The sequence below is a fragment of the Anaerobacillus alkalidiazotrophicus genome (assembly GCF_001866055.1).
Genome location: NZ_MLQS01000030.1, coordinates 403701 through 461371 on the forward strand (window position 1 = coordinate 403701; position 57671 = coordinate 461371).

Annotated in this window: 47 protein-coding genes, 2 tRNA genes, 1 riboswitch and 2 other annotated features (2 of these 52 cut by a window edge); of the genes, 45 read left to right on the forward strand and 4 right to left on the reverse strand. The window is 35.3% G+C overall.

Annotated elements, in window-relative coordinates:
• The 19 genes from rph to yihA all read left to right on the forward strand — a co-directional run.
• A protein-coding gene (gene rph / locus BKP45_RS17895) for a ribonuclease PH (protein WP_071389940.1) crosses the window boundary here: on the forward strand, positions 1-393 show its 3' portion. 366 nt of this gene lie to the left of the window's left edge; the window shows 393 of its 759 coding nt (coding positions 367-759); its start codon lies beyond the left edge, outside the window; it ends in the stop codon at positions 391-393.
• A gap of 9 nt (positions 394-402) precedes the next feature.
• Positions 403-996: an XTP/dITP diphosphatase gene (locus BKP45_RS17900; protein ID WP_071389941.1), complete on the forward strand. Its 594-nt coding sequence runs from the start codon at positions 403-405 to the stop codon at positions 994-996.
• Positions 997-1009: 13 nt separating this feature from the next.
• Positions 1010-1525: a metallophosphoesterase family protein gene (locus BKP45_RS17905; protein ID WP_071389942.1), complete on the forward strand. Its 516-nt coding sequence runs from the start codon at positions 1010-1012 to the stop codon at positions 1523-1525.
• Between the two features lie 312 nt (positions 1526-1837).
• Positions 1838-1911, forward strand: a tRNA-Gly gene (locus tag BKP45_RS17910).
• A 6-nt stretch (positions 1912-1917) separates the two neighbouring features.
• Positions 1918-1994 (forward strand) — tRNA-Arg (locus BKP45_RS17915).
• Positions 1995-3056: 1062 nt separating this feature from the next.
• Positions 3057-4724, forward strand: coding sequence for a dihydroxy-acid dehydratase (gene ilvD, locus BKP45_RS17920; protein WP_071389943.1), 1668 nt, complete (start codon positions 3057-3059; stop codon positions 4722-4724).
• An 11-nt stretch (positions 4725-4735) separates the two neighbouring features.
• Positions 4736-5000 (forward strand) — a binding site (T-box leader).
• Between the two features lie 205 nt (positions 5001-5205).
• Positions 5206-6933: an acetolactate synthase large subunit gene (gene ilvB, locus BKP45_RS17925; protein WP_071389944.1), complete on the forward strand. Its 1728-nt coding sequence runs from the start codon at positions 5206-5208 to the stop codon at positions 6931-6933.
• On the forward strand, positions 6930-7448 hold the full coding sequence (ilvN, locus tag BKP45_RS17930) for an acetolactate synthase small subunit (protein WP_071389945.1): 519 nt from the start codon (positions 6930-6932) through the stop codon (positions 7446-7448). The genes ilvB and ilvN overlap by 4 nt, the downstream gene beginning before the upstream one ends.
• A 99-nt stretch (positions 7449-7547) precedes the next feature.
• Entirely contained in the window at positions 7548-8570 is a 1023-nt protein-coding gene (gene ilvC, locus BKP45_RS17935; RefSeq protein ID WP_071311177.1) for a ketol-acid reductoisomerase, read from the forward strand.
• Positions 8557-10101 (forward strand): 2-isopropylmalate synthase, encoded by a 1545-nt coding sequence (locus BKP45_RS17940; RefSeq protein WP_071389946.1) that lies wholly within the window; start codon positions 8557-8559, stop codon positions 10099-10101. Before ilvC ends, BKP45_RS17940 begins: the two co-directional genes overlap by 14 nt.
• Before the next feature lie 19 nt (positions 10102-10120).
• On the forward strand, positions 10121-11209 hold the full coding sequence (gene leuB, locus BKP45_RS17945; protein WP_071389947.1) for a 3-isopropylmalate dehydrogenase: 1089 nt from the start codon (positions 10121-10123) through the stop codon (positions 11207-11209).
• A 110-nt stretch (positions 11210-11319) separates the two neighbouring features.
• Complete coding sequence (leuC, locus tag BKP45_RS17950) at positions 11320-12732, forward strand: 3-isopropylmalate dehydratase large subunit (protein ID WP_071389948.1); 1413 nt, start codon at positions 11320-11322, stop codon at positions 12730-12732.
• A 33-nt stretch (positions 12733-12765) separates the two neighbouring features.
• Positions 12766-13350 carry a 3-isopropylmalate dehydratase small subunit gene (leuD, locus tag BKP45_RS17955; protein ID WP_071389949.1) on the forward strand — a complete coding sequence of 195 codons (585 nt, stop codon included), beginning with the start codon at positions 12766-12768 and terminating at the stop codon, positions 13348-13350.
• A 216-nt stretch (positions 13351-13566) separates the two neighbouring features.
• Positions 13567-14592: a tetratricopeptide repeat protein gene (locus tag BKP45_RS17960; RefSeq protein ID WP_071389950.1), complete on the forward strand. Its 1026-nt coding sequence runs from the start codon at positions 13567-13569 to the stop codon at positions 14590-14592.
• A gap of 289 nt (positions 14593-14881) precedes the next feature.
• Entirely contained in the window at positions 14882-16177 is a 1296-nt protein-coding gene (gene tig / locus BKP45_RS17965; RefSeq protein ID WP_071389951.1) for a trigger factor, read from the forward strand.
• Between the two features lie 575 nt (positions 16178-16752).
• A complete protein-coding gene (gene clpX, locus BKP45_RS17970) occupies positions 16753-18024 on the forward strand; it encodes an ATP-dependent protease ATP-binding subunit ClpX (protein WP_071389952.1) in 1272 nt (423 codons plus the stop codon).
• A 519-nt stretch (positions 18025-18543) separates the two neighbouring features.
• Positions 18544-20226, forward strand: coding sequence for an ATP-dependent protease LonB (gene lonB, locus BKP45_RS17975; RefSeq protein ID WP_071389953.1), 1683 nt, complete (start codon positions 18544-18546; stop codon positions 20224-20226).
• Positions 20227-20707: 481 nt separating this feature from the next.
• On the forward strand, positions 20708-23032 hold the full coding sequence (gene lon, locus BKP45_RS17980) for an endopeptidase La (RefSeq protein ID WP_071389954.1): 2325 nt from the start codon (positions 20708-20710) through the stop codon (positions 23030-23032).
• Positions 23029-23616: a ribosome biogenesis GTP-binding protein YihA/YsxC gene (gene yihA, locus BKP45_RS17985; protein ID WP_071389955.1), complete on the forward strand. Its 588-nt coding sequence runs from the start codon at positions 23029-23031 to the stop codon at positions 23614-23616. The genes lon and yihA overlap by 4 nt, the downstream gene beginning before the upstream one ends.
• A gap of 22 nt (positions 23617-23638) precedes the next feature.
• Here yihA and BKP45_RS17990 read toward each other — a convergent pair whose 3' ends face one another.
• On the reverse strand, positions 23639-24493 hold the full coding sequence (locus BKP45_RS17990; protein ID WP_071389956.1) for a DUF4309 domain-containing protein: 855 nt from the start codon (positions 24491-24493) through the stop codon (positions 23639-23641).
• Between the two features lie 523 nt (positions 24494-25016).
• On the opposite strand from BKP45_RS17990, the gene hemA reads away from it, so the two are divergent.
• From hemA to ysxE, 9 genes are all read left to right on the forward strand, one after another.
• On the forward strand, positions 25017-26381 hold the full coding sequence (hemA, locus tag BKP45_RS17995) for a glutamyl-tRNA reductase (RefSeq protein WP_071389957.1): 1365 nt from the start codon (positions 25017-25019) through the stop codon (positions 26379-26381).
• 13 nt (positions 26382-26394) lie between these two features.
• Complete coding sequence (locus tag BKP45_RS18000; RefSeq protein WP_071389958.1) at positions 26395-27219, forward strand: cytochrome C assembly family protein; 825 nt, start codon at positions 26395-26397, stop codon at positions 27217-27219.
• Between the two features lie 310 nt (positions 27220-27529).
• On the forward strand, positions 27530-28462 hold the full coding sequence (gene hemC, locus BKP45_RS18005) for a hydroxymethylbilane synthase (RefSeq protein ID WP_071389959.1): 933 nt from the start codon (positions 27530-27532) through the stop codon (positions 28460-28462).
• Entirely contained in the window at positions 28462-29241 is a 780-nt protein-coding gene (locus BKP45_RS18010) for a uroporphyrinogen-III synthase (protein WP_071389960.1), read from the forward strand. The genes hemC and BKP45_RS18010 overlap by 1 nt, the downstream gene beginning before the upstream one ends.
• Positions 29242-30213: a porphobilinogen synthase gene (gene hemB / locus BKP45_RS18015; RefSeq protein WP_071389961.1), complete on the forward strand. Its 972-nt coding sequence runs from the start codon at positions 29242-29244 to the stop codon at positions 30211-30213. It begins immediately after the preceding gene.
• 289 nt (positions 30214-30502) lie between these two features.
• The gene (gene hemL, locus BKP45_RS18020) at positions 30503-31792 is read left to right on the forward strand and encodes a glutamate-1-semialdehyde 2,1-aminomutase (RefSeq protein ID WP_071389962.1); all 1290 of its coding nucleotides are present in this window, start codon (positions 30503-30505) and stop codon (positions 31790-31792) included.
• Positions 31793-32050: 258 nt separating this feature from the next.
• On the forward strand, positions 32051-33454 hold the full coding sequence (gene spoVID / locus BKP45_RS18025) for a stage VI sporulation protein D (RefSeq protein WP_071389963.1): 1404 nt from the start codon (positions 32051-32053) through the stop codon (positions 33452-33454).
• A gap of 24 nt (positions 33455-33478) precedes the next feature.
• Positions 33479-34408 (forward strand): hypothetical protein, encoded by a 930-nt coding sequence (locus BKP45_RS18030; protein ID WP_071389964.1) that lies wholly within the window; start codon positions 33479-33481, stop codon positions 34406-34408.
• Positions 34405-35433, forward strand: coding sequence for a spore coat protein YsxE (ysxE, locus tag BKP45_RS18035; protein WP_071389965.1), 1029 nt, complete (start codon positions 34405-34407; stop codon positions 35431-35433). The genes BKP45_RS18030 and ysxE overlap by 4 nt, the downstream gene beginning before the upstream one ends.
• A 391-nt stretch (positions 35434-35824) precedes the next feature.
• Here ysxE and BKP45_RS18040 read toward each other — a convergent pair whose 3' ends face one another.
• Entirely contained in the window at positions 35825-36013 is a 189-nt protein-coding gene (locus BKP45_RS18040) for a hypothetical protein (RefSeq protein ID WP_407639598.1), read from the reverse strand.
• A gap of 471 nt (positions 36014-36484) precedes the next feature.
• Positions 36485-36753, forward strand: a binding site (T-box leader).
• Positions 36754-36924: 171 nt separating this feature from the next.
• On the opposite strand from BKP45_RS18040, the gene BKP45_RS18045 reads away from it, so the two are divergent.
• Positions 36925-39567 carry a valine--tRNA ligase gene (locus BKP45_RS18045; protein ID WP_071389967.1) on the forward strand — a complete coding sequence of 881 codons (2643 nt, stop codon included), beginning with the start codon at positions 36925-36927 and terminating at the stop codon, positions 39565-39567.
• Positions 39568-39619: 52 nt separating this feature from the next.
• Here BKP45_RS18045 and BKP45_RS18050 read toward each other — a convergent pair whose 3' ends face one another.
• Positions 39620-39895, reverse strand: coding sequence for a YqzG/YhdC family protein (locus BKP45_RS18050; RefSeq protein ID WP_245747469.1), 276 nt, complete (start codon positions 39893-39895; stop codon positions 39620-39622).
• 84 nt (positions 39896-39979) lie between these two features.
• Complete coding sequence (locus BKP45_RS18055; RefSeq protein WP_071389969.1) at positions 39980-40846, reverse strand: ATP-grasp domain-containing protein; 867 nt, start codon at positions 40844-40846, stop codon at positions 39980-39982.
• A 90-nt stretch (positions 40847-40936) separates the two neighbouring features.
• Here BKP45_RS18055 and BKP45_RS18060 point away from each other — a divergent pair, with 90 nt between their 5' ends.
• From BKP45_RS18060 to aspA, 16 genes are all read left to right on the forward strand, one after another.
• The gene (locus BKP45_RS18060; protein ID WP_071389970.1) at positions 40937-42211 is read left to right on the forward strand and encodes a bifunctional folylpolyglutamate synthase/dihydrofolate synthase; all 1275 of its coding nucleotides are present in this window, start codon (positions 40937-40939) and stop codon (positions 42209-42211) included.
• 97 nt (positions 42212-42308) lie between these two features.
• Complete coding sequence (locus BKP45_RS18065; RefSeq protein WP_071389971.1) at positions 42309-42818, forward strand: type IV pilus modification PilV family protein; 510 nt, start codon at positions 42309-42311, stop codon at positions 42816-42818.
• Positions 42819-42821: 3 nt separating this feature from the next.
• A complete protein-coding gene (locus tag BKP45_RS18070) occupies positions 42822-43295 on the forward strand; it encodes a PilW family protein (protein WP_071389972.1) in 474 nt (157 codons plus the stop codon).
• A 13-nt stretch (positions 43296-43308) separates the two neighbouring features.
• On the forward strand, positions 43309-44286 hold the full coding sequence (locus BKP45_RS18075) for a type II secretion system protein (RefSeq protein WP_071389973.1): 978 nt from the start codon (positions 43309-43311) through the stop codon (positions 44284-44286).
• Positions 44287-44317: 31 nt separating this feature from the next.
• Positions 44318-45265, forward strand: a complete 948-nt coding sequence (locus BKP45_RS18080; RefSeq protein WP_071389974.1) for a hypothetical protein — start codon at positions 44318-44320, stop codon at positions 45263-45265.
• Between the two features lie 21 nt (positions 45266-45286).
• On the forward strand, positions 45287-46576 hold the full coding sequence (locus tag BKP45_RS18085; protein ID WP_071389975.1) for a VanW family protein: 1290 nt from the start codon (positions 45287-45289) through the stop codon (positions 46574-46576).
• A 160-nt stretch (positions 46577-46736) separates the two neighbouring features.
• Positions 46737-48401 (forward strand): GspE/PulE family protein, encoded by a 1665-nt coding sequence (locus BKP45_RS18090; RefSeq protein WP_071389976.1) that lies wholly within the window; start codon positions 46737-46739, stop codon positions 48399-48401.
• Positions 48402-48419: 18 nt separating this feature from the next.
• Complete coding sequence (locus BKP45_RS18095; protein WP_071389977.1) at positions 48420-49460, forward strand: type IV pilus twitching motility protein PilT; 1041 nt, start codon at positions 48420-48422, stop codon at positions 49458-49460.
• Positions 49460-50665, forward strand: coding sequence for a type II secretion system F family protein (locus tag BKP45_RS18100; RefSeq protein WP_071389978.1), 1206 nt, complete (start codon positions 49460-49462; stop codon positions 50663-50665). Before BKP45_RS18095 ends, BKP45_RS18100 begins: the two co-directional genes overlap by 1 nt.
• A gap of 88 nt (positions 50666-50753) precedes the next feature.
• Positions 50754-50837, forward strand: a riboswitch (cyclic di-GMP riboswitch).
• Positions 50838-50950: 113 nt separating this feature from the next.
• Positions 50951-51391, forward strand: a complete 441-nt coding sequence (locus tag BKP45_RS18105; protein WP_071389979.1) for a type II secretion system protein — start codon at positions 50951-50953, stop codon at positions 51389-51391.
• Positions 51392-51498: 107 nt separating this feature from the next.
• A complete protein-coding gene (locus BKP45_RS18110; RefSeq protein ID WP_071389980.1) occupies positions 51499-52266 on the forward strand; it encodes a prepilin peptidase in 768 nt (255 codons plus the stop codon).
• 191 nt (positions 52267-52457) lie between these two features.
• Positions 52458-53432 (forward strand): type IV pilus biogenesis protein PilM, encoded by a 975-nt coding sequence (gene pilM / locus BKP45_RS18115; RefSeq protein WP_169824104.1) that lies wholly within the window; start codon positions 52458-52460, stop codon positions 53430-53432.
• Positions 53422-54000 (forward strand): PilN domain-containing protein, encoded by a 579-nt coding sequence (locus BKP45_RS18120; RefSeq protein ID WP_071389982.1) that lies wholly within the window; start codon positions 53422-53424, stop codon positions 53998-54000. The genes pilM and BKP45_RS18120 overlap by 11 nt, the downstream gene beginning before the upstream one ends.
• The gene (locus tag BKP45_RS18125) at positions 54001-54684 is read left to right on the forward strand and encodes a type 4a pilus biogenesis protein PilO (protein ID WP_071389983.1); all 684 of its coding nucleotides are present in this window, start codon (positions 54001-54003) and stop codon (positions 54682-54684) included.
• 168 nt (positions 54685-54852) lie between these two features.
• On the forward strand, positions 54853-55977 hold the full coding sequence (locus tag BKP45_RS18130) for an SPOR domain-containing protein (RefSeq protein ID WP_169824105.1): 1125 nt from the start codon (positions 54853-54855) through the stop codon (positions 55975-55977).
• Positions 55978-56306: 329 nt separating this feature from the next.
• Positions 56307-57671: the 5' portion of an aspartate ammonia-lyase gene (gene aspA / locus BKP45_RS18135; RefSeq protein WP_071389985.1), read on the forward strand. 51 nt of this gene lie beyond the right edge of the window; 1365 of the gene's 1416 nt are visible here — the first part of the coding sequence; it begins with the start codon at positions 56307-56309; its stop codon lies beyond the right edge, outside the window.

The following is a 57671-nucleotide window of genomic DNA, read 5'->3' on the forward strand; positions in this document are numbered from 1 at the left end:
GGTGGTACTAGAACGGCTTCTATAACCGGAGCATTTGTCGCATTAGTATTAGCGGTAAAAAAATGTATGGATTCAGGTAAAATTGATAAATTCCCAATTAAAGATTACTTAGCAGCTGTATCGGTTGGAATTGATCAGAAGCTTGGAGAAATTCTTGATTTAAATTACATAGAAGATTCAAGTGCGAATGTTGACATGAACGTAATAATGACTGGTAGTGGTCAATTCGTTGAATTGCAAGGAACTGGTGAAGAGGCAACTTTCTCTAGAGATCAACTTAATCAATTGTTAGAATTAGCCCAAAAGGGTATTGATGAATTATTTATAGAACAAAGGGCTGCTATTGGTGACTTTGCAGATAAAATAAAAGTACTTCCTAAAAAAGAATTGTAGGTGGCCTTTTTGAAAGAAATTTTAATTGCGACGAAAAATAAAGGGAAAATTCGTGAATTTGAGGAACTATTTTCTCAATTTGGATTTCGTGTAAAATCTTTACTTAATTTAGAAAGTGTTATTGATGTAGTCGAGGATGGTCTAACATTTCGTGAGAATGCAACAAAAAAAGCTGAAACCATTGCGAAACAATATAATATTGCAACTTTAGCTGACGATTCTGGATTGATTGTAGATGCTCTGAATGGAGAGCCTGGGGTTTTTTCAGCTAGATACGCAGGGCCAAATAAAGATGATCGTGCAAATATGGAGAAAGTTTTACATGAACTAATAGGCGTAAAAGACTCGGAGCGTGCTGCCCGTTTTCATTGTTCATTGGCACTAGCGATTCCAGGACATAGTACAATATTGGTTGACGGAACATGTGAAGGGAAAATTACTCATGAACCTAAAGGTGAAAATGGTTTCGGTTATGACCCTATTATGTATATCCCGCAAAAGAATAAAACAATGGCTGAACTCTCAAAAGAAGAAAAAAATGAAATTAGTCATCGGGCATTGGCATTAAAAAAGATGAAAGAAGTAATACAATCAGTTCTTTAAAAGGAGATTTATCATGAAAGTTCTTGTCATTAGTGATAGTCATGGTCTGAGGGATGAATTGTTCGGATTACTTGATCGATATGAAAGTGAAGTTGATATTATCATTCATTGCGGTGATTCTGAAATACCTAATAAAGCATTTTCCGCTTACGACAACTTACTTATTGTAGGTGGAAATTGTGATTTTGGTAATGACTATCAGGATGAAATAAACATAGAGATATCAGGAATAAATATATTTGTGTCACATGGTCACTATTATAATGTTAAGGAATCTGCGGTAAAGCTTTCTTATCGAGCAGAAGAGTTAGGAGCAAAACTAGTTTGTTTTGGCCATTCACACATAGCTGTTGCGTTTCAAGAAAATGGAGTGGTTTATATCAACCCTGGAAGTTTTCGTTTGCCTAGAAAAAGGATGGAAAGAAGCTATGCTATTATCGATTTCAAAGAAGATACAGCCTATATAACTTTTTTTGACCATAAAGGAAATGAAATACAAGACTTGAAATATAGTTTCCAATTAGTGTAATATAAACGTAGCGACTAACAAAAAAAATTGTGAGAAAAAAAGTCGCTACGTTTAAAAATATGTTGACATTCAGTGTATGAAGTTATATAATATATTTTGTCCTTGGTAATTGTATTGGAGTACATGCCGAATAACAAATGTTAAAATTGCGGGTGTATTTTATGGTAAAACCTCAGCCACGAGCGAAACATCTGTGAAAAAGGCAGCGAGTTGTCTCAACGCAAAAACTTCTATGAATTATCGGGAAGAGGAAGAGACATGGTAAGGCCAAACTGCGTGGATAAAATAAATATTTTATAATTAATTAAAACTGCGGGTGTAGTTTAATGGTAAAACCTCAGCCTTCCAAGCTGATGTCGTGAGTTCGATTCTCATCACCCGCTCCAAATAGTGTCCCAGTAGCTCAGCAGGATAGAGCAACGGCCTTCTAAGCCGTCGGTCGGGAGTTCGAATCTCTCCTGGGACGCCATTTATACATAACCAAAAGCTTAAATCTATAACAATAGGTTTGAGCTTTTTTTGTTTTTGCATAAAATGTATTTTAGAGGTGGGGATGAGAAAAAATATAGGAGGTGCTCTGATGTTATGATGATAACTAAATTAATCCTATTTTATTATCCTCATGGCCATTTCTGTTTCCGCGATTTAAGGAAATAAAGTAGTTTAGGGGAAGGAACCAAACTAAAACCTTATCCGAGTTAGGGAACTTCCTTCTTCTATCCTGAAGAAAGTAAAGTCCAATTTATTAGGTTTAGTTAGGCTACTAACTTTCTTTCCTCATTAGTAAAATTAGATCAATGGATCTTGAGGCAGGCATTGGATTGGAGGTAATGTCAATTATGTTAGAACTTACCCTTAATAAAATGCAGTTATATTTTTGTAAAAAAAAGGTATTCTACTAATGTAAATTCCAGTTCTAAAGATTGTTATCTAGATTAACAAAAATTATTAAAACTCACCAATTTAATATCTATTTTTATTAATTTAAAAAAACTTTATTTTTTAAAATAGTGAAATCCTTTTATTTACATAGGTGTAAGCGTATGCACATAAAGAGAGTGTTCGAAATTATCTAATTATTTTAAAAAAAGTGGTTGACCCCTGAGATTAAAAAGCGTATTATATCTTCAAATACTAAAAAATAAAGAACTAACTACAAGTTTTATCTGTAAGAAAAATTAACAAGATAACAAATAAAAAAGTTATTCTACACTTGTATTCACAAAAGTCAAAAAATTCAAACAATAAAACGAGCGATTGACAATAAATATCCCTCAACGTTATCATTAAATAGTTTTTTATTATAATCATCTTCAGTCTAATAACATACATTAATGGTAGCCCTATAAAAGTTTAACAGGGTTTGTTATCACAAATTAGGTAATTACTATATTTGCGTTTACTGAAGAAGTTGAACATTTGTGTTATCGATATTTAAATAAGACATGATGTTTATATAGCTAAAGTTTATACAAAAGACGAACTAATCCAAGAGGATAAAACAACAAGTATACTAGGGGATGTAGATATTATGCGAAGTGATATGATTAAAAAAGGTATTGACCGTGCGCCGCACAGAAGCTTATTAAGAGCAACTGGTGTAAAAGAAGAAGATATGAATAAGCCATTTATTGGTGTCTGTAATTCATATATCGATATTATTCCAGGCCACGTTCACTTAAATAAATTTGCTGAGGTAGTTAAAGAAGCTATTAGAGAAGCTGGTGGAGTACCCTTTGAATTCAATACAATTGGTGTAGATGATGGAATTGCGATGGGTCACATCGGCATGAGATATTCACTACCTTCACGAGAAATAATTTGTGACGCAGCCGAAACAGTTATTAATGCTCATTGGTTTGACGGAGTTTTTTACATCCCAAATTGTGATAAAATCACCCCTGGAATGTTAATGGCAGCTGTTCGAACTAATGTCCCATCTGTTTTTGTAACAGGAGGTCCAATGGAAGCTGGGCGTACAAAAGATGGGAAGAGCTTATCTTTAGCATCCGTTTTTGAAGGAGTTGGAGCGTTCCAATCAGGAAAAATGTCTCGAGAAGAGCTTTTGGAGATTGAATCATCTGCATGTCCAACGTGTGGATCGTGTTCTGGAATGTTTACAGCAAATTCTATGAACTGTCTTATGGAAATGGTTGGGATGGCATTGCCAGGAAACGGAACAATCGTAGCGACTTCTGAAGACAGAAAAAAACTGATTAAAGATGCTGCAAAACATTTAATGAATTTAATTGAAAAAGATATCCGCCCAAGAGATATCATTACGAAAGAAGCTATTGATGATGCTTTCGCTTTAGATATGGCAATGGGAGGTTCTACAAATACAGTCCTTCATACATTAGCTATTGCTAATGAAGCTGAAATTGAATATGACCTAAAACGAATTAATGAGGTTGCAGAGCGTGTTCCGTATTTATCTAAAATAAGTCCAGCATCAGATTATTCAATGCAAGATGTGCATAATGCTGGTGGAGTCAGTGCCATCATCAAGGAATTATGTAGCATAGAAGGGGCAATTCACCCTGATCGTATGACAATTACCGGGAAGTCAATCTACGAAAATGTTAAAGATGCTGAAATTACAAATGATGAAGTAATTCGTCGTAAAGATAATCCATATAGTCCCGTTGGTGGATTATCAATATTATTTGGAAACATTGCACCTGATGGAGGAGTAATAAAGGTTGGGGGTGTTGATCCTAGCATTCAAACCTTTGATGGTAAAGCGATTGTTTTTAACTCACAAGATGAAGCATTAGAGGGAATTGAAAATGGTTCCGTAAAAGCTGGTCATGTAGTAGTCATCCGTTATGAAGGTCCAAAAGGCGGTCCTGGAATGCCAGAGATGCTTGCTCCTACATCTTCAATTATCGGTAGAGGATTAGGTAAGGATGTTGCTTTAATTACTGATGGAAGGTTCTCTGGAGCATCGAGGGGAATTTCTATAGGACATATTTCTCCAGAAGCAGCAGAGGGCGGCCCGATCGCTTTTATTGAAAACGGAGATAGAATTATCATTGATTTAACAAATCGAACAATTAACTTAGATATTTCCGATGAAGAATTAGAAAACAGAAAGAAATCTTGGGTTCAACCAGAGCCGAAGGTGAAAAAGGGATATTTAGCTCGTTATTCTAAACTAGTAACCTCGGCTAATACAGGTGGGGTAATGAAAATATAAAAATTTTATACAATAAAACGTCGAAGAGGAAAAGTAGTTTTAAGTGTTGGTATCTACAGAGAGCCGTTGTCGCTGTGAATACGGTGATACCCCTTATTACGAACTCACCTCTGAGTGTCAATATGAAAGGAATTTATAGGTTCCGAGTAGTATTGGTCGAGTGATACCGTCACTCGTTATCAAAACTGAACGATAAAATCGTTCCTGAGGTGGTAAATTGTATAATTAACCATGAAAAAGGGTGGTACCGTGGAAAGAAATCTTTTCACCCCTTACTAAAAGCAAATGTTGCTTATTTATAGGGGTGAGAAGGTTTTTTATTTTACTTTCAAAAAGAATTTTGATGGTATGAGAAAAGGTGGATATTATAACAATAATGGTTAACTTTGAAAATAATGTTGTCACCTCCCTTCTAAAACATGGTATGTATGAATAGCCAATAGAGCTGCATAAATAAAATCAACTTGTTAGGGGGATAAAAATGAGTACCAAGTTGAGGAAAAAAGAAGTAATTGTTGAAAAAGAAAATCAAATGATGACTGGTTCATCCATGCTGATCGAAGCAATAAAGCAAGAGGGAGTAGATGTGATTTTTGGTTACCCGGGTGGAGCAATTTTACCAGCCTATGATCAAATTTATAAGGATGGAATTCGTCACATCTTAGCAAGGCATGAGCAAGGCGCGATTCACGCAGCAGAAGGATATGCGAGAGTATCTGGAAAGCCAGGTGTTGTAGTCGTGACATCTGGTCCAGGAGCTACTAATGTGGTTACGGGAATTGCAGATGCAATGATGGATTCACTTCCATTAGTTGTTTTTACTGGTCAAGTTGCTAGTTCTGTAATTGGTACAGATGCCTTTCAGGAAGCTGACGTAGTAGGTATTACAATGCCGATAACAAAACATAGTTATCAAGTGCGAAACGTAAATGACTTACCGAGAATAATTAAGGAAGCATTTCATATTGCGACAACCGGAAGGCCAGGACCTGTATTAATTGACTTACCAAAGGATGTTTCACTGGAAACAGGTTTGTTTGATTATAGTAAAGCAGTTGATTTGCCAGGGTACCAACCCACGATCATGCCTAATAAGTTACAAGTTAGAAAACTTGTAGAAGCAGTAAGTAGTGCAAAGAAACCACTTATCTTAGTTGGTGCCGGTGTGTTACATGCTAATGGAACTGATGAACTGTTAAAGTATGTTGAGCAACAGCAAATTCCTATTGCAAGTACCCTTTTAGGATTGGGAGCATTTCCAGGTGATCATGAATTGTTTTTAGGGATGGCTGGGATGCATGGAACTTACACAGCAAACATGGCTATTTATGAGTGCGATCTGTTAATTAGTTTAGGTAGCCGTTTTGATGATAGGGTAACAGGAAACCTTGAGAAGTTTGCACCAAATGCTAAAATTGCACACATTGATATTGATCCAGCAGAAATCGGGAAAAATATTGAAACTCAAATTCCGATTGTTTCAGATGCCAAAGAAGCTCTAAAAGAATTAATTACCCAAAATGGTGTCAAATCGCAAAATTCAGTTTGGATCGAAGATTTAAAACGTTTAAAACAAGAGTATCCGTTATGGTATACAGAAGATACATCAGTAATAAAACCACAACAACTAATTGAGCGTATTTACGAAAAAACAAAAGGTGAAGCGATTGTAACAACAGATGTTGGACAGCATCAAATGTGGACAGCACAATTTTTTAAATTTAAAAAGCCAAATCGTTGGGTTACGTCAGGTGGTTTAGGAACAATGGGATTTGGTTTCCCGGCTGCAATAGGAGCACAAATAGCTGAACCTAATACTCCGGTTATAGCATTCATGGGAGACGCTGGGTTCCAAATGACTCTGCAGGAGCTATCACTTTTACAAGAAATGAAACTTCCAGTAAAATTAGTAATTGTAAATAATGCTTCCTTAGGGATGGTTCGACAATGGCAACAATTATTTTTTGAAGAACGTTATTCAAACTCTTTATTCCCTGTTCAACCAGACTTCGTAAAACTTGCCGAAGCTTATGACATAAAAGGTATGAGAGTGGATAGTGTGAATGATTTAGATAAAGCAGTTGAAGAGATGCTTGCTCATGATGGTCCAGTTTTAGTTGATTTTAGAGTAGCATCTAGAGAAAATGTTTACCCAATGGTGGCACCAGGTAAAGGATTACACGAAATGATTGGGGTGAAACCATTATGAAACGAATAATAACAGCAACTGTAAATAATGTTTCAGGTGTTTTAAACCGGGTGACTGGAATGTTTGCTAGAAGAAACTACAATATTGAAAGCATTACGGTAGGGCACACTGAAAATCCAGCAATTTCTAGAATGACTTTTGTAGTAGTTGTTGACAGTGAGGAAAGTATAGAGCAAGTTATAAAACAATTAAATAAACAAATAGATGTGCTCAAAGTTTCAGATATCACAGATGAGTCAATAGTTTCAAGAGAACTAGCACTTATAAAAGTGTTTAGTACGGCTCAACAAAGAAGTGAGATCGCAGCAGTAATTAACCCATTTCGTGCTTTAATTATTGATGTTGGAAGAGAAAGTATGACTGTCCAAGTTACTGGTGATCAAGAAAAAATAGGAGCACTTATTGATTTACTACATCCTTACGGCATCAAAGAGTTAGCAAGAACTGGTATTACAGCCTTCAAACGGGGGCAGAAAGTGTCAAATAACGACCAAAGAGTAGTTTTAATTAATTAGGAATTTGTAAGGAAATTGTGAAACATCACATGGTACTCTCACTTTCTTAATTTCAAAATTATAAATTTAAAATAATAAAATTAGAGGAGTTGTTTAATAATGGCAAAGGTTTATTATAATGGTGATGTAAATGAAGCAGTACTACAAGGGAAAAAGGTAGCAGTAATTGGTTATGGATCACAAGGTCATGCTCATGCTTTAAACTTAAAAGAAAGTGGAGTAGACGTAGTAGTAGGATTACGTAAAGGTGGATCTTGGGACAAAGCGGTAGCAGATGGTCATACTGTTGTTTCAGTAAATGAAGCTGCAGCACAAGCCGATCTTATCATGGTACTTTTACCAGATGAATATCAACCAAAGATTTATAAAGAAGAAATTGAACCAAACTTAAAAGAAGGAAAAGCGTTAGTTTTTGCACATGGTTTTAACGTTCATTTCAGTCAGATCGTACCACCTGCTAATGTTGACGTATTCCTTGTAGCTCCAAAAGGTCCAGGTCATTTAGTTCGCAGAACGTATACTGAGGGAGCTGGAGTTCCAGGATTAATCGCTGTATACCAAGACGCTACAGGAAATGCAAAAGAGTTAGCATTAGCATATGCAAAGCAAATTGGTTCAGCTCGCGCTGGTGTTCTTGAAACTACATTCCAAGAAGAAACTGAAACAGATCTTTTCGGTGAGCAAGCAGTGTTATGTGGAGGAACTTCTGCATTAGTAAAAGCAGGATTCGAAACATTAGTAGAAGCTGGTTATCAGCCAGAAGTAGCATATTTTGAGTGTTTACATGAATTAAAACTAATTGTAGACCTTATGTATGAAAGTGGATTAGAAGGTATGCGCTATTCAATTTCAGATACTGCACAATGGGGAGACTTTGTTTCAGGACCACGTGTAGTAACTGAAGATACAAAGAAAGCAATGAAAGATATTCTAACAGACATTCAAACAGGTAAGTTTGCTAAAGGTTGGATCCTAGAAAACCAAGCAAATCGTCCTGAATTTAACGCAATCAATGCTAGAGAAAAACAACATCCGATCGAAGTGGTAGGAAAAGAACTTCGTGAAATGATGCCGTTCGTAAAGGCAAAACATAAGGACGTGGTCACAAGTGGGAAAAATTAATGTCTTTGATACGACATTAAGAGATGGTGAGCAATCAGCTGGTGTAAATCTTAATTTTGAAGAAAAATTAGAGATTGCAAGGCAATTGGAGCGATTAAACGTTGATATTATTGAAGCGGGTTTCCCCGCTTCATCCCCTGGGGATTTTCGCTCGGTAAAAGCAATTGCAGACACAATAAAAGGCTGTTCTGTAACAGGACTATCTCGTTCGGTTCAAAAAGATATTGATGCCGCTTGGGAAGCGCTAAAAGGTGGAGTGGAACCAAGATTACATGTATTTATTGCTACTTCGCCTATCCATATGAAACATAAGTTAAAGAAAACTCCTGATGAAGTTGTTGAAACAGCGGTACAATCTGTTCGTTATGCAGCGAGATATTTTCCACATATTCAATGGTCTGCTGAAGATGCATGTCGATCTGATCTAGATTTTTTAGTTCGTATTATTAAGGAAGTTATTGATGCTGGTGCTTCTGTCATTAATATTCCTGATACAGTCGGTTATATTACTCCAAGTGAAATAGGAGAAATATTCTCTTATTTAAGAAATAATGTTCCAAATATAGATAAAGCTATTTTATCTACTCACTGTCATGATGATTTAGGTATGGCGGTAGCAAACTCTCTTTCGGCAGTTGAACATGGAGCAGGGCAAGTTGAGTGTACAATCAATGGTATTGGAGAGCGAGCAGGGAATGCATCTTTAGAAGAAATCGCAGTTGCTCTCAAAATCCGTGGTGATTATTACAACGCTGAAACAAGGTTAAAGCTAAATGAAATCAAAAGAACAAGTTCCCTTGTAAGTAAGCTTACAGGTATGGTTGTTCCTGGAAATAAAGCTATTGTAGGTGCGAATGCTTTTGCTCATGAATCTGGTATTCACCAAGATGGTGTATTAAAAGAAAAAACCACTTACGAAATTATTACACCGGAACTAGTTGGGGTTACTTCAAATCGAATGGTACTTGGAAAGCACTCAGGTCGCCATGCGTTTAAAGAAAAGGTTAAGGAACTTGGCTATAACGTAAAAGAGGAAGAATTAAATCGCCTTTTTGCTGCCTTTAAAGATTTAGCGGATAAAAAGAAAGAAGTAACAGAAGATGATATTTTTGCTCTTCTTACTGAAGAACGAGTGGCGAGTAGTGTAGCTTATTATAAAGTTGAACAGCTTCAAGTCAACTACGGTACTAATAATATCCCAACTGCGACAATCACACTGAAGACTCCAGAAGGGAAAGAACTTCAAGAAGCTGCAACGGGTTCTGGGAGTGTAGAAGCGATTTACAATACTCTTGAGAGAATGATTGAATCGCCAGTTAAATTATTAGATTATCGTATTCAATCGGTAAGTGGTGGTAGAGACGCACTTGCGGAGGTTTACGTAAAAGTTAAGTTTAAAGAAGTTGAAACAAGTGGACGAGGAACGGCTAATGATGTCTTAGAGGCTTCAGCAAAAGCATACGTAAACGCGATTAATCGTGTATTAAATCGCAAATCAAAGGAAGAGTGTTCAGAAACAGTTCAGTTGTGATGTCTAAGGGGGAACAAAAATGAATAAAACAATAACAGTGTTACCTGGCGACGGAATTGGTCCTGAGGTTATCAAAGCAGCGCAGAAAGTATTAGATACTGTTGCCGAAAAGTTTAGTCACCAATTTACGTACCAGAATGCCAAAATAGGTGGAGTGGCGATAGACGAAGATGGAACACCACTTCCTCAAGAAACAATTGACCTTTGTAAAAAAAGTGATGGTGTTTTGTTAGGAGCAGTAGGTGGACCAAAGTGGGATACACTTCCAGGACATATGCGTCCGGAGAGAGGTCTACTAGGTATCCGTAAAGCGTTAGAGTTATATGCTAACTTACGACCAGTCACTGCTCACAAAAGCTTATTAGATGCTTCAACCTTAAAGAGAGAAGTTATTGAAGGTGTAGACTTAATGATCGTTCGTGAATTAACGGGTGGATTATATTTTGGTCAACCTCAAGAGAGACGACAAGAAAATGATGGAGAGTCAGTTGTTGACACTCTTTATTATAAGAATTACGAAATTGAACGAATTATTAGACAAGCTTTTGAATTAGCTCGTCTACGTCGTAAAAAAGTGACATCTGTTGACAAAGCTAATGTTCTTGAATCAAGTAGAGTTTGGCGTGAGATTGCAATCGCTGTTCACGCAGATTATCCTGATGTAGAGTTAGAACATATGTTAGTTGACAATGCTGCCATGCAACTTATCCGAGATCCTAAGCAATTTGACGTTGTAGTAACTGAAAATATGTTTGGTGACATCTTAAGTGATGAAGCATCAATGCTAACAGGTTCTCTAGGAATGTTACCATCTGCAAGTATTAATGGAAATGGACCGGGGCTTTATGAACCAATTCATGGTTCCGCACCGGATATTGCAGGGAAAAACTTGGCTAATCCATTAGCAACGATTTTATCTGTTGCAATGTTACTTCGCTACTCGTTTTTAATGCAAGAGGAAGCAGATGCTGTTGAAACTGCTGTTACGAAAGTTTTGGAAGCAGGTTACCGTACGGGAGATATTGCAGAAAAAGGACAGCCAGTGTTAAGTACAGAAGAAATGACTGAAAAAGTTATCGAACATATTCAATTAGCAGTAACAAATTAAAATGTAGAAAAGAGATGTAGAATTAAGAAATAGCTTGAAGGCGCTGCTTTTAAGTAGCGCCTTCAATAATTCTACATTTTCCTTTTACATTAGAATGGGAGAGGATCTTGATGAGTAAAAAAACGATCATCGAAAAAATTTGGGATAAGCATACAGTTGTTGATGAACCAGGTAAACCTACTCTATTATACATCGACCTTCATATGGTTCACGAAGTTACCTCACCTCAAGCCTTTGAGGGATTACGTTTAAAGGGAAGAAAAGTTCGCCGTCCTGATTTGACGTTTGCAACAATGGACCATAACGTTCCAACGCTAAACCGTTATACAATCACTGATGAAATTGCAAAAAAGCAAATGGATACCTTGTCTGAGAACTGTAATCAATTTGGAATTAAAGTTGCTGATTTAAACAGCCCTGATAGTGGGATTGTTCATGTAATCGGTCCTGAATTAGGTCTAACTCAGCCAGGTAAAACAATTGTTTGTGGAGATAGCCATACGTCTACTCATGGTGCCTTTGGTGCATTAGCGTTTGGAATCGGAACAAGTGAAGTAGAACATGTTCTAAGTACACAAACATTATGGCAATCAAAGCCAAAAACGTTACAAGTACATGTAAAAGGTGACTTACCTATAGGTGTAACAGCTAAAGACGTTATTTTAGCAATTATTGCAAAATATGGTGTTAATTTTGGAACTGGTTCAGTCATCGAATTTACAGGTGAATCTATTCGTAAAATGACTATGGAAGAACGTATGACAATTTGTAATATGAGTATCGAAGCAGGTGCAAAAGCTGGTTTAATAAGCCCAGATGAAGTAACTTTCGAATACTTAAAAGGAAAAGAATATGCTCCACAAGGAGAAGCTTTTGAAAAAGCTGTTGCAGAGTGGAAAGCCCTTGCTACTGATGAAGGAGCTACTTACGATCAAACAGTTGAAATAGACGCATCTGAAATTGAGCCACAAGTAACATGGGGAACTAATCCTTCACAAGGAATTGGTATTAATGGAGTAGTACCTAATCCTGCTAATGCTACAAATGCTGTTGATAAAAAAGCTGTAGAGCAAGCACTTGAATACATGGGTCTTGAACCTAATACACCGATTACTGATATTGAGATTCAACATGTATTTATTGGTTCATGTACAAACTCTAGAATGAGTGACCTGCGTGCAGCAGCGCAAGTAGCAAAAGGAAGAAAAGTAGCACCTGGAGTACGAGCAATGGTTGTTCCAGGTTCGCAGAAAATCAAATTACAAGCTGAGGCAGAAGGTTTAGATCAAGTTTTCTTAGAAGCTGGCTTCGAATGGCGTGAGTCTGGTTGCAGTATGTGTTTAAGCATGAACCCTGACTTCGTACCAGAAGGAGAACGTTGTGCTTCTACTTCAAACCGAAACTTCGAAGGTCGCCAAGGAAAAGGTGCAAGAACTCATCTAGTTAGTCCGGCAATGGCAGCAGCAGCAGCAATAGCTGGTAAGTTCGTTGATGTTCGTACGTTTACTGAGGCAACAGTTTAATAGAAAACATTTTTGTTGGAGGTGCAGTTAGTTATGGCTGGAATTGTAGTTCATAAAGGTAATGCAGCGGCAATGGACCGTGTAAATGTAGATACAGATCAAATTATTCCAAAGCAATTTTTAAAACGTATTGAAAGATCTGGTTTTGGTCAATTCTTATTTTTTGATTGGCGTTTCAATGCTGATGGAACAGATAATAGTAACTTTGAATTAAATCAACCACACAACAAAAACGCAACTATTTTAGTAGCTAATGAAAACTTTGGTTGTGGTTCTTCAAGAGAACATGCTCCTTGGGCGATCCAAGATTATGGGTTCCAAGTAGTTATTTCACCAAGTTTTGCAGATATTTTTTACAATAACTGCGTAAAAAATGGTATTCTTCCGATCAAACTTACAGAAACTGAAGTAGAGGAATTGTTAGCGAAAGCTGATAAGGGTGTTTATGAATTAACAGTTGATTTGAAAGAACAAACTGTATCTGATGACCAAGGTTTTTCAGCAAAATTCACAATTGATCCGTACTGGAAAGAAATGCTTATGAACGGTTGGGATGAAGTATCTGTAACATTAAATTATGAAGAAGATATTTCTGAATATGAAAAACAAAGAGCATAAGTAAGGACAAGAAGGGGAGACAAACAATTGTCTTTCCTTCTTTTTTTACATAATCAGAATTTATAAATTTCTAACTTGGAAACTGTCTAGCACAATGAGAAAGTAAATCATGTGTGTTTCTTGGCATAAGGCGTAAGAAGTTGTTTCGTTGTAATTCATATATTAGAATGGTAAACTTAAAGGAAAAGGCGTACTAAAGGGTGGAGCGATTGTTTCATGAGAGAGAAACAAAAAAAAATTAAGGAAAAGGTAGTTTTATTTCCGGGTGTAGTGGAAAAGCTTGTAGCAAAGGGCATGGAAGCATTAAAGCAAAAAAGTTTTTCAGATGCATTTTCATTTTTTGACCAAGCACTACAAATTGAACCGGATCATCCGCAAGCAAGGTTTGGTCTTGCTTTAAGCTTAATTGAACAAGCAAGGTTAGAAGAAGCTAAAGAAGTTACTGAACAAATGCTTAAAGAAGATGTTGGTAATTATTATGATATTTTACAAGTACATATTTCCTTATTGGTTCAACTAGGAGAATATGATGAAGTAGTTACTATGCTTGAAGGCATTATGACTGAAGAAAAGTTGCCAGCAAATCTAGCAGAATCTTTTTATCACCTATTACATTTTAGTCGTCAGATGGTAGATGATGGGACACAAGTAGAAATTGATATCGATATCAAACAGCCGCCAGAAGAAGTGTTAAATATGTTATATAATGGCACAGTTGAGAAGCAATGGCTGGCAATTCAAATGTTAGGGAAATTGCCCGCATCAGTTTTTATGGAAACAGTCAAACAATACTTAATGACAGACCAATTTGATCCAGTACTGAAAAGTATTATTTTGCAGCAGCTAAAAGAAAAGAATGTAATAGGAGATATTGAAATACATAAGTTTGGTAAAGTAATCCACATAAACATTTCTGAATTAGAAGATGTTTACCATGAGGAATTTGGTCAAAATACTATAAAGTTAGTAGCTGAACAATTAGAAAATGATAATCCTAGTTTATTTGAAGTAGTTACCCAATTGTGGTGGCATTATCTCTTTGCTATCTATCCTATTTCACCTGAACCGTTGCAACCTTCACTATGGGCTGCTGCTGTGCATAGGACGGGAATTGAAATGGCAGGAATAGACTTTGATGATTATAACTTAGCAAACAAATATAACGTAGATAAAGAAGAGATGGTCGTTTGTTCCGAGGGGATTTTGAAAATTGAGAACGAGACCTATAAAGGAATTACATAATAATACTGGTTACTATTCTTCTAACAGTATTAGATCCAGTATTATAGCTGGAAAGATTTTGTACTAATTTCTAACAGTTGAAATGATACTACTCTATGGTATAATAGAATGGTTGTAAAAAGTGGAATATCATATAATTTTTTATGCTTTAAGAAAGGTTACACCTTTGTTAGAGGATTAAATTACATTGAAAAATGATACTCAGTCTTATAATGATAGTCAGTTTAGTTTTTCAAGTGTTACAAGCCACAAATACTTAATGATTGAAAATGTTGGAGGGAAAGAATAAATGACTGCAAAATGGGAAAAGTTAGAAGGAAATCAAGGCGTACTTACAATTGAAGTAGAAGCCGCAAAGGTTGATGAAGCGTTAGATCAAGCTTTTAAAAAAGTAGTAGGTAAAGTGAATGTACCTGGGTTCCGTAAAGGGAAAATTCCTCGTGCGATGTTTGAACAACGTTTTGGAGTTGAATCGTTATACCAAGATGCTTTAGATATTTTATTACCAACTGCATATGGAGCTGCGATTCAGGAAACAAATATTGAACCTGTAGACCGTCCTGATATTGATGTTGAACAAATGGGCAAAGGACAAAATCTTATTTTCAAAGCTACAGTAACTGTAAAGCCAGAAGTTCAGCTTGGGGAATATAAAGGTTTAGAAGTTGAAGAAATGGAAACAACTGTAACTGATGAAGATGTTGAACTTGAGTTAAAACAACTTCAAGAAAAACATGCTGAATTAATCGTTGTTGAAGAGGGAACAATTGAAAATGGCGATACTGCTATTATTGATTTCGAAGGTTTTGTTGATGGTACACCTTTTGAAGGTGGAAAAGGGGAAAACTATTCATTAGAAATTGGTTCTGGTTCATTTATTCCAGGTTTTGAAGAGCAATTAGTTGGTGTTAAATCAGGAGAAGAAAAAGATGTTGAAGTATCTTTCCCTGAAGAATATCATGCTGCTGATTTAGCTGGTAAGCCTGCAGTATTTAAATGTAAAGTTCACGATATTAAACGTAAGCAGCTTCCAGAGCTTAATGACGAGTTTGCAAAAGATGTAAATGAGGAAGTTGAAACGTTAGAAGCTTTAAAAAATAATATTAAAGAAAAAATGATCCAAGACAAAGAAACAGAAGCTAACCACCAAAAACGTGATTCCCTAGTAGAAAAAGCTGCAGAGAATGCTACTATTGATATACCAGAAGCAATGATTACAACTGAAGTAGACCGTATGTTAGAAGAGTTTGGACAACGCCTTCAAGCTCAAGGTATGAATTTAGATTTATACTACCAGTTCTCAGGTACAGATGAAAATGGTATGCGCGAGCAATTTAAAGCAGATGCTGAAAAAAGAGTTCGTATTAACTTAACTCTTGAAGCTATTGCTCAAGCAGAAAATTTAGAAGTATCTGATGAAGAAGTTGAAGTTGAACTTGAAAAAATGTCAGAACTTTATAAGCGTTCTGTTGATGAACTTAAACAAATTCTAGCAATGCAAGGTGGAATTGCTGCTATGAAGGGTGATTTAAAAGTTCGTAAAGCAGTAGATTTACTTGTTGAAAATAGTAAAGTTGTTGCATAACAATACTAATAACAAGGCGCGAATATTTTCGTGCCTTGTTTTATACTATAATAATTTATAAATTCTAATAAGTTTCATAATTGTTTATTTTCGCTACTCTGATACTAAATGTTGTTGGATGAAGATCGTTTCCAACAACATTTAGACTGATGTAGATCCATTTAGGTAATTATGAAATTCACTCACATAAAATAATTAAAATTTTTTTGATAAATAAGTTATGTTTTTTATATTATTAGTAAATTAATTGTAGTAGGAACTAACAGGTATGATATATACATAAAGCCTTTAAATTATGAAAGTATATTTTTTGACAAGGAAATTTGAAATTCTTTATTTTTTTAAAAGGAAAAAAGGAGGTAAAAATTGAATTAATTACATATACTCTTAAATACATACGGAGTAATCAAAAATTATCTTCGTACATACTATGTTTTATAGTGGGTGCTACAATTAGCGCTTACTGCTTAAGATGTGATAAAATGCTATACATATGAAAGACTAAATGAATTCGGTAAAATTTTAGTACGATATTAGTATCGAGAGATAGAACAAACTTTGAGGGGTGAAAATTTATGTTTAAATTTAATGACGAAAAAGGACAGCTGAAGTGTTCTTTTTGCGGTAAGACTCAAGATCAAGTAAGGAAACTTGTTGCTGGTCCAGGGGTTTATATATGTGACGAGTGTATCGAGTTGTGTACTGAAATCGTTGAGGAAGAATTGGGAACAGAGGAAGAAGTTGACTTTCAAGATATTCCAAAACCAAAGGAAATTCGTGAAATTCTAGATGATTATGTAATAGGACAGGAACAAGCTAAGAAGACATTATCAGTGGCTGTATATAACCACTATAAACGTATTAATTCTGGCCAAAAAGCAGATGAGGTTGAACTATCAAAAAGTAATATTTGTATGATAGGCCCAACAGGGAGTGGGAAAACCCTTCTTGCGCAAACGATGGCTCGAATATTAAATGTGCCATTTGCTATTGCAGATGCTACAAGTCTAACGGAAGCAGGATACGTAGGTGAAGATGTTGAAAACATTCTTCTTAAATTAATTCAAGCAGCTGATTACGATGTAGAAAAAGCCGAAAAAGGAATTATTTACATCGATGAAATTGATAAAGTTGCTCGTAAGTCAGAGAACCCTTCTATTACTCGAGATGTATCAGGTGAAGGTGTGCAGCAAGCCCTTCTTAAAATTCTTGAAGGGACAACAGCGAGTGTTCCTCCTCAAGGTGGTAGAAAACACCCACATCAAGAATTTATTCAAATTGACACAACGAATATTTTATTTATTTGTGGTGGGGCATTTGACGGTATAGAACAAATTATTAAACGTCGTTTAGGTAAAAAGGTTATTGGGTTTGGCTCTGATGTTGGTAAACAAGAAGATTTAAAACCGGGTGAATATTTGGCAAAAGTATTACCAGAAGATTTACTTCGTTTCGGTCTAATTCCAGAATTTATTGGGAGACTACCTGTCATTTCAAGTTTACAGCCTCTCGATGAAGATGCATTAATCGAAATTTTAACTAGACCAAAGAATGCTCTAGTTAAGCAATATGTCAAGTTGTTAGAATTAGATGACGTTGAATTAACATTTACTGATGACGCTTTAGTGGAAGTAGCGAAACAAGCCATTGAACGTAAAACGGGAGCTCGTGGTTTACGTTCAATAATTGAAGGTATAATGTTAGATGTAATGTTTGAATTACCTTCACGTGATGATATTGCAAAATGTACAATTACCCCTGAAGTTGTTACTGATAATGCAAATCCTATTTTGGAAACAAAAGATGGAGAAGTTATTCAAAAACCACTTCCGAAAGAAAGTGCGTAAAAAACTTAGCCCGATAACGTGACGGCTTAACTGAATAATGATTTATTTTCTGCAAAGCTAGTGAACAAACTATTTGTTCGCTAGCTTTTTTATATAATCAGAATTTATAAATTTCTAATTTGGAACCTGTCTAGCGCAAGCAGCCTACGAGCTCGGTCACTTCAGTCAAGAAACGGACTTCAATAACTACTTGAATAACCTCTCAGAATAGCTTCATGCAGCTTTGCTTCGAGGAAGCTTACTACGAAGCAATACTAGAAGACGCAGAAGCACGTAGGAAGCCAAAGAGCGGCTTCTGTCAAAGGCCTTCCAGTGCCTATCGCTCGTGACCAAGGCGCTTGCGCTTTTCTTGTATTAGGGAATGATCTGAGGTACTTTACAAAAATTTTCGAGTAGAGTTAGTAACTATTTTTTCCATGCGATAACAATTATTCCCTTCTCACAAATTGAAGATTACTCGATACATTACCGGAGATACTAAATGGCATAGATCTTGAAAAATTAGTAGGAGGGTACTTCATGAATTGGGCAGGCATAGCATTGTTGATTCAGTTATTTTTTGGGATTATCATTGGTCTTTATTTTTGGAACCTGTTGAAAAGCCAAAGGACACAACGGGTGTCAGTTGATAAAGAATCAAAAAAAGAACTTGAGCAATTAAGAAGAATGAGATCAATAAAATTAAGTGAGCCTCTGTCAGAAAAAGTGAGGCCGAAAAATTTTGATGAAATAGTTGGGCAAGAAGATGGTATTCGCTCTTTACGTGCTGCTCTATGTGGACCGAATCCACAACACATTATTGTATATGGTCCACCGGGTGTTGGAAAAACAGCGGCTGCTAGATTGGTTCTTGAAGAAGCTAAGAAAAATCCAGCTTCACCGTTTAGAGCTTCAAGTGTTTTTATTGAATTAGACGGTACAACAGCTCGTTTTGACGAAAGAGGAATAGCTGATCCATTAATAGGCTCAGTACATGATCCTATTTATCAAGGTGCAGGTGCTATGGGGCAAGCTGGAATTCCACAGCCGAAACACGGTGCGGTTACGAAAGCGCATGGTGGAGTCTTATTTATTGATGAAGTTGGAGAACTTCATTCAATTCAGTTTAACAAATTGTTGAAAGTCCTTGAAGATCGAAAAGTATTTTTAGAAAGTGCATACTATAGTGAGGAGAATACACAAATTCCGCAGCATATTCACGATATCTTTAAGAATGGATTGCCGGCAGATTTTCGATTAATTGGGGCAACAACACGAACGCCAAATGAAATACCACCTGCTATACGCTCTCGCTGTTTGGAAGTCTATTTTAGAGCGTTAACCCCTGCTGAAATCATTAAAGTTGCTCAAAAAGCTGTAGATAAAATCAACTTTGAGTTAGAAGAAGGAGTGTTAGAATTAATTTCAAAGTATGCAACAAACGGAAGAGAGGCAGTGAATATTGTTCAAATATCTTCTGGAGTTGCGACGTCAGAAAATAGAGAATTTATAAAAGTTTCTGATGTAGAGTGGGTAATTCATTCTAGCCAACGATCTCCACGTCCAGAAAAGAATATCCATAAAGAACCAACCGTTGGCTTGGTAAATGGTCTTGCTGTTTATGGACCAAATTCTGGGTCAATTATTGAAATTGAAGTTACTGCGTATGAAAATAAAGGAAAAGGAAGAATAAATATAACAGGGATAGCTGAGGAAGAAAGCACTGGTGACAGAGTACGTTCAATTCGACGAAAAAGTATGGCCAAAGGCTCTATTGAGAATGTGGCTACAGTACTTAGGAAAATGGGAGTTCCTACAGATGATTATGATATCCATGTCAATTTTCCAGGGGGGACACCTATTGATGGCCCTTCAGCAGGAATTTCAATGGCTACAGCCATTTATTCAGCTATTCATAATATCAAAATTGACAATGAATTAGCTATGACTGGTGAATTAAGTATTCACGGATCTGTTAAACCTATAGGTGGTGTAGTAGCTAAAGTAGAAGCTGCTAAGCAGGCGGGTGCGAAACGTGTATTAATTCCGATTGAAAATTACCAAGCAATTTTTAAAGAACAAAAGGGCATTGAAGTAATTTGTGTGTCTACTCTACAAGAAGTTTTTGACCTCGCTTTTGTTATCGAAGAAAGTTTAAAAGAAGAAGATGTCATTCCTGCTAGTATAATTAATCAGGATACTAGTCCTTCTGCGCTTGTTTAATAATGGTTGGGGCTTCTTAAACACATGAGGCCCCTATCAATAGTGATATTTTATGTTATTGTTCTATACCTTTGAAGAACATTATAAGTAGTAAATATTTGCCTAAAGAATTAACTATAGAATAAATCCCTTAAATTAAGATGGTTGATTGCTCATACGTTTAAGCTTATTTGGTAGCTATTTTCATTAAGGTAAAACGCCAAAACCGATAGTTATGTTTTTGTCTAAGTAATACACCTAATTTCATTGTAATATTAGACAAACTAGGAACGATAAGATAAAATTGTACAAGATTAAGTTTTTTCATTTCCTTCTAAATTTTACTAAATAAATGTAAAACTTTTTCTTATGTAAAGTGGATTTAAATGCTCTTATAAAATTTAATAAAAAGGATTTATATTAGAGTAAGTGGAAGTTATAAGTTTCATGATAAGCATCCTCTCCATAAAAATAGAAGAAGTTGTACGGAGGTGTATACATAATGGCTGAAGAGAATAAAATTGTTATCCCACTTTTACCTCTTAGAGGAATACTTGTTTATCCAACAATGGTACTTCATCTTGATGTCGGTCGCAATAAGTCTGTTCAGGCTTTAGAGCATGTTATGGTAAATGACCATAATATACTTTTAGCTACACAAAGAGAAATTTCAATTGATGAACCAACAGAAAAAGAGATTTACACTATTGGAACACTTGCTAAGGTTAAGCAAATGTTAAAATTACCAAACGGCACTATTCGAGTTCTCGTTGAAGGATTGCAAAGAGCTAAAGTTGAAAAGTTTTTAGAAAACGAAGAGTATTTCGAAGTGGAAATGACACTTGTTGAAGATGAGATTTTAGGTGATGCTGAGGAACAAGCACTGATGCGTAATGTCTTACTTCAATTTGATCAATATATCAAGTTATCTAAAAAAATCTCAGCAGAAACGCATGCTTCGGTTGCAGATATTTTAGAACCAGGACATTTAGCAGATGTAGTTGCTTCACATTTGCCTTTAAAAATTGTTCAAAAACAAGAGATATTAGAAACTTTTTCTGTTAAAGACCGTTTAAATAAGCTAATTGAAATATTAAACAATGAAAAAGAAGTTTTAGGATTAGAAAAGAAAATTGGTCAACGTGTGAAAAAGTCAATGGAGCGCACACAGAAAGAGTATTATCTGCGTGAACAAATGAAAGCAATTCAAAAAGAACTTGGTGATAAAGAAGGAAAAGAAGGCGAAATAGAAAGCTTTAAAGAGCGAATTAAAGAAGCTAACATGCCTGAAGTAATTGAGGAAAAAGCCTATAAAGAACTTGAACGCTACGAAAAAATGCCAGCTACTTCTGCGGAAAGCTCTGTCATTCGCAACTATTTGGAATGGTTACTTAATCTACCTTGGCATGAAGAAACAACTGATGTATTAGATATTAAACGTACAGAATCAATCTTAAATGAAGATCATTATGGCCTTGAAAAAGTAAAGGAACGTGTACTTGAGTATTTAGCTGTACAACAATTAACTCAACAACTTAAAGGGCCAATTCTTTGTTTAGCTGGACCACCAGGAGTTGGGAAAACATCACTTGCTAGATCAATTGCAAGATCCTTAGATCGTAATTTTGTTCGAATTTCATTAGGTGGAGTTCGTGATGAAGCTGAAATCCGTGGCCATCGTCGTACTTACGTTGGTGCAATGCCTGGCCGTGTAATTCAAGGTATGAAAAAAGCCGGAACGATAAATCCTGTATTTTTACTTGATGAAATTGATAAGATGGCTCATGACTTCCGTGGAGACCCAGCTTCGGCTCTATTAGAGGTATTAGACCCTGAACAAAATAATACGTTTAGTGATCATTTTATTGAAGAGTCGTATGATTTATCAAAAGTGATGTTTATTACTACTGCTAATAACGTGGGTACGATACCTGGTCCTTTATTAGACCGAATGGAAATTATCCATATACCTGGCTACACTGAAGTTGAAAAGCTTCATATCGCGAAAGATTATCTGTTACCAAAGCAAATGAAAGAGCATGGACTAGATAAAGGGAAATTACAAGTCAAGGACGAAGGAATAGTAAAGGTTGTTCGTTACTATACTCGTGAAGCTGGAGTACGTAATCTTGAGAGACAAATGGCAACGCTTTGTCGTAAAGCTGCTAAAATTATAGTCTCAGGTGAAAAGAAAAAAGTTATAGTCACAAATAATACGATTGAACAAATGCTTGGAAAGCCGAAATACCGATATGGATTAGCTGAAGAAGAAGATCAAGTAGGTGCAGCAACTGGACTTGCTTATACATCAGCAGGTGGTGACACATTGTCCATTGAAGTGTCTATTGCCCCTGGGAAAGGTAAGTTAACTTTAACTGGTAAATTAGGGGATGTCATGAAAGAATCAGCCCAAGCAGCCTTTTCGTACATTCGCTCACGTTCAGTGGAGTTAAATATTGATCCTACATTCCATGAAACAAATGATATTCACATTCACGTACCTGAAGGAGCGACACCTAAAGATGGTCCATCGGCAGGAATAACTATGGCGACGGCTCTTATTTCAGCTTTAACAGGTAAAGCAGTACGGAAGGAAGTTGGCATGACTGGTGAAATAACGTTAAGAGGTCGGGTCCTACCGATAGGTGGTTTAAAGGAAAAATCAATGAGTGCCCACCGAGCTGGATTAAAGATCATCATTCTCCCTAAGGATAATGAGAAAGATATAGATGATATTCCAGAGAGTGTTCGAAATGATTTAACGTTTATTTCTGTGTCACATTTAGATGAAGTTTTAAAGCATGCATTAGTGGGAGAGAAAAAATGAAAGTCACACAATCAGAAATAGTTATAAGTGCAGTAAAACCTGAGCAATATCCTGATACTGGTTTACCAGAGGTTGCTTTAGCAGGACGATCTAATGTAGGAAAATCATCATTTATAAATAAAATGATTAATCGAAAAAATTTAGCAAGAACCTCTCAGAAGCCTGGGAAAACACAAACGTTAAATTTTTATATTATTAATGAAGTGATGTATTTTGTAGATGTACCAGGCTATGGTTTTGCAAAAGTATCAAAATCAGAACGTGAAGCCTGGGGAAGAATGATTGAGACCTATATAACAAATCGCGAAACATTAAAAGCGGTGATTCAACTCATAGATATTCGCCATGATCCAACTAAGGATGACGTAGCAATGTATGAGTGGTTAAAGCACTACGACATTCCTGTAATTATCATTGCTACTAAAGCAGATAAAATCCCAAAAGGTAAATGGCAAAAACATGAGAAGGCAATTAAAGAAAAGTTAAATAAAGCTCCAAGCGATCCAATTGTTGTCTTTTCTTCAGAAACTGGTTATGGAAAAGATAAAGCATGGAAAACGATTGAAGAATTTTTAGAGTCCTAAAGCAAGTGCTTTAGGACCTTTTCTATTTTAAAAGAAAATTATTAGATTCAGTTAGCCAAATGTTGGTTATTTTTTTATCTTCATCAAATACTTCAAAAGATAGTAAATAAGGCCCTGCTTCATACGAATAAAAATAACTATTTTCCATTTCAGAGTATGATTTGCCTGTAGGTTCCCCTAATTTTTCAATAACTTCTGAAATTTGTACGTTAATTCGTAGCCCGGGCATATTCATTGCAACTACATTTGAATCTTCATCGAAAAGATAGGCTATATCATTATAGTAATAATAAGTACCGCCTAAATACCAATCAGTCATTGAGGGCTCACCAACCTTTAAAATAACCTCATTTTTACTTGATCCAATGATTATAGGAGAAGTAACCATTCTTCCCGTTTGAGCTTCTGTAATAAATGAACTAGTCACATCCAAATCATGATAACTCAAATAAAACTTGTTGTTTTCATGCCAAATATCAGAATAGAATTGTCCTAATTGTAAATCGACTTCATCAGTAAACTTTACCTTGTCTAGAATAATTATTTCGTCTTCATTTTCTACCCAAGTATAAAAACTTATGCCATTGATATGGTTATCTTGTTTCTCGGTTATAATTGTTTGAAATATACCTTCTTTTATTTCTTTACGAAGGTCATTTTGAGTAAAATAATCATTATTTGAGGTGGTGATGAGGTTCTCATCGGTATCAGGAGAAATAGTCAATAATGTTGCTACTAGTTCATTTTTACTAGAAGAGCTAATATAGGTGTTTAGGTTTTTGGAGTATTCAACTTCTAAATGGTGTAAATTAGCTTCTTGATTAGTACCACACGCAACTAAAAATATCCAACACATGACGAATAAAATTTGTTTCATAGCAAGTCTCCTTTTAAATCAATAAAAATAAGTACTTACTAGCTTGTTTCGATACATATTGTAGAAAACCCTATAAAAAATATATGAAAAATTGCGACTATTTATTAGGAAAAACTACATAGTTTAAAGGAAAGATAAAGAATTTTAGAGGAATATACCTTTTTATGTAATCCAAGCGAAAGGTTTATTGAGTTAAATGTTGAAAAGTGGCCCAGAATGTAGAAATAGCGTTTACGAAAATATCATAAACACTAAGTCTATTATTATGGGATAAATTTCTTACCTACATACTAGGTATTTGACCCTCAAATATGGTAAAAAAATCGAACGAATAAAAAATACGTATTTGTGAACAATCCGTCACAATTACTAGCCTTTTTAATAGTTGGAAGCTATGTGTGTTCACTTTCTGTTCACAAACTTATTTTGTACTAGTTTAGCAACGTGTTATAATATATTCTAGCAAATGGTTTTTATATGCACGTGTAAGGGAATTAGAAACCAACTCAGGGGGTGAAAAAACGTGCACATCCTAGTTACTAGTTTAAATTACAAATCAACGCCTGTAGAAATTCGCGAAAAGTTTACGTTTCAAAATGAGGAGCGTACTTGCGCTATTAAAAGGCTTATAAATACAAAGAGCATCTTAGAGGGTGTAATCGTTTCTACTTGTAATCGGACGGAAGTCTATGCAGTTGTCGATCAGGTACACACTGGTAGATATTATATTAAATCATTTTTATCTGAGTGGTTCGAACTTCCTATGGACGATTTTGTAGATTATTTAGATATATATCAAGATGATCGTGCTATTGAACATTTATTACGAGTGACTTGTGGATTAAATTCAATGGTTGTAGGAGAAACTCAAATTCTTGGACAAATACGTGAAAGTTTTTTGTTTGCTCAAGAACTTGAGGCAACTGGTACGGTTTTTAATCATCTTTTTAAGCAAGCTATCACATTGGCTAAGCGAGCTCACTCTGAAACTTCAATCGGTGAGAATGCCGTATCTGTTAGTTATGCTGCTGTTGAATTAGGAAAGAAAATTTTCGGCGATTTTAAAAATAAGCATGTACTTATTTTTGGTGCTGGGAAAATGAGTGAATTAACTGGGAAACACCTGCATGCTAATGGTGTTGGTAAAGTGACAGTCATAAATAGAACAATGTCTAAAGCGATACAACTTGCGGATAAATTTTTAGGGGAAGCAAGACCTATAAATGAATTAACAGATGCACTAATAGATGCTGATATCTTAATTAGTTCTACTGGTGCCAAAAACTATGTTGTTACAAAGGATATGGTATCTTCCATTATTCGAAAGCGTAAAGGACGTCCTTTGTTTATGGTGGACATTGCTGTTCCGCGAGATATTGAACCTAGTTTATGTGAGTTAGAGAGTGTCTATTTGTATGATATTGATGATCTTGAAGGGATCGTTCAAGCAAATCTAGATGAGCGGAAACGAGAAGCGGAAAAAATCGAAATAATGATTGACTATGAAATTGCAGAGTTTAAAAATTGGCTTAATACATTAGGAGTTGTTCCTATCATTTCTTCTCTTCGTACAAAAGCTCTTTCTGTCCATGAGGAGACCATGGCTAGTCTAGAAAGAAAGCTGCCTAATTTATCGGAACGGGAGAAAAAAGTGTTAAGTAAGCATATGAAAAGTATCGTTAATCAGCTTTTACGTGATCCAATTGTAGCTGCCAAAGAGTTAGCAGCTGAGCCTAATGCAGAAGAATCGTTAGCATTATTTACAAGGATTTTTTCTCTTAAAGATCTAACTGTAGAAGAAAAAGAAGCCTGTAGTCAGTTAGAAGAGAGTGCTGAAGCAACGCGAGAAGCTATTGTTTATGCCAAAGGTGCTGTAGTACGCTCCTAGAGAGGAGTTAAAAATGTTAAGTATGAATTTTATATATATATTCACTGTGATATTATATTGTTTAAGTGTTATAGGTTATTTTATTGATTTCTTACAGAACAACCAGAAGGTTAATCGAATTTCCTTCTGGTTGCTTTCTATTGTCTGGGTACTACAGACAATTTTCTTTGTTTTACGGATGCTCGAATATAATCGACTCCCATTAATGACTTCTTTTGAAGGATTGTTTTTTTATGCTTGGATTATCGTTAGTGTTTCTTTAGTAATAAATTGGTTTTTCAAAGTGGACTTCTTCGTATTCTTTACTAATATATTCGGATTTGCAATTATGGCTTTTAGTGTTTTTATTCCAACTGGTGATATTTCGCCTAACTTACAAGAACTATTAATTGTAGAATTACTTTTTATCCATGTAACATTAATATTGCTTGCGTATGGATCATTTACGTTTGCATTTATATTTTCAATTATGTACTACTACCAGCATCAAATGTTAAAGAAGAAAAGATGGTCTAAAAGATTGTTTCGTTTTGGAGACTTATCCAAATCAGAACATTTAGTCTTTATGTTTACTGTACTAGGATTTCCGTTATTATTGATGGGGGTTTTTTTAGGTTTAGTATGGGCTGCATTATCATTAGAACAGGTACCTTGGTTTGATGCAAAAATTGTTACCTCCGTACTAGTACTCTTTGTTTATGGATATTACTTGTATCAAAGAGTAGTAAAAAAAATTAGAGGTTATTCACTTGTTTTATTAAATATTGCTGGATTTTTATTAGTGTTAATTAATTATTTCCTATCAGGTTCACTTTCTAAGTTCCATCTCTGGTACTAGAAAACGATTTGCTTTGTTCATGTGCCAAAGGTATTTAATCAAACTGATTTGAACTTAAGGGTCATAGACCCCCACCTCTAAGCGTAGCGTAGGTGGGAACTTCCATTCAGGTGAAGTTGAGACTCCATCTGAATTTCCGACGTTCTAGCGAAGCTAGAACGAGTTCTCTCGGAAGAAGCAATTATATAGCTTCTTAAAGAGATAATATATAAAATAAAGAAATGAACAGTTAGAATTATTGGTGTTTCATCTCAAACGAGTTTACAAAATGTAATCTTTTTCTTAATTGAATTCATACACGGGGGTTTATATGCGAAAAATTATTGTAGGTTCAAGACAAAGTCAATTAGCATTAACACAAACAAATTGGGTTATTGATCAGCTAAAAAAATTAGGGGCTCCATTTGATTTCGAAGTAAAAAAGATTGTTACAAAAGGGGATCAAATATTAAATGTAACTTTATCTAAAGTGGGTGGTAAAGGTTTATTTGTTAAAGAAATTGAGCAAGCAATGCTTAATAAAGAAATAGATATGGCAGTTCATAGTATGAAAGATATGCCAGCGATCCTACAGGAAGGACTTACAATTGGTAGTGTACCAAAACGTGTTGATCCACGTGATGCATGGATTTCCAATAATGGCAAAGGCCTAATGGAAATTGAAGCAGGTTCTGTTGTAGGTACGAGTAGTTTAAGACGTTCCGCTCAAGTTTTAGCGAAACGTCCTGATTTGGAAGTTAAATGGATTCGAGGGAATATAGATTCTAGATTACGTAAGTGTAGAGAAGGAGAATACGATGCGATTATTCTAGCTGCCGCAGGTTTGGCGCGTATGGGATGGAGTGCTGATGTTGTAACTGAGTATATCTCTACGGAACTATGTTTACCAGCTGTTGGTCAAGGAGCATTAGGTATCGAGTGTCGTGCAGACGATGTTGAACTTAAAGAGCTTTTAAATAAATTTACTGATGAAAACACAAATCGCTGTGTTATGGCAGAACGAGCATTTCTTCATAAAATCGAAGGTGGATGTCAAGTGCCAATCGCAGGCTACGCTGAACTAAATGAAAACGATGAAATTGTCTTAGTTGGTCTTGTAGGTTCACCAGATGGAAAAGTAATTTTACATGAAAGAATGGTAGGTAAAGACGCACAAAGTTTAGGTGAACAGTTAGCTGTGAAACTACTTGATAAAGGCGCAAAAGAAATATTAGACGAAGTTATAAAAGAGCTAGAAAAGTAATGGAACTTAAAGGAAAGAGAATATTAGTGACGAGGGCAAAGGCGCAAGCTTCTGCTCTCTCATTACAAATAGAGAAATATGGTGGAATTCCAGTTGAAATGCCGTTAATAACGTGCAAAGCAGTAAAAGATAAGACTATTATCCACAAAGAATTACGCCTTTTACATACATATCAGTGGTTAATATTTACAAGTAAAAATGGGGTTGATTTCTTTTTTGATGAATTGAATTTAGTAAACGGTAGTCCGAATATACCGCCTACATGTAAAATTGCAGTGGTAGGGAAAAAGACAGAGAATGCTTTAGCACCATACGGTTTAAAAGCTGATCTAATTCCGGAATTATATGTTGCTGAAAGTTTGGTTGATTGTCTGCTTAATGTTTTAATTGAAGGGGAACGGGTACTAATTCCTCGCGGAAACTTAGCAAGGGATATCTTACCGAAACGTTTACGTGAGAATGAAATAAAAGTAACGGAGCTTGATGTTTATGAAACTGTTATTGATACAAATTCGAAAGATGAGTTGTATAGAGCGATAAAAAATCAAGAAATTGATGTAGTTACTTTTACTAGTTCATCGACAGTTGAAAATTTTATTCAACTTCTTGAAGGTTCTGATTGGCGAAATTATTTAGGTAACTTAATTTTTGCTTCTATTGGACCGATTACAACAAAAACGATGAAAAAACATCACGTACCTGTCCATACAGAACCAAGTGAATATACTATCAATGGCATGCTTATTAGTGTGATGGACAAGCTAAAGGAGGAAAAATAAATGTTAGAGTATAAAAGACATCGCCGTTTACGATCGTCAAAAAACCTTCGTTCAATGGTCAGAGAAACAGTTTTAAAAAAAGAGGACTTAATATATCCTATCTTTGTTAAAGAAGGAGAAAATATTAAAAATGAAGTTTCTTCAATGCCTGGAGTATATCAAATTTCTTTAGATTTATTAGAAGAAGAAATTCAAACACTTACAGATTTAGGTATCGTCTCAGTAATTGTATTTGGTGTTCCGAAAGAAAAAGATGAAGTAGGTACAAGTGCATATTGTGAAAATGGTATTGTTCAAAAAGCTATTAAAAAAATTAAAGAGGTAAATAAAGAGTTAGTGGTTATTGCTGATACATGCCTCTGCCAATTTACAAACCACGGACATTGTGGCGTAATAGAAGAAGGCATCATCTTGAATGATCCGACTCTTGAACTTCTCAGTAAAACAGCTGTCTCTCAAGCGGAGGCAGGGGCTGATGTAATTGCCCCTTCAAATATGATGGATGGATTTGTTGCTGCAATTCGAGTGGGCTTAGATGAAGCTGGCTTTAGTCATATTCCGATTATGTCATATGCGGTGAAATACTCTTCTTCATTTTATGGACCGTTTCGTGATGCAGCTCATAGTGCGCCATCATTTGGTGATCGAAAAACGTATCAAATGGATCCAGCTAATCGCTTAGAAGCACTACGTGAAGCCGAGAGCGATGTCCTTGAGGGAGCTGACTTCTTAATTGTAAAACCGGCACTATCGTACCTAGATATTATTCGTGAAGTAAAGGATAACTTTACGTACCCAGTAGTAGCTTATAATGTAAGTGGTGAGTATTCGATGATTAAAGGTGCAAGCTTAAATGGCTGGATTGATGAAAAAGCTGTAGTGATGGAAAAACTAATAAGCATGAAACGTGCGGGTGCTGATTTAATCATTACATACTTCGCTAAAGATGTAGCAAGATGGTTAAGCGAATAACTTTAAATATTTTTGAATCTCATAATACATATTTACGTAACTTAAGATACTATATCTGGTTGAGTTTTCAACTAGATATAGTTTAACGCTTAATCAAACGAATTTGAACTTAAGGGTCATAGACCCCCACCTCTAAGCGTAGCGTAGGTGGGAACTTCCATTCAGGTGGAGTTGAGACTCCATCTGAATTTCCGATGTTCTAGCGAAGCTAGAACGAGTTCTCTAAAGAATTATGAAATTCACTCATCTAGCAAAAAATATGATATTTACATTGTAGAGGGGGATATAAATGAAATCATTTGAAAAATCGACGGCCGCATTTAATAGAGCAAAATCATTAATGCCAGGGGGGGTTAATAGTCCTGTACGCGCGTTTAAATCAGTAAAAATGGATCCTATATTTATGGAACGAGGGAAAGGGTCTAAAATTTATGATATTGATGGCAATGAGTATATTGATTATGTACTTTCATGGGGTCCACTCGTATTAGGCCATGCTGATGAGCAAGTCGTTGAAGCTTTAAAAAAGACTGCTGAATTAGGAACTAGCTTTGGTGCTCCTAGTGAATTAGAAACAAAAATGGCTGAACTTGTAATCAGCCGTGTTCCTTCTGTTGAAGTTGTTCGCATGGTTAACTCTGGTACGGAAGCTACAATGAGCGCATTACGTTTAGCTCGGGGCTATACAGGGCGAAATAAAATCATTAAGTTTGAGGGCTGTTATCATGGACATGGAGATTCCCTCCTTATTAAAGCAGGTTCCGGTGTAGCAACTCTTGGTTTACCGGATAGCCCTGGAGTACCTGAAGCAGTAGCTATGAATACGTTAACTGTCCCATACAACGATTTAGAAAGCTTGCGGTATGCTTTTGAACAATATGGTGATGACATTGCCGCTGTAATTATAGAACCAGTTGCTGGTAACATGGGAGTTGTACGTCCTTTACCGGGCTTTTTAGAAAGCGTCCGTGAAATTACCGAACAAAATGGTACGCTCCTTATTTTTGATGAGGTAATGACAGGTTTCCGTGTTGGCTACCATTGTGCACAAGGTGTACTTGGAATTACTCCAGACCTTACTTGTTTAGGAAAAGTAATTGGTGGGGGACTCCCGGTAGGAGCGTACGGTGGTAAACGTGAAATTATGGAGATGATTGCCCCAAGTGGCCCGATATATCAAGCTGGTACACTTTCTGGAAATCCTTTGGCGATGACTGCAGGATACGAGACTCTATCGCAACTAACGGAAGCTCACTATGCTGAGTTTGAACGCCTTGGTATTAAATTAGCTAGCGGTTTATCAGAAGCGGCAACTAAATTTGGGATCCCACATTATACAAGTCAGGCGGGGTCTATGGTTGGCTTTTTCTTTACAGGAGAAGAAGTGATTAATTACGATAAAGCCAAGACATCTGATCTTGAGCGTTTCGCAACTTATTTCCGTTACATGATTGAAGAAGGAATATCTTTACCACCTTCACAATTTGAAGGTATGTTCCTTTCGACTAAACATACCGATGAAGATATTGAAAAAACGATTGCAGCAGCTAATAAGGTTTTTGCAAAATTAGTTGAATAAAATATAACTTCATATGCACCCAAAAAATATAAATATTAAGAGGCCAAGCTCATAGCTTGGTCTCTTTACGTTTTAATTAATTTATTTTAATAAATTCTAATCGTTGATACATGCGTTAATTTAGAAATTAATAAAAATGATCATATTTTACTGAGTCTTGTCATACATCTGTAACGTATTGGTATAAGTCCGTTTAACGAGGACGTGTCCTTAAGTTTTTGCGGAATTACTTTAATTTAAATAGAGGAGGAGAGGTAGTTGACACAAGATCACTCATCAAAGCTATCATTTTCCATCGAAGAATCAGTGTGGCTAAATAAAGGTCAGGAAGTAGACGAAATTGTATCTTTGTCACTAGATCCGGAAATAACAGTGCAAGAAAATGGAGATTACGTTTTAATTCGAGGTGGATTAAAGCTAACTGGTGAATACCGCTCCAATGGTAATAGCAATTCTAGTGAAAAGGAAAGTGACTCTCTTAGTGATCAAGTAGCTTATCGTTCAATTGAAGAAGTAACTTTAAATTCAGACGGTACGGGTGAAATTAAGCATTATTTCCCAATTGATGTGACCATTCCACAGGAACGAATTAGGAGTTTAGACGAAATATATGTGATAGTTGAGTCTTTTGATTACGATTTACCGGAAAGAGGTTGTATTCAGCTAACTGCAGATATTGCAATTACGGGAATGTCTTCAGGAAATGCTCAAAGAGATGCCCAATATTCAGAAGAATCGGCAGTTGATACTTTAAACTCATACTATGAAGAAGAAACAGATACAAAAGAACAAGATACATCGCTGGAAAATGAAGAACGTACTTTCCATTATGAAGCATATAATCAGCAAGATACTGTAGTACCATTTCCTAGTGAAGAAGTTCGATATGAAGAAAGCGAATTAGAAATCAATATTGAAGAAGTTAGTTCCGTAGAGAACGAAGAAGAAGTCCTAGAAGAAATTGAAGAACCGGTAGAAGCTATCTTAGAAGAAAATGATAAACAAGAAGAAGAAAGAACAGAAGAGGATACAGAAGAGGAAGTCCTAGAAGAAGTTGAAGAACCGGTAGAAGCTATCTTAGAAGAAAATGATGAACAAGAAGAAGAAAGAACAGGAGAGGATACAGAAGTAGATATAGATAAGGTTGTAGCAGAAGAAACAGATGAAGTAATTGAGGAAGTTGAGGTAACAAACGAAGTTACTGAAGAAGTGAAATCACCAGCAATAGCATTTGGGGTGATAAAAGAACGCCCTAAACAAGAAGTAGTGGTAGGAGAGAATGAAGAACCACTAGAAGAGAAAGATCAATCATTTAGTACGTTAAAAAGCCTTGCTGGTGATAGGAAGCAAGTTGTCAAAAATGAAGAGAGACATGAGGAAGCAGAAGTTGAAGTTACTGAAGTTTCTCTAGTTGATGAAGAGCAAGAAAAAGTAGAAACACCGCCTAGAGAAGAGAATGCTTTGTACTTAACAAAAATGCTTTCAAAAGGTGAAGAGGAAGAATTTAAGAAATTAAAAATGTGCATCATCCAAGAAAGCGAAACATTAGATACAATTGCAGCAAGGTATGAAATTACACAAAGTGCTCTCATTAAGGTTAATCGACTAAATGATGCAGAAGTACAAGAAGGTCAGATTTTATATATTCCAGTTCCACAATAAGCAATAGGATAGGGAGAAATAATTATGGATATGTTAAGTCAAATCAAAATGGAATATGACCTTTCTGAATTAACGTGGATAAAGGAAAATACGATTTTTCAAAGTGAAAGAGGTAAGAAAAGGATCCGTATTTGGAAAGATAAACAGCTACTCGAGTGGCATGTTAATTGGCGTGATGAAATTAGTAAACAGTCTGGATTTTTGTTAGACCGTATGATCCGTACGAGAGATAGGAAGCCATTTTTCATTTGTGATACAGACTTGGTTTCTATTCATGATGAAATTGATGAACCTTATCCGACTAAGGGAAAAGAACAAGAGTGGGGAAGGTTAATCGGTCATGCTTTGACTTATGGTATAAACCAAAGTGAAGAAAATCAGTGCTTCAAAAAAAGTGAACCTTTGCCATTAAAAACAGTAAGGGGGAGCCTTGAGCAGCTCTCCTTACTCGATCCAATGGCTAAGCTTGTATTAGAGCGAAGCTATATTGAAGCGAAAAGGAGAAACCAAAAAGCAAATTTGATACAAAAACGTGTCCAAGAAAGGAAACTTCCTATCCTAATAAATTTTTCAAGACTAGAAGATGCAAGGCAAGTCTTTTATCACTTGTATTGGATTTCTGGCAGTGAACAGCCGATAAGAGGTTATAAAACAATTAGAAATCTACTAGAGAATTGGTATGGTAAGAATGGGCATCACTCAACAGTAGAATTACTTGATTCGATTCATCGGTGCTTTTCATTAAAAGAAGATCAAGGCCTATTGTTGTTATCAGAATTGTTAATGCCACATGAGTTTGAAGAGACAGTTACTAAATTATTTACATGCAAAGATGTTAATGAAATGCCAGAAATTATTAATCAATATTTCAGTAGGTGGAAAACAACTCGAGAACTAGTGATTTTATTAAGTAAGTGGATTGAAAAAGACGGAGAAAAGGTGGTGGCCAAATGATTAATAATGCAGCCCCCCGAAACTCTATAGGGCATATTCTTTTTCAGTATGATTTGTATCCAGGAAAAATTGAGCAATTTGGCAAAGTAAAAAAAATTACCTCTCCTAAAGGTACTTTTGCATTAAAAGAGTCTAATATGATACAGGAGCAAGCTAATTGGTTTTCTCATGTAATGAGAAGATTAGAAAAAATTGATTATTATCAAGTAGTTCCAGTCATACCTACTAAATATGGAGACTTAACGATTACTCACGGTAATAAAACGTTCTATTTACAGCCATGGTTTTGGGAAGAAGCTGAAGTACCTGATGAAAAAAAAGAAATAATTTTGTTTCGACAGTTGGGAAAACTTCATAGCTTAACCGTAAAACCTCAAGAATTTTCAAAAGATACAATTGAAAATTCATATCACGAATTACTGAAAAGATGGGAAAAGCGACGGTTAGAAATGGAATACTTTGCAGAACTATGTGAACGAAAAACGTATATGTCACCCTTTGAGCTTACGTTCCTAACCCACTACAGCAGAATGGAGCAATTAGCAAATACTGCTTCAAATTACTTAAAGGAATGGTATGATGACTGTCTTGAAAAACAAACTTTTCGTGCTGTACTCTGTCATGGCAAGTTAGATCGTTCTCATATCTTCTATCATCCAAATGGATATGGTTATTTATTCAATTTTGAAAAAGCAGTATTAGATACACCAGTTAGAGATTTAGCCATTTCTTTTCGGAAATCTTTCCAGTATACGTTGTGGAAAGAAGATCAAGGAGTTGAATGGCTTGGGACATACGAGAGGTACTTACTCCTTGAGGAGGAAGAGAAGAAATTATTTGCAAGCTATTTAATTTATCCTGAGCTTATCTATCACTGTGTCGATCATTATAATCGTAGAGATGGTAGTATAACTGAATTACAATATGTACAAATTCTTGAAAAACGTATCATCACAATGACAAGAGTTAATCACTTTATTCATAATATATTGCTGAAGAAAGAAAGCAGTCAACCATCTGAATAGGTTGACTGCTTTCTTAAGGTTTATCCCACTCTTAAGGGGCACTAAGACCCCCACCTCAAAACGTAAGAAAATCGAGAAGTTTAGGTGGGGGATTAACTGCCTCTAAAGGTCCGATATAGAATAACTTTCATCAGTGAAGCTGATGATTAGTTATTCTGATGCCTGTGGTATAAGTTGAACTAACAATCAGTGGGGGATGAACGAAAACCTCCCACTGATTGAAGTTCAGCTTTATGAAAGAATGGTGTGAAACTACTTTTGAGCGCCAACAAGAATCCTAATTACTTACCTCTATTAAGCTTATAAATATACTCCTTGTTCTAGAAGATTTTACTACAAAGTGTTACTTTCAGTCGAAAAGGTATTCTTGTTTGTTCTTCACCGAGATTTGTTATAGTACTCCAGCAACGTACGTTAAATATAACACAACTAGTATGGCCAGGAGAACTACATCAATGGTTGTAGGAAACAGAATTGTTCTAATTAGTTGAAACATTGATAATGGGATTAAAAATTGATAGCCAGCATCACGAACTCTCCGTAACCAAAGAGGAAGTCGATATTTACCTTTTTTAAACACCAAAAGTCATCCTCCTTATTTTATATTTCTTATTCGTATAATGAATCTCATTCAATATTTTCTCTACTAAGATACTATAACTATTTACGCTAAACTATTCGTACTAGATATAGATGAATACGGCTCATTATGAAATTCACTGAAATGAAAGTAATTCTTTTTCTAACAAGAGCTTAAGTAAACAAACGTTTCTTACATCAGTGACTTTGCTAGAAGTAAAGCTTCTCTAATATTTATGATATGCTACTAAGTTAGGCGAGTGAATATTATTTTTAAATTAAATTGAAAACAATTAGATTAACTGAGATGTGAGAACGGGAATATGAATTTATTGTTCAATGGAACGTCAAAATATTTATTTCATGTATGGAACAAGAAATTTTGGAAATAATGCTAGTAAATTTTGATGTCACCTATTGACGTTTTTTTGTTATTACATGTAAAATATTATTACACATTTGAAGTGAATATTTATCTGCTTAGAATGGGAAGAGTACATTTGTAAGACCATCAGAGAGAAAAATCAAAGTTACCTACTAGTGAGGTATCTTTTGCTGAGAGATTTTTTTGGTACGAAAAATGGAAGGTCGCCCTGGAGCTGCTTTTCTGAAATTTTTAAACTAGTAAGAAAAGCCGGTTACATAACCGTTACATAAATGAAGTGTGCTATTTAAATTCATTTTTATTAGAATTATAGCAAACAAAGGTGGTACCGCGAATCTACTCTCTTCGTCCTTTGAGGATGGGGGGAGTTTTTTTATTTTGAAAAAATAACTTATTTAGGTTTGAAAGGTGGATAGCCAGCGTTTATTCATTTGAAGGCACTTTAACTTACTTATGTAATAAATTTCCAGTGCTTTTAGTGTGTGAATAAGGTGCTTGCACTTTTCTTAAAAGGGAGGAAATAAGAGATGGTAAATCAAGATTTATCAATGCCAACAAAGTATGATCCAAAAGATACGGAAGCGAAATGGTATCCGTTCTGGTTAGATGGGAAATTTTTCGAAGCGAAAGGTGAAGAAGGTAAAAAGCCATATACAATTGTAATTCCACCACCAAACGTGACTGGAAAGCTGCATTTAGGTCACGCTTGGGATACAACTTTACAAGATATTTTAATTCGCACAAAACGAATGCAAGGTTATGATGCACTTTGGCTTCCTGGAATGGATCATGCTGGTATTGCGACACAAGCAAAGGTTGAAGGGAAACTTCGTGAAGAAGGTTTAAGCCGTTATGACTTAGGTCGTGAGAAGTTTTTAGAAAAATCTTGGGAATGGAAGCACGAGTACGCTGATTTTATTCGTAAGCAATGGTCAAAGCTTGGGCTTTCATTAGACTATTCTCGTGAACGTTTTACATTAGATGAGGGCTTATCAAAAGCTGTTCGTGAAGTGTTTGTTAAACTATATGAAAAAGGGCTAATTTACCGTGGCGAGTACATCATTAACTGGGACCCACAAACAAAAACGGCATTATCGGATATTGAAGTTATTTATAAAGACGTTCAAGGTGCCTTCTACCACATGAAATATCCGTTAGCCGATGGAACGGGTTATATTGAAGTCGCGACAACTCGTCCCGAAACAATGTTAGGTGATACTGCTGTAGCTGTTCACCCTGAAGATACTCGTTATCAACATTTAATAGGTAAAAAAGTTAAGCTTCCTATAGTAGGTCGTGAAATTGAAATTGTTGCTGATGATTATGTAGATATGGAATTTGGTTCCGGAGCTGTAAAGATTACTCCAGCCCATGATCCAAATGATTTTGAAATTGGGAACCGTCATAATCTTGAACGCATCCTTGTTATGGATGAGTCAGGTAAAATGAATGAAAATGCGGGTAAGTATGAAGGTTTAGATCGTTTTGAGTGCCGTAAGCAAATTGTAAAAGACCTACAAGATGCAGAAGTATTATTTAAAATTGAAGAACATATGCATTCAGTTGGTCACTCAGAACGTAGTGGAGCTGTTGTCGAGCCATATCTTTCAACACAATGGTTTGTTCGTATGGGACCTCTTGCTGAAGAAGCGATTAAGTTACAAAAGTCGGAAGGGAAAGTCAATTTTGTTCCTGAACGCTTTGAAAAGACTTATTTACACTGGATTGAAAATATTCGTGATTGGTGTATTTCTCGTCAGCTATGGTGGGGTCACCGCATTCCTGCTTGGTACCATAAAGAGACGAAAGAAGTATATGTTGGTCATGAAGCACCAGCAGATCTTGAAAATTGGACACAAGACGAAGATGTTCTTGATACATGGTTTTCATCAGCGTTATGGCCATTTTCTACAATGGGTTGGCCAGATAAAGATGCGGCTGACTTTAACCGTTATTATTCTACAGACGTTCTAGTAACTGGCTATGATATTATTTATTTCTGGGTTGCGCGAATGATTTTCCAAGGTTTAGAGTTTACTGGTGAACGTCCATTCAAAGACGTGCTTATTCACGGATTAGTACGCGATTCTGAGGGACGTAAAATGAGTAAGTCATTAGGAAATGGTGTTGATCCGATGGATGTCATTGACAAATATGGTGCCGATGCCCTCCGTTTCTTCCTTTCAACGGGAAGTTCCCCGGGAAATGATTTGCGTTTTTATTGGGAAAAAGTCGAATCAACATGGAATTTCGGGAATAAAATTTGGAACGCATCCCGTTTTGCTTTAATGAATATGGAAGGCTTAACTTATGAAGAAATTGATCTTACTGGCAAAAAGTCAATAGCAGATCAGTGGATATTGACACGCCTACAAGAAACAATTGAAAATGTTACACGATTAATTGATGCCTATGAATTCGGTGAAGTAGGTCGCCTACTTTATAACTTTATTTGGGATGATTTCTGTGACTGGTATATTGAAATGGCAAAATTACCTTTGTACGGGGAAGATGAAGAAGCTAAGAAAACAACTCGTTCAATTTTAGCTTACGTTCTTGATCATACAATGAAACTGTTGCATCCATTTATGCCGTTTATTACAGAAGAAATTTGGCAGCACCTTCCGCACGTAGGAGAGTCAATTACAGTTGCACCTTGGCCAGTAAGAAACGAAATGCTAGTTTTTCCAGAAGCAACAAAGAAAATGAATTTACTTAAGGAAATCATTCGATCTGTTCGTAATACAAGAGCAGAGTTAAACGTTCCAATGAGTAAAAAGATTGAGTTGTTAATAAAGGCAAAAGATAGCGAAGTACTAAGCAATCTTGAAGAAGGACGTAGTTATTTAGAGAAGTTCTGTAATCCAGATCAATTAATACTTGGTACTGATTTACAAGCACCAGAAAAATCAATGTCATCAGTTCTTACTGGTGTAGAATTGTACTTACCATTAGCAGGGCTACTAGACCTTGATGCAGAAATCTCTCGCCTAGAAAAAGAATTAAAACGACTTGATAGTGAAGTCGAACGTGTACAAAAGAAATTAAATAACCAAGGCTTCGTTTCTAAAGCACCGGCTAAGGTTATTGAAGAAGAGAAAGCAAAAGAAAAAGACTATTTAGAAAAACGTTCGACTGTGCAAGCAAGAATTGATGAGTTGAAAGCATAAAGCTAAAGAGGGTGCCCGAAAAGTGTCTGACACTTTTGGGCACCCTCTTGCTTTACCTATCTGTTTCTCGAAATGAAATAGATCTAAATTGATTAGTTTGTGGATCAAATTCAACATCGACAAAAACACCAAACTCACGATTATTCTCGCGTAGCCATAGTTTAAACTTTTCAATGGAAATCTGATTGGTTTTATTTTCTCTCCCTATATGAAGATAATCAATGACACTTGCATTTGGATACTTCTTTATAGTTTCTTTAATAGCTATGCTTCCCCATTTAGCATAAGGTGGTATCTCATTATCAGCCAATACTCCTATTGATAACATCCCAAGTAAACAAAAAACTATTGTGAAAGTAACTGTATGCCTCATTTATCACACTACCTTTTTTAAGCATAGTATGTACATTAGTTACTCTAAACTTTTCAAAATATACTCTAAATAAAGTTTTACAATATTAACATTGGAATGAGCATAAAGTGTTCGTGATCCAGCAACATCTTCAATTTCATTAAAAATAAATGAACCATCTTTTGCAAAAAGGAAGTCTATACCGACAAAGCCAAATTCATCGTCAAATTGATCTATGATCTTATGTACTAACGCCTGTTGTTCACTCGATAACTCGTACAGCCGAGCTTTCCCACCTAATGAGAAATTAGCACGAAAATCATTATCAGAATACCGGAGTATTGCAGCAATAATTGTTTTTCCTACTACAAATACACGTACATCACGTCCAGGAACATCCCCCATTCGTTGAATAATTAGTTCTTTAGCTTGAACTTTCCAAAGTAACGTCCTTAATTCCTCTACGCTAGATGCTGTAAACACTTCATTCCCACCTCTTCCAGTGACATCTTTGACGACGACCGGATATGGAAATGGTAAATAATTGGGTTCGAATTCGTCCCGATTTATAAATAATGTATCTAGCATTGGAATGTCTTTATTAGCTAAAAATTGGTGTGTCTTCCCTTTATGATTACAAATATCTGATGTGAACGCTGAGTTATAAACTTTAATTTGTAAATCTTCGAGCTGTTTACTCAGTAGCGGGTCATTATTTCGTGAAATTACAAAATTGGGTTTTTCAAGCGTGACTCCTTTATGTAGAATAAATAGTCTATGATTTAATACACCATAGCTAAGGTCCTCTTTTAGTAGTAAACGAAGGTCAATATTTAGTTTTGTTGCTTCTTCTATAAACCATGTAATAAAGCCTTCGTTTATCTTCGAACTTTCTTTATTATAAATTAACCATCCTGTTTTTTTCATTTGTACTCCTACCTATTCTTAAATTTTCTTGCTTGTAAGACATTCATATTATACACTAATATGAAACATAATTTTAAAGGAGCTCGAACGATGATCTCTTATGATGAAGCATGTAATATTGTAAATTCGGCTAGTAAATTTGGAATTTGTTTAGGCTTGGAGCGAATGGAAGAAATATTAGTCCACATTGGTTCTCCAGAAAAAAAAATACCGGCAATTCATTTGGCTGGTACAAATGGTAAAGGCTCTACCCTAACTTACTTAAAATCCATTTTTACGGAAGCGGGGTATTCCGTAGGGACGTTTACTTCACCAGCTATTCGTAAAATAAATGATAAAATTCAAGTGAATGATAAAGAAATTCCAGATTCTGACTTTGCTCTTATCGTTGAGCAACTGAGCCCAATTATTAATAAAATAAAAAGAACAAGCTTAGGGGCACCAACAGAGTTTGAAATCATGACTGCTGTTGCATTTCAATATTTTGCAACAAAGGCAAAACCAGATATTGTACTAATTGAAACAGGACTCGGAGGTAGATTAGATTCTACGAATGTCATTCAACCGCTCGTCTCAATAATAACCAATATTGGACATGATCATATGGATATTCTTGGTCATACAATTGAAGCAGTAGCTCAAGAAAAAGCAGGTATTATTAAACAAGGTGTACCTGTTGTTTCAGGGTGTAAACAATCAGATGCTATTGAAGTAATGAAGAAAAAAGCGAAAGAAGCTTCCGCTACTCTTTATCAATTTGAAGAAGACTTTACTTGTGATCGTTCCGGAGATCATTTTTCTTTTCAATACAAAGATTATGTTATACAAAATTTAAAGACTGGGATGCTAGGAAGCCACCAACAAGAAAATGCAGCGTTAGCGTTGATGGCAATTTGTATCCTTGAAAAAAATGGTTTTCAGGTTGGAGAAAAATCTATTCGAAACGGGTTGGTTAAGGCAAAGATCGCTAATCGAATTGAAATCGTTCAAGAACAACCAACGATTATCTTTGATGGTGGGCACAATCCAGAAGGGATGGAGGCTTTAGCAACAACGTTAGCAAATTCTTTTCCTTCTAAAAGTGTATACATCCTTTTTTGCGCAATGAAGGATAAGAATATTAAAGATATGTTAAAACCGATTAGTACGTTTGCAAAAGAAATTATTTTAACGAGCTTTTTATATGATCGCTCCATGGATCCACACCAAGTTTATGAAGAATGTTCGTATCCGAATAGCAAAGTAATTGAAAATGTATCTGATGCTTATGATTACTTAGGAAAAGAATTACATGCTGATGATGTATTAGTTGTGACTGGGTCGTTATATTTCTTAAATTATTTTAGAAATGAATGTAAAAAGTAGTACTTGCTACTTTTTACAAATACCCAATGCTTTTATTTTATAGTATATTAGTATTGGGGACTATCTACCTAGAAAATAGATTCGAAGGGAGAAGGTAATGTTTAGAAAAAAAATAAAAAATATATTATCTTCTGTTGAGGCTAAGCTATTTTACGGTAGTCAAGGTGGTTTTACGCTAATTGAAGTTCTTGCATCATTGGTTATTCTATCAATTATTCTAGTAACTTTTTTTAGTTTTTTTAATCAAGCTTTAATATTTTCAGGTAAAAATGAAGAAAAACTTGTAGCTTACAACTTAGCAAGAAAAACATTAAACATCGTAGAGGAAGATTATGCTGATCTGAATGGAATTGAACTAACCATTTCATGTGAAAGTTACCCAACTAATTATCGTGACGATTTAAAGTTGGCTCTCTATGAAACAACATGTTATTACAAAGAAAATAATCGTTATTATTTTCCAGAAATAACGATTACGAAACAATCTTTTGATAATTTTACAAGTCCAGTTTTATACCTTATTCATGTCAAAATATATTCATCTGATCATTTAGTAGAACGAGAACTTTTGTCTGAAACGTTTGGGTATGTAAGGGGTGGAGGTTAATTGATGTATGTAAAAAATAGTAAAGGTTTAACATTAATTGAGCTATTAGCTACCCTTTCAATTTCAATAATTATTTTAGGGCTCGTTTCGAGTGTTCTTATTCAGAGTTATCGAAGTATGGAAGTAAGTAACACCCATATTGATCTGAGGCAAGAAGCCAATATTATTATAACGATGTTGGCGAACGCTCACGAAAAAAATAATTATGAGATTTTCTATAGTAAAACTGAGAATGATGAATGGGAAATTATGATAGGAGATCAAAAAATTATAAGTAGAGATTATGATCTTGTAGTAAAACTAATTTCAGATAACTCAACTTTAGAAATTGATACTAGTATAACAGATCCACAATCCATTAGTCTTCTTTTTACAGTGAATGTAAAAGAGCCGCTACATGTACAGGAATTAAGATTAACGGATATAAATGATCCGACAAAATCATTTGAACTATCTACAATTATAAGCCGTTTGTAGGAGGTAGGTATACATGAAACGATATTTCAATAATCGAGGTTATACTCTAATAATAGTCCTCCTAACTATTGTATTAATTAGTTTGTTTTCCTTAATGCTTATTCCCAAAGCCTTAAGTACATCATTGCAGGTAAATAAAAGCGAAGGAATGGCACAAGCGAAAGATCTTTCTGAAATGGGCATCCATTACGCACATGCATATTTTGAAAATATAGTAAATCTGGCTATTGAACAGGCCAAAGCTGACCCGGGGTTTATAAATCAGACAGTAAATCATGATTTACTTTTTTGTGAAAATTTTATTAGTCTTTTACCAATCGAGCAAACATTTGCTGAAAAAAGCATAAATAATTCGGCTTATTATTATAAGGTGAGTTTTGAGAAAGAGGTTAATGATTTTTTTACCAATTGCAGTGGTTTTCAGGAAATTATACTTCCGATTGAGAGTATAGGAAAGGTAGATAATAACTCAAATTCAGAAAAGCTAATTAGAGCAAATTTTGTTGTAGAAAATGAAGGTGAAAAATCAATCATAGGTCCATGTCAGGGGGAAATTTGTCCACCACCACCACCTCCTGAAAATTTACCTTTTAATATAATAAATACAGAGATCAACCTCTCAGGTCAGACTGTATCAAACTATATATACACTTCCCCTAAGTTTACACAATCAGTTGTCTTAGCAGGGAATTCTAGACTGATAGTTGGTGGAAATGCTTGGGTTAGTGGCTCTTCGCTTCGTTTTAATGGTAATAATGCAGAGTTAATAGTTGGTGGAAATGCATACTTCACAAGTCCAATTGATTTTAGAGGTAATGGAAATAAAATATGCATTAGAGGAACGGCTTATCTTTATGATCACATTGAAAAAAAATGGAACGTTTACGATGTTCCACAATTTATTAAATCATGTTCAGGAGTTAATGAAATAGGGTATTTTTACGATATTAATCAATGGAAAATAAATGAAGATATAGATGTATATTATTAGTTACGTATTTTAACATAAAGGGTGACATACCTTGGTACAGTTTATTTTTATCATTATTGGAGTTGTTTTCTCGGTTCTAATTTTTAGAATTTTTCCTTTTAACGTAAAGCGTAAGTATTTAATAAAGGTGATAGGTATTGCTGCTGTAAATGTACTACTCACTTTTTTGATGTATTCCATGTTTTCATTACCTGCTGCTTTAGGTGGCCTTTTAGTATTGACAGCTCTATTTGCTTATTTAGTAACGAACCAAGAAGCAGTTGATACTTATGTATATAAAGAAGTGAGTGAGAAAGATACAGAAAAAAATGAACAACACGTACAACAACCAAATGAGCTTAATACTCCACATATTCAATTAGGTCAAGATAGCATTGATCATCTCGTTCAGGCTGTTGCTGTTGAGGGCTTAGAGAGTGCGTTAGAGAAGGAAATCACTCCTAGATTAAAAGAGACTTTTACTTCACCTGAAGAGAATCAAGCTATTAAACAACAAGATGAGCAGGAAAATCTTGAAGTAAATGAATATATTATAAGTGAACCTATACAGAAAATAAAAATAGAAGGAGAAAACATGGTTCACATTGAAGAACCCTCTGAAAAAATTTCAAAAGATAAAGAGATTGAATTGTTAGGTGAAGATGAAAATAGGGGGGAGTCTTTTGAGTACAATGAACGAATAGAAAGGAATGGGACTTCTAGTAAAGATGAACTAGAACTATTTTTTGCAGGCAGTACTCGAAAGATCATGCTTGAAGATGAAATAGAAGATCATAAAGAAGCAACAGAATACCATTTACCTCTTTATGAAAGAAGCGTATTTAATGAAATTAAGTCCGAAAAAGTGACTGAATTAGATGAAATAAATAAAGATAAGCAATATGTTGATGTTGAAGCAAATAATAAGCAAAGTGAATTAAAGGAAAGTATCTTGAAAAAACGCACAAAGCTTTTTGAAGATATTGAAAAAGATTACTAAATTAAGGGAGAGGAAGGGAGTATGAAGGATTACCGGTTTTTTAGTAAAACGTTTTTAATAATATTATTTTATACTTCTTTTATCGGTTTGTTCTCTGTAGGTGGAACTTATGCAATCGAGACATACTACCCTAAACAAAGTTATTTTCCAGACGGCACAATGCTAAGTTCAATACCGATTAGTGGATTATCAGAAGCTGAAGCTAAAGATGCAGTAAGAAGTGAAATTGAAAATTGGAAAAGTAGTGCATCTCTTTCAATCGTATACTTTGATGAAGCAGTTGAATTAGATACTAGTCAAATTGAGTTTTTCATTCAAGAAAGTTTACAAGGTGTTGAAAATGGATATGGTGACCTTTACTCAAATGTTTCATCAATGACATTAAAGAAAGCTATTGAATCTCTTTCTTATGATGTTAATACCATAAATCTAAATTCGCTAACGGAAGAAGTTCAAACCTATGTAAATTTACTAAGTACAAGCCCACTTTTTATTGATATAAATGACTACGTATCACCTAATCGTCCAATTGAAGTTGTCGCAAGTAGTGTTACAACAAATTTTGAAAGTACATTATTACTCCCAAGATGGGTAGAACAACTCGATGGCGTTGTGATTGATGGCAGAAGTAGATTTTCTTTGCTTCAAACTATGGCTGACCTAGGTGCAGTACGTACAGAGACAGAATCATTAAATGTATTAGCTACTGCTCTTTACAATTTGTTTTTAGAAACGAACTTTCAATTTATTGAACGACATGGTGGGAGGGTTTTACCGAATTATGCAGATGCAGGTTATTATTCAGTTGTTAAACCTGATCAAGCAGATTTGATTGTAGAAAATCCTAATTATTATTCGTATACACTCAAATTGGCATTGGTGAATAATGAATTGACAGCTTCACTTGAAGGGGTATCTTTACCATATCAATTTACAGCTGTTACAAAAAATGAAAAAGTCATTGTTCCAAGGAAAGTGGTTCATTTTTCTTCTACTCGTAGGAAAGGTGACAAACAAATAGTTGAAAATGGCAAAAATGGTTATTTTGTAGAATTGTACCGTCAAATAAGAAATAAAGAATCAAACAAACTGATTAAAGAGTACTTATTATTTGAAGATTTTTATTCACCAGTCCATCAAGTTGAGGAATGGAGTATAAAAGAGCGACTAGAACAGCTTCGAAATGCTAATGACATTGAAGAACAATTAGACAAAGGTGAATTATTACCGCAGCCCGTAGAGGATCAAGATGATATTGGTTCAGATGAACAATATTTTGATGAAGCAGATGAATTAATGAAAGGTTATTAACTGAGAAAAGTTCATAATTATCCAAAACACTATAGCTATATTTAGTTATGATCGGTTTTACCGTAACTAAATGATGGATCTTAGTGGCGAGAATAATAAATGATGAAATTTCATTAACGACCTTTGCTGATATTACTTAATTGTTAAGTGGGGTATTTGCATGGCAAAAGAACGAAAGCGATTAGGCGACCTACTTGTTGAAGCAGGTCTTTTACAGAAAGATCAAGTTGAAGCAACGTTAAGGTCGAAAAAACAAGGTCAAAAGCTTGGCGACGCGTTACTTGAACGAGGTTTAATCACAGAGCAGCAATTAATTGAAGTATTAGAATTTCAATTAGGTATACCTCATATTTCCTTGCAACGCTATCCTGTAGATACAACATTAATGAATATTGTTCCTAAGGAGCTTGCACGAAGAAACATTTTAATCCCAATAAAAAGGAATGGAGATCAACTTCTCGTTGCAATGGCTGATCCGATGGACTACAATGCGCTAGATGATTTACGTATGTCTACAGGTTTCCAAGTTGAACAAGTCATTGCATCTAAAGAAGATATTCTACAAGCGATTAACAAACATTATGCAATAGATGAGTCCATGCGAGACTCTCTTGTAGAACAACTTGAGGAAGATTTAGCTGCAGCTGTAGCCAATGCAGGTGAAGAAGATGCGCCAGCCATTCGTTTGGTCAATCAAATTTTACTAAATGGAATTCAAAAGAAAGCTAGTGATATTCATATTGATCCTCAAGAAAAGAAGTTACTTGTTAGGTATAGAGTCGATGGTCTCTTAAAAACTGAGAGAGCTTTACCAAAAAATTTACAAAATGTCTTAACAGCTAGGATTAAAATAATGGCAAACTTAAATATTACTGAAACGAGGTTGCCACAAGATGGTAGGATTAAGGTTACGATTGATTTTAATCCGATTGATTTACGAATTTCAACATTACCTACTGTTTATGGAGAGAAAATTGTTATACGAATTTTAGATTTAGGTTCTGCCTTAGTGAACCTTGGACAACTTGGTTTTAATAAAATCAACTATAAACATTTTGTAAACTTAATTGCAAAGCCTTCAGGTATTATTTTAATTACTGGACCTACGGGTTCTGGGAAAACCTCAACATTATATGCAGCATTGAACCACTTAAATAGTGATGAAGTTAATATTATTACGGTTGAGGATCCTGTTGAATATCAAATCGAAGGCATTAATCAAGTACAAGTTAATACAAATGTTGGACTAACTTTTGCTACTGGTTTACGTTCAATTTTACGTCAGGACCCTAATATAGTTATGGTCGGGGAAATTCGTGATGCTGAAACTGCTGAAATTGCGATTAGAGCTTCGCTAACAGGGCATTTAGTATTAAGTACACTCCATACGAATAGTGCAATTGCGACAATTCCCAGGTTAATTGATATGGGGATAGAGCCTTTTTTAGTTGTATCTTCACTTTCTGGGATCGTTGCTCAACGACTTGTCAGAAAAATTTGTCGTGAATGTAAGGAAGAGTATGAACCAACAGAAATGGAAAAAAATCTATATATACGCCGCGGTATTAAAATGGGTAAAACATATCGTGGTAAAGGCTGTGAGGTTTGTGGTTCTACGGGGTATCAAGGACGTGTCGCAATTCAAGAAATATTGGTTATTGACGATGAAATTCGCCAGATGATGATGAATAACAAAACGACAACATCTATTCGTGATTACGCACTTCAAAATGGGATGGTTTTTCTTATGGATGATGGTTTATTAAAAGTTAAGCAAGGACTAACAACAATAGAAGAAGTACTAAGGATTGCAATAGAAGACTAGACAAGGAGGAGCAATGAAATGAAAGAACGACTTGAAGGATTGTTAAGAGCGGCTTTTGAAAAGGGTGCATCTGATTTACATTTAACAGTCGGTGTTCCTCCTGTTATGAGAATTAACGGTGACCTAAAACAGTTTGGAGAAGATATTTTAAAGCCAAATGATACAGAAGCAATGGCTAAATCAATCATTTCAGAAGGACTTTGGAAGGTTTTTTTGAAAAAAGGTGAATTGGACTTTTCTCATGGAATAATTGGTTTATCTAGGTTTCGGATAAATGCTTATTTTCAACGTTCCTGTGTTAGTATGGCTATACGAGTTGTACCGACAAGCATACCAACACTCGAACAATTAAACATGCCAGTAGTTCTTAAAGATATAGCCAAAAAACCACATGGACTTGTTCTTGTCACAGGTCCAACTGGAAGCGGAAAGTCAACGACTCTTGCTGCGATGATTGATCATGTAAATAACACCTATCGAAAGCATATTATTACGTTGGAAGATCCAATAGAATACTTGCATAAACATCGCCTATGTATTATTGATCAACGAGAAATAGGGTTTGACACTCAAAATTTTGCTAATGGTCTCCGTGCGTGCTTACGTCAAGATCCTGATGTTATTTTGGTAGGGGAAATGCGAGATTTAGAAACAATTTCTACAGCTATTACCGCTGCAGAAACAGGTCACCTTGTATTAGGGACGTTGCACACGACAGATGCTCCCGCTACCATTGATCGAATTATTGATGTATTTCCACCAAACCAACAACCGCAAGTTCGAATACAGCTTGCCTCTGTATTAAAGGCAATTGTGTCTCAACGATTACTACCAACTGCAGATAATCAAGGTCGTTGCGCTGCTACGGAAATATTAATTAATAATTCTGCTATAAAAAACTTAATACGAAATGAAAAAATACATCAAATAACAAGTGTCATGCAGACTAGTAGGGCAGTAGGGATGCATACTCTTGAAATGTCAATAAAAGAGCTCTTAGAACAGAAAAAAATAAGTGAGGAAGTTGCTCAACCTTATGTTAGTGAGTTGGGGTCGTAATGCCGTATTTTAAGTATACTGCAAGAGATAGAACCGGTAAGTTAAAAGAAGGACGAATAAAAAGTTTCTCAGAGAGAGAAGCAAAAGAAACATTAATCGCTGATGGAATGATTTTGAAGGAAATTGAAGAATTAACGGGGCTATTATATAAAGATATTTCCTTTGGAAGTGCGGTAAAGTCACAACAATTTGTCATGTATTTACGTCAATTTTCAACGTTACTAAAAGCTGGAATTTCAGTTATTGATGCGACTAGTATATTAGCTGAACAAACAAACTCGAAACGATTACAATATACATTAAAATCAATTGAAATAGAACTTCGAGCTGGAAATCCATTCTCTGAAGCTGCTGAAGCTCATAAAAAAGTTTTTCCAGCCTTGTTTACAAATATGCTTCGTGCAGGTGAAGTAGGCGGGAATTTAGATGAGGTTTTAGAAAGGTTAGCTACTTATTATGAAAAGCAATATCTTACTAGACAAAAAGTAATTTCTGCTCTTTCATATCCTGCAGTCGTAGGCTCTATTGCGATAATTGTTGTCGTCTTTCTATTGTCATTCGTCGTTCCGACATTTGCTGATTTGTTTCGATCATTCGATTCAGAGCTTCCGTTGATTACCAAGATGGTTTTATCAGCTGGTAGTGTTTTTAAAAAAGTTTGGTGGTTGCTAATTTTATTATTTATTGGCATGGTTGTCGCTTTTAAAGTCATTCAAGAAAATCGACGCTATAAATATTATTTTGACTTATTAATTTTGAAAATTCCTATCTTTGGATCATTATTTCAAAAAGCGGTATTAGCAAGAATGACACGTACACTAGGGTCACTATTTTCTTCATCAGTCCCAATTTTACATGCAGTTTCGATCGTTGAGAAAATAGTAGGAAATGAAGTAGTGGCAAAGGTAATCCGTGAATCCCGAAACGCACTAGAAAAAGGGGAATCGATAGCGGGTCCTATGGAAGCCCATTGGATTTTTCCACCACTTGTAACTCAGATGGTGCGAGTAGGAGAGAAAACGGGATCACTTGACACAATGCTAGACAAGGTCGCCGATTTTTACGAGACAGAAGTAGACATCGCTACAGAACGCATTAAATCATTAATAGAACCTTTAATGATAGTCGTTCTAGCAGGTATAGTCGGAGTTATCGTTGCTTCGATTGCCATACCAATGTTTCAGATTTTTGAAAATATTGGGTAAAAAGTCATAAAAAGTACTAGTCAAAATGATATAAAACTACTAGAAGAAAACTATTAATAGTATTATAATAGTATTAGTATTAAATAAAACAATATTTTGAAGCAAAGAAGAATCATCTATATTTGGGCACTTGGATGATTTGGAGCTAGTAGTGCAACCGGCCAAATTTTGTATATGCATAAATTTATGGATATAGAAGAGTTGGTCGTCTTTTATTTTTAAAGTCATTTCGTTGCAAACAGCTTTAAGTAAACTTCAAAAAAACTTATTAATGGAGGAAAGATAATGAGAAAATTGTTAAAAAACCAAAAAGGTTTGACGTTAATTGAATTGTTAGCAGTTATTGTTATTTTAGGGATTATTGCAGCGATTGCAGTACCGAGTATAGGTGGGATAATAAGTAAAACTGAGGATAAAGCAATTGTAGCAGAGGCAATCCAGATCATTAACGCAGCTAAATTAGATCGAGCTGCTAATGGAGCTGCAATGAAATGGACACATACTGGTAAAGATAATAGTAGAAAATTGGAGGAATATTTAGAGAAAGTAGATCAAAATAATACTAATTATACTGTTACACGTAATGGAGTAGAATTTTCAATAAGTGGACATCCAGCAGTTCAAAAAATAGGTGGTACAGTAGATGGAAGTGTTACTGAAAAAGAATTAAATGACTTTGCTAGAGATGGTAAAAAGAAAGAAAGTGATCCTGATCCTAATGATTAATAACAATTAAATGATTTTGCTAGAGAAGGTAAAACGATTGTTGATTAATAGTATGTGAGAAAAAATGAGTTATTATAAATATTCATAGAAAGGTATGTCACTTATTTATGATGGCAAGTATCTACCTCTACACCTTCACCCTAGGTCTTGTCCTAGGGTCTTTTTACAACGTCGTTGGTTTGCGGTTGCCGAATGGTCAATCGATTGTTCGTCCCCGTTCTCACTGTTCAAAATGCAAGCGGACGTTATCTGCATTAGAATTGATTCCTGTTACTTCTTACATATTTCAAAAGGGGAAGTGTAAAGGATGTGGGACGAAAATATCTCCCATCTACCCTTTCATAGAGGCTGCTACGGGTCTTTTATTTGTTTATGCATTTTATCAATTTGGGCTTACATTGGAAACTATTGTTGCTTGGGTTTTCATTTCATTACTCATTATCATTTTTGTTTCTGATATCCACTATATGATAATCCCAGATCAAGTTTTACTTTTCTTTGCACCAATTCTTTTAGTCATGCGTTTGTTTGTAGCGCCTTTAGACACATGGTGGAACCCATTTTTAGGTGGAGTTATCGGCTTTACTTTACTACTAGCCATTGCCATTATTAGTAAAGGTGGTATGGGTGGCGGTGACATTAAATTATTTGCTGTCATTGGGATTACTTTAGGGTGGTCCGGGGTTTTACTTGCTTTTTTTCTTTCTACATTGATCGGGGCAATTATTGGTATAATAGGTTTAACGTTAGGGAAAATAAGGCGTGGTGAGCCCATACCATTTGGACCATTTATCGTAATAGCAACTCTCATCACTTATTTTTTCGAAAAAGAGATTTTTACATGGTATTGGAGTTTATTTATATCCCACTATTAAATGGGCATTTACCTACAACAGAAAAAAGGGAAAATTTGGTTTGGGAGAAACGATTCTGAAAATCGGACAAGTTTACCTTTTAATTATGAAGTATAATGACCCTGCTTACTGAATGGTGGTAAAATTAGTTAGAATCATTGTCATTAGAAACGTGGTGAAAAACTGTGGTGTTTTTTCGTGGAAAAAAGCAAATGAGAACAGCGATAATCATTAAAGATCATGTGATTCGCTTTGTTCATGCAAAGCGAGCAGACTTAGCTAGTATTGATTCCTTTGGAGAAAGGTATTTACCTACTGGAGTGATTCATGATGGGAAAATCGTCGAGTGGGAAACGTTAGAAGGGATATTGCAGGATTGTATTGAAGAATGGCAGTTAAAGAAACATTATGTTCAGTTTATTGTTCCTGATGCCTATACGGTTTTACGTCATGTTCAAGTACCCCTTAGCATAAAAGTAGATGAAATAAAGGGGTATTTATATACAGTTATTGGCGAAACGGTACATCTGCCGTTTGATGAAGCTACCTTTGATATCCATAACTTAGGTGAGAAAGATGGTCAAAGAGAAGTTTTGTTAATTGCTACACCAGAAAAGAAAGTCCAGGAATACGTAAATTTATTAACTGAAGTGAAGGTAAAGCCGAATGCTGCCGACATCTCAGTTTTATCTCTATACAGATTAGTACATTTTTTGGATCGAGATAATAAAAATGATCATTTTTTGTTTGTACAAGTTGATTTACTATCAATAAATATTACAATTTTTCATAATCAGAAACCTGTTTTTATGAGGCACATAAAGCTATCGACCGAAAATAAGTGGAGGTATTTGAACGAAGGTGAAGGTATCGAAGAAGTTTCTTGGGAAGGAAATCAAAGTGAGATAGAAAACCAAGTACAAGACATCATAACGGAAGTTGAGCGGATTATGAATTATTATCGTTACAGTATGAGGCAAGGAAAATATCGTGTAACAAAATTGGTTGTAGTCGGAGATCATCCATATTTAAGTGATATTAGGAAGAAATTTCAAAAATCTTTTGATATTGATATCGAAACGATAAGCAAAGAGTCAATTAAGACTATGAATGGAAAAGAGATACCTGAACGCTTCTATGAAATTGTAGGATTAGCTTTGAAAAAAGAGGTTCACGATGTTAGTTGAAATTAATTTATTAACGGAAAAAGATAAAAAAGATATAACGAATTGGCTAATCGTCACGGTGATCTTTGTCCTATTACTCGTTTCTTTACTATTCATTTATGTCCATAGTAATAAATATGAGGTAGAAATTGATGCTCTTACAGACGAGCGCTCCTTCGTTCAGGAACAAATTTCCCTAAAACAGCAGTTATTCGACGATAAGCCAGCTTCCTATCATGAACAATTGAAAACAGCAATTTATTCTTTAGAAAAAAGAGTTATTCCAACTTCAATGCTTCTAAATGAGGTGGTGAGATTATTGCCTGAACATGGTTATTTCTCACAGTTTTACTTTCAAAAACCTGACGAGGTAACGATAATTGCTTATTTTGACCAAATGTCTTCCATTGCTGCCTATAGTTATGAGCTAAATAAGTCTCCATATATGTTTTCTGTTCATTTAACGAGTATTGAAACAGCAATGATGGTTGGAAATGAAACGATAGTTGATGATATTTTACCGAGGTATGTTGCTAGTTTTACAATAAAAGTAAATCGATCAGCTTTTCTTGTAAGGGAGGACTCATAGATGAAAGTATCATTTACGAAGAAAAAACTGATCACTCTCATTACTGGAATAGTTTTAGTTTTCATTAGTTACCTGGGTTGCTACTTTTATTTGATTTACCCCAAATTAACGATTATCGATCAGGTAACTCACCAACTTGAAACTGAAAAACAAATTTTATTGACATTAGAAAAAAGTCTTTTAAAAGAAGAGGACCATATTGAAGAAACAACTGAACTGCAAAGGCAGCTACCAGTTGAGCCACTCATGGACCAATTACTATTAGATTTTCAGAGAGTAGAGGCATTATCAAACAGCTACATTATTTCAATGACTATTGATCAGGATTCAACCGTTCATTCTGTGGTTCAAGAAGACGTGGAAGAAAACTTGGAAAATTCGTTTGATACAATAGAAGGAATAGTGGTAATGAATGTAAGTGTAACAGTCAATGCAAAAATGTATGAAGATCTTTTTCAATTTCTTGTTGAGATCGACCGTTTACCTAGAATAGTAAGTATAGATAACATTTCATTTATAGGAGCGCAAGAAACAGAAATCATTCACGATCCTCAAGAGTATCTTGAGTTTTTTGTAACAGTAAGTACGTTTTATTACCCTGATTTATATGAGTTGAGTGATGAGGTACCAAAAGTTATTCATCCTAACCCTAGTGAGAAACAAAGTCCGCTTCTCATCCAATAAAAAAATTAGAACAAGACTGACTTAAAGTGTACTACGTGTAAAAGACATTTTATCAGAAGTCTTGTTCTTTTTTAGGAAATTATTTCTATATCCCTTTTATTTTTCTAGTTCTATCTATCAATATTTATTAATAGACTATAGTAAATTGATTATAGAAAGGAGCTGGCAATGTTGGACAATACGAAGAAGAATGACCGGCGAATTTCAATCGTATTAAATGGACAAGAGAAACGGTATGAAGAGCTGGAGAAGGACAAGCACGCCTATGAGCATTTACTAGAAAAGGAGATAAGTGCAACTCAAGAAGAGGATCAAAAGGATGAATTTCATTGGATCCTCCCTGAAAACGAAACAAACGATTCTTCACCTAAAATTGTTGACTTAGGGGAGAGGCGTCATAATAAAAAAAAGTTAGAGGGGCCTTTTTGGGATGATGGAAAAAGTGAACAAGCCCCTAAGTTGCCACCAACAAAAAGAAAAAAGAAACAAAAGTTTGATTTTAAATTTAAAATCAAAGACCTTCCCTTAGGAATTATTGGTATTGTTATGTCTGCAATTATCGTAGGTGTTAGTTTTGGCTTTATGATGTTAACGATCTTTACTGGTGATAAACCACAAGCCATGGAAGTGATAAATCCTGTACAAGCTACAGAAATCGCGACAACAGAAATTGAAGCCCCGGAAGTGGTTATGAATGGACAAATTCCTGTTCTTGGAGTCGAGATTGTGCAAGGTGGTGCGTTTTCTTTAGTAGATAAAGCTACTGAAACAGCGCAGTCTATCCAAAATAAAGGATTTGCAGCAGCGATCACAAATACAACCGAGCCTATCTATTTATTTATTGGCCTTGGTATAGACCGAGAACAAGCGAATGTTTTAGCCGAGCATTATAAGGCTAATGGACAAGATGTATATGTAAAGCCATATGCTGTTACAACTTCAGGTACGGTTGATAGTCAAGAACAATCTCTTTTCCTAGAAACAAGTGTAGATTTATACCAACAACTAATTTTATTATCCGTAAATGGACTAGCTAATGGATCATCATTAGTAACAGACGAAACCCTAGCTGATTTAAAGGCAACTAATGAGATACTTGTATCATTAGGGAACCCTTTTAAAGATAGTGAACAAGAAACGTTAGCTAACGATTTTCAACACGCATTAGATAATGCTTATCAAAGTATGTTAAGTTTTGCTTCTTCTCAAGAATCAAACAACCTATGGCAAGTACAACAATTCTTATTAGATGGAATGTTAGCCTATGAGAAGTTAGTGAAGACCTTTACGTAATTCTAAAATGGCAAAAGAGGATGACTCAAACGTCGTATAAACGATCAATGAGTTCAGCCTCTATTCTTTTTCTTATTTTTGTTTTGACTGAGTGAATTTCATAATTACCTAAATGGAGCTACATAAGTCTAAATGTTGTTGGAAACGATCTTCATCCAACAACATTTAGTATCAGAGTAGCGAAAATAAGCAATTATGAAATTCATTAGACTTTTATCTTTTTACAATTTATAACTAATGTTGTACATAATATAAAAATGTTAGGGTAAAGCTGAAATGAATGTCACACGTTAGATGCAACAAATAGACAAAGAGGTGGAGGTTTTTACATGTCAAATGTTCGAATTGAACGCGATTTAATGGGAGAAAAGGAAATACCTCAAGACGCTTATTATGGGATCCAAACGGCACGTGCCATTGAGAATTTTCCAATCACTGGTTATCCGCCACACCGTGAATTAATTCGAGCGTTCGGGTTTGTAAAAAAAGCAGCAGCAATGGCAAATCGCGATGTAGGGGTATTAAATAAAAAAATTGCTGATGCCATCGTTAAAGCGAGTGACGAGATCATTGAAGGAAAGCTCATTGAACATTTTGTTGTTGATTCGATACAAGGTGGTGCTGGGACTTCATTTAATATGAATGCAAATGAAGTAATTGCTAATCGGGCAATTGAATTCCTCGGGGGGAAAAAGGGAGACTACATGACAGTTAGTCCGAATTCGCATGTTAATATGGCCCAATCAACAAATGATACGTTTCCAACAGCAATCCATATTGCCTGCTTACATTTAGCTAGAGGGCTTACAAGTTCATTACATGAATTAATTACTGCATTGGAGAAAAAAGAAAAAGAATTTGATCAAATCATAAAAATGGGGCGTACCCATCTTCAAGATGCTGTACCTATTCGTCTTGGGCAAGAGTTTGGTGCGTATAAACGTGTTTTGTCTCGTGATTTAAAACGCATTGAAAATTCGGTCGGTCATTTATATGAAATTAATATGGGAGCCACCGCTGTAGGTACTGGATTAAATGCAGTACCAGAATATATTACTCTTGTTGCAAAATATTTAGCAGAACATACAGGTATGCCGTTTAAAAGTGCTGAAGATCTTGTTGATGCTACGCAAAATACCGATGCATATACTGAACTTTCGAGTTCATTAAAAATATTAGCGATTAATATATCAAAAATTGCTAACGACTTAAGATTGATGAGTTCTGGCCCGCTTACTGGAATAAATGAAATTAACTTGCCACCTCGCCAAGCAGGTTCATCGATTATGCCTGGTAAAGTCAACCCGGTTATGTGTGAAGTCATAAACCAAATCTCGTTTCAAGTGATTGGTAATGATCACACGATTTCTTTAGCATCTGAAGCAGGTCAATTAGAATTAAATGTGATGGAACCTGTATTAGTATTTAATTTATTACAATCTTTATCAATTCTTCAAAATGGAATGAAAGTATTTAAAGAATACTGTATCGAGGGAATAACTGCTAACAGAGAGCGTTGCTTAGATATGGTAGAAGGAAGTGTTGGAATTATTACTGCAATAAACCCACACGTAGGATATGAGGTAGCAGCTAGAATTGCAAAAGAAGCCATTCAGACAAAACGTCCAGTTAGAGAAATTTGTATTGAAAAAGGGATACTCTCAGAGGAAGAGTTAAAAGTTATTCTAGATCCA

Excerpts from the sequence above, each read along its gene's own strand:
- BKP45_RS18070 (WP_071389972.1), top strand. The coding sequence starts at position 42,822 with ATGTATGTAAAAAATAGTAAAGGTTTAACATTAATTGAGCTATTAGCT.
- ilvN (WP_071389945.1), top strand. The coding sequence starts at position 6,930 with ATGAAACGAATAATAACAGCAACTGTAAATAATGTTTCAGGTGTTTTA.
- ysxE (WP_071389965.1), top strand. The coding sequence starts at position 34,405 with ATGATTAATAATGCAGCCCCCCGAAACTCTATAGGGCATATTCTTTTT.
- BKP45_RS18055 (WP_071389969.1), bottom strand. The coding sequence starts at position 40,846 with ATGAAAAAAACAGGATGGTTAATTTATAATAAAGAAAGTTCGAAGATA.
- lon (WP_071389954.1), top strand. The coding sequence starts at position 20,708 with ATGGCTGAAGAGAATAAAATTGTTATCCCACTTTTACCTCTTAGAGGA.
- BKP45_RS18050 (WP_245747469.1), bottom strand. The coding sequence starts at position 39,895 with ATGTTATCAATAGGAGTATTGGCTGATAATGAGATACCACCTTATGCT.
- BKP45_RS18090 (WP_071389976.1), top strand. The coding sequence starts at position 46,737 with ATGGCAAAAGAACGAAAGCGATTAGGCGACCTACTTGTTGAAGCAGGT.
- hemL (WP_071389962.1), top strand. The coding sequence starts at position 30,503 with ATGAAATCATTTGAAAAATCGACGGCCGCATTTAATAGAGCAAAATCA.
- clpX (WP_071389952.1), top strand. The coding sequence starts at position 16,753 with ATGTTTAAATTTAATGACGAAAAAGGACAGCTGAAGTGTTCTTTTTGC.
- BKP45_RS18085 (WP_071389975.1), top strand. The coding sequence starts at position 45,287 with ATGAAGGATTACCGGTTTTTTAGTAAAACGTTTTTAATAATATTATTT.
- BKP45_RS18130 (WP_169824105.1), top strand. The coding sequence starts at position 54,853 with ATGTTGGACAATACGAAGAAGAATGACCGGCGAATTTCAATCGTATTA.
- BKP45_RS18120 (WP_071389982.1), top strand. The coding sequence starts at position 53,422 with ATGTTAGTTGAAATTAATTTATTAACGGAAAAAGATAAAAAAGATATA.
- BKP45_RS17960 (WP_071389950.1), top strand. The coding sequence starts at position 13,567 with ATGAGAGAGAAACAAAAAAAAATTAAGGAAAAGGTAGTTTTATTTCCG.
- BKP45_RS18030 (WP_071389964.1), top strand. The coding sequence starts at position 33,479 with ATGGATATGTTAAGTCAAATCAAAATGGAATATGACCTTTCTGAATTA.
- leuC (WP_071389948.1), top strand. The coding sequence starts at position 11,320 with ATGAGTAAAAAAACGATCATCGAAAAAATTTGGGATAAGCATACAGTT.
- BKP45_RS18105 (WP_071389979.1), top strand. The coding sequence starts at position 50,951 with ATGAGAAAATTGTTAAAAAACCAAAAAGGTTTGACGTTAATTGAATTG.
- BKP45_RS18000 (WP_071389958.1), top strand. The coding sequence starts at position 26,395 with ATGTTAAGTATGAATTTTATATATATATTCACTGTGATATTATATTGT.
- BKP45_RS18110 (WP_071389980.1), top strand. The coding sequence starts at position 51,499 with ATGATGGCAAGTATCTACCTCTACACCTTCACCCTAGGTCTTGTCCTA.
- ilvC (WP_071311177.1), top strand. The coding sequence starts at position 7,548 with ATGGCAAAGGTTTATTATAATGGTGATGTAAATGAAGCAGTACTACAA.
- BKP45_RS18095 (WP_071389977.1), top strand. The coding sequence starts at position 48,420 with ATGAAAGAACGACTTGAAGGATTGTTAAGAGCGGCTTTTGAAAAGGGT.
- BKP45_RS18065 (WP_071389971.1), top strand. The coding sequence starts at position 42,309 with ATGTTTAGAAAAAAAATAAAAAATATATTATCTTCTGTTGAGGCTAAG.
- leuB (WP_071389947.1), top strand. The coding sequence starts at position 10,121 with ATGAATAAAACAATAACAGTGTTACCTGGCGACGGAATTGGTCCTGAG.
- BKP45_RS18060 (WP_071389970.1), top strand. The coding sequence starts at position 40,937 with ATGATCTCTTATGATGAAGCATGTAATATTGTAAATTCGGCTAGTAAA.
- BKP45_RS18125 (WP_071389983.1), top strand. The coding sequence starts at position 54,001 with ATGAAAGTATCATTTACGAAGAAAAAACTGATCACTCTCATTACTGGA.
- leuD (WP_071389949.1), top strand. The coding sequence starts at position 12,766 with ATGGCTGGAATTGTAGTTCATAAAGGTAATGCAGCGGCAATGGACCGT.
- yihA (WP_071389955.1), top strand. The coding sequence starts at position 23,029 with ATGAAAGTCACACAATCAGAAATAGTTATAAGTGCAGTAAAACCTGAG.
- BKP45_RS17990 (WP_071389956.1), bottom strand. The coding sequence starts at position 24,493 with ATGAAACAAATTTTATTCGTCATGTGTTGGATATTTTTAGTTGCGTGT.
- BKP45_RS18045 (WP_071389967.1), top strand. The coding sequence starts at position 36,925 with ATGGTAAATCAAGATTTATCAATGCCAACAAAGTATGATCCAAAAGAT.
- hemC (WP_071389959.1), top strand. The coding sequence starts at position 27,530 with ATGCGAAAAATTATTGTAGGTTCAAGACAAAGTCAATTAGCATTAACA.
- BKP45_RS18010 (WP_071389960.1), top strand. The coding sequence starts at position 28,462 with ATGGAACTTAAAGGAAAGAGAATATTAGTGACGAGGGCAAAGGCGCAA.
- BKP45_RS17905 (WP_071389942.1), top strand. The coding sequence starts at position 1,010 with ATGAAAGTTCTTGTCATTAGTGATAGTCATGGTCTGAGGGATGAATTG.
- pilM (WP_169824104.1), top strand. The coding sequence starts at position 52,458 with ATGAGAACAGCGATAATCATTAAAGATCATGTGATTCGCTTTGTTCAT.
- lonB (WP_071389953.1), top strand. The coding sequence starts at position 18,544 with ATGAATTGGGCAGGCATAGCATTGTTGATTCAGTTATTTTTTGGGATT.
- tig (WP_071389951.1), top strand. The coding sequence starts at position 14,882 with ATGACTGCAAAATGGGAAAAGTTAGAAGGAAATCAAGGCGTACTTACA.
- hemB (WP_071389961.1), top strand. The coding sequence starts at position 29,242 with ATGTTAGAGTATAAAAGACATCGCCGTTTACGATCGTCAAAAAACCTT.
- ilvB (WP_071389944.1), top strand. The coding sequence starts at position 5,206 with ATGAGTACCAAGTTGAGGAAAAAAGAAGTAATTGTTGAAAAAGAAAAT.
- BKP45_RS18100 (WP_071389978.1), top strand. The coding sequence starts at position 49,460 with ATGCCGTATTTTAAGTATACTGCAAGAGATAGAACCGGTAAGTTAAAA.
- BKP45_RS18075 (WP_071389973.1), top strand. The coding sequence starts at position 43,309 with ATGAAACGATATTTCAATAATCGAGGTTATACTCTAATAATAGTCCTC.
- ilvD (WP_071389943.1), top strand. The coding sequence starts at position 3,057 with ATGCGAAGTGATATGATTAAAAAAGGTATTGACCGTGCGCCGCACAGA.